This window comes from Pantoea sp. GM_Pan_4, assembly GCF_026541005.1.
In the GTDB taxonomy this organism is placed as follows: Bacteria; Pseudomonadota; Gammaproteobacteria; order Enterobacterales; family Enterobacteriaceae; genus Pantoea; species Pantoea dispersa.
The window spans coordinates 169,638-226,519 of the sequence record NZ_JALNUZ010000008.1 but is presented as its reverse complement, the minus strand read 5'-3'; the positions used below and the strand labels follow the sequence as shown (position 1 = coordinate 226,519).

53 protein-coding genes, 4 tRNA genes and 1 other RNA gene (2 of these 58 cut by a window edge) are annotated in these 56,882 nt (G+C 59.2%); 14 read left to right on the top strand and 44 right to left on the bottom strand.

Annotated elements, in window-relative coordinates; translation table 11 throughout:
• Both fadB and fadA read left to right on the top strand, forming a co-directional pair.
• A protein-coding gene (gene fadB, locus OXR61_RS17065) for a fatty acid oxidation complex subunit alpha FadB (RefSeq protein ID WP_267412471.1) crosses the window boundary here: on the top strand, nt 1–543 show its final stretch. Its footprint begins 1,641 nt before the window's first position; the window shows 543 of its 2,184 coding nt (coding positions 1,642–2,184); the start codon falls outside the window, past its left edge; its stop codon occupies nt 541–543.
• 10 nt (nt 544–553) lie between these two features.
• The gene (gene fadA, locus OXR61_RS17060; protein ID WP_267412470.1) at nt 554–1,717 is read left to right on the top strand and encodes an acetyl-CoA C-acyltransferase FadA; all 1,164 of its coding nucleotides are present in this window, start codon (nt 554–556) and stop codon (nt 1,715–1,717) included.
• A gap of 84 nt (nt 1,718–1,801) precedes the next feature.
• On the opposite strand, the gene fre is transcribed toward fadA, so the two are convergent.
• The 3 genes from fre to pepE all read right to left on the bottom strand — a co-directional run bounded on the left by fre (nt 1,802) and on the right by pepE (nt 4,824).
• On the bottom strand, nt 1,802–2,503 hold the full coding sequence (gene fre, locus OXR61_RS17055; protein WP_021506940.1) for an NAD(P)H-flavin reductase: 702 nt from the start codon (nt 2,501–2,503) through the stop codon (nt 1,802–1,804).
• Between the two features lie 31 nt (nt 2,504–2,534).
• The gene (ubiD, locus tag OXR61_RS17050) at nt 2,535–4,019 is read right to left on the bottom strand and encodes a 4-hydroxy-3-polyprenylbenzoate decarboxylase (RefSeq protein ID WP_021506941.1); all 1,485 of its coding nucleotides are present in this window, start codon (nt 4,017–4,019) and stop codon (nt 2,535–2,537) included.
• Nucleotides 4,020–4,092: 73 nt separating this feature from the next.
• Nucleotides 4,093–4,824 (bottom strand): dipeptidase PepE, encoded by a 732-nt coding sequence (pepE, locus tag OXR61_RS17045; protein WP_058758126.1) that lies wholly within the window; start codon nt 4,822–4,824, stop codon nt 4,093–4,095.
• A gap of 209 nt (nt 4,825–5,033) precedes the next feature.
• On the opposite strand from pepE, the gene rfaH reads away from it, so the two are divergent.
• Nucleotides 5,034–5,522, top strand: coding sequence for a transcription/translation regulatory transformer protein RfaH (rfaH, locus tag OXR61_RS17040; RefSeq protein WP_031279607.1), 489 nt, complete (start codon nt 5,034–5,036; stop codon nt 5,520–5,522).
• Here rfaH and tatD read toward each other — a convergent pair.
• The 10 genes from tatD to udp form a co-directional block, all read right to left on the bottom strand.
• A complete protein-coding gene (gene tatD, locus OXR61_RS17035; RefSeq protein WP_058758125.1) occupies nt 5,519–6,301 on the bottom strand; it encodes a 3'-5' ssDNA/RNA exonuclease TatD in 783 nt (260 codons plus the stop codon). The genes rfaH and tatD overlap by 4 nt on opposite strands.
• Nucleotides 6,302–6,408: 107 nt before the next feature.
• Nucleotides 6,409–7,170: a Sec-independent protein translocase subunit TatC gene (gene tatC / locus OXR61_RS17030; RefSeq protein WP_021506945.1), complete on the bottom strand. Its 762-nt coding sequence runs from the start codon at nt 7,168–7,170 to the stop codon at nt 6,409–6,411.
• A gap of 2 nt (nt 7,171–7,172) precedes the next feature.
• Nucleotides 7,173–7,724 carry a Sec-independent protein translocase protein TatB gene (gene tatB / locus OXR61_RS17025; RefSeq protein WP_267412465.1) on the bottom strand — a complete coding sequence of 184 codons (552 nt, stop codon included), beginning with the start codon at nt 7,722–7,724 and terminating at the stop codon, nt 7,173–7,175.
• A 9-nt stretch (nt 7,725–7,733) separates the two neighbouring features.
• Nucleotides 7,734–7,976, bottom strand: a complete 243-nt coding sequence (gene tatA / locus OXR61_RS17020) for a Sec-independent protein translocase subunit TatA (RefSeq protein ID WP_010618194.1) — start codon at nt 7,974–7,976, stop codon at nt 7,734–7,736.
• 110 nt (nt 7,977–8,086) lie between these two features.
• Nucleotides 8,087–9,724, bottom strand: coding sequence for a ubiquinone biosynthesis regulatory protein kinase UbiB (ubiB, locus tag OXR61_RS17015; protein WP_021506947.1), 1,638 nt, complete (start codon nt 9,722–9,724; stop codon nt 8,087–8,089).
• Nucleotides 9,721–10,326, bottom strand: a complete 606-nt coding sequence (locus OXR61_RS17010; protein ID WP_211727051.1) for an SCP2 domain-containing protein — start codon at nt 10,324–10,326, stop codon at nt 9,721–9,723. The genes ubiB and OXR61_RS17010 overlap by 4 nt, the downstream gene beginning before the upstream one ends.
• A 6-nt stretch (nt 10,327–10,332) precedes the next feature.
• Nucleotides 10,333–11,091, bottom strand: coding sequence for a bifunctional demethylmenaquinone methyltransferase/2-methoxy-6-polyprenyl-1,4-benzoquinol methylase UbiE (ubiE, locus tag OXR61_RS17005; protein WP_021506949.1), 759 nt, complete (start codon nt 11,089–11,091; stop codon nt 10,333–10,335).
• Between the two features lie 75 nt (nt 11,092–11,166).
• Nucleotides 11,167–12,678 (bottom strand): DNA recombination protein RmuC, encoded by a 1,512-nt coding sequence (gene rmuC / locus OXR61_RS17000; protein WP_159378068.1) that lies wholly within the window; start codon nt 12,676–12,678, stop codon nt 11,167–11,169.
• Between the two features lie 117 nt (nt 12,679–12,795).
• The gene (locus tag OXR61_RS16995) at nt 12,796–14,067 is read right to left on the bottom strand and encodes a tetratricopeptide repeat protein (protein ID WP_267412458.1); all 1,272 of its coding nucleotides are present in this window, start codon (nt 14,065–14,067) and stop codon (nt 12,796–12,798) included.
• 100 nt (nt 14,068–14,167) lie between these two features.
• The gene (gene udp, locus OXR61_RS16990) at nt 14,168–14,929 is read right to left on the bottom strand and encodes a uridine phosphorylase (protein WP_241798936.1); all 762 of its coding nucleotides are present in this window, start codon (nt 14,927–14,929) and stop codon (nt 14,168–14,170) included.
• A 300-nt stretch (nt 14,930–15,229) separates the two neighbouring features.
• On the opposite strand from udp, the gene OXR61_RS16985 reads away from it, so the two are divergent.
• Nucleotides 15,230–16,069 carry a dienelactone hydrolase family protein gene (locus tag OXR61_RS16985; RefSeq protein ID WP_021506953.1) on the top strand — a complete coding sequence of 280 codons (840 nt, stop codon included), beginning with the start codon at nt 15,230–15,232 and terminating at the stop codon, nt 16,067–16,069.
• A gap of 53 nt (nt 16,070–16,122) precedes the next feature.
• Here the strand turns inward: OXR61_RS16985 and metE are convergent, their stop codons facing one another.
• Nucleotides 16,123–18,393, bottom strand: a complete 2,271-nt coding sequence (metE, locus tag OXR61_RS16980) for a 5-methyltetrahydropteroyltriglutamate--homocysteine S-methyltransferase (protein WP_267412457.1) — start codon at nt 18,391–18,393, stop codon at nt 16,123–16,125.
• A 226-nt stretch (nt 18,394–18,619) separates the two neighbouring features.
• Here metE and metR point away from each other — a divergent pair, with 226 nt between their 5' ends.
• A complete protein-coding gene (gene metR, locus OXR61_RS16975) occupies nt 18,620–19,552 on the top strand; it encodes an HTH-type transcriptional regulator MetR (RefSeq protein WP_021506955.1) in 933 nt (310 codons plus the stop codon).
• A gap of 90 nt (nt 19,553–19,642) precedes the next feature.
• On the top strand, nt 19,643–20,125 hold the full coding sequence (locus tag OXR61_RS16970; protein ID WP_021506956.1) for a DUF1456 family protein: 483 nt from the start codon (nt 19,643–19,645) through the stop codon (nt 20,123–20,125).
• Here OXR61_RS16970 and OXR61_RS16965 read toward each other — a convergent pair.
• Nucleotides 20,122–21,000: a carboxylate/amino acid/amine transporter gene (locus tag OXR61_RS16965; protein WP_150361811.1), complete on the bottom strand. Its 879-nt coding sequence runs from the start codon at nt 20,998–21,000 to the stop codon at nt 20,122–20,124. The genes OXR61_RS16970 and OXR61_RS16965 overlap by 4 nt on opposite strands.
• Nucleotides 21,001–21,403: 403 nt before the next feature.
• Between OXR61_RS16965 and glpT the strand changes: the two genes are divergently transcribed.
• Nucleotides 21,404–22,744: a glycerol-3-phosphate transporter gene (gene glpT, locus OXR61_RS16960; protein ID WP_021506959.1), complete on the top strand. Its 1,341-nt coding sequence runs from the start codon at nt 21,404–21,406 to the stop codon at nt 22,742–22,744.
• A gap of 34 nt (nt 22,745–22,778) precedes the next feature.
• On the opposite strand, the gene yigL is transcribed toward glpT, so the two are convergent.
• Nucleotides 22,779–23,579, bottom strand: a complete 801-nt coding sequence (yigL, locus tag OXR61_RS16955; protein WP_021506960.1) for a sugar/pyridoxal phosphate phosphatase YigL — start codon at nt 23,577–23,579, stop codon at nt 22,779–22,781.
• Between the two features lie 32 nt (nt 23,580–23,611).
• A complete protein-coding gene (gene pldB, locus OXR61_RS16950) occupies nt 23,612–24,607 on the bottom strand; it encodes a lysophospholipase L2 (protein WP_021506961.1) in 996 nt (331 codons plus the stop codon).
• A 103-nt stretch (nt 24,608–24,710) separates the two neighbouring features.
• On the opposite strand from pldB, the gene rhtB reads away from it, so the two are divergent.
• Complete coding sequence (gene rhtB / locus OXR61_RS16945) at nt 24,711–25,334, top strand: homoserine/homoserine lactone efflux protein (RefSeq protein WP_021506962.1); 624 nt, start codon at nt 24,711–24,713, stop codon at nt 25,332–25,334.
• 81 nt (nt 25,335–25,415) lie between these two features.
• On the opposite strand, the gene rhtC is transcribed toward rhtB, so the two are convergent.
• The 3 genes from rhtC to pldA are packed head-to-tail and all read right to left on the bottom strand — an operon-like array spanning nt 25,416 to nt 28,774.
• Entirely contained in the window at nt 25,416–26,039 is a 624-nt protein-coding gene (gene rhtC, locus OXR61_RS16940) for a threonine export protein RhtC (protein ID WP_021506963.1), read from the bottom strand.
• A 12-nt stretch (nt 26,040–26,051) separates the two neighbouring features.
• A complete protein-coding gene (gene recQ, locus OXR61_RS16935; protein ID WP_031279609.1) occupies nt 26,052–27,875 on the bottom strand; it encodes an ATP-dependent DNA helicase RecQ in 1,824 nt (607 codons plus the stop codon).
• Nucleotides 27,876–27,895: 20 nt separating this feature from the next.
• Nucleotides 27,896–28,774, bottom strand: coding sequence for a phospholipase A (pldA, locus tag OXR61_RS16930; RefSeq protein WP_021506965.1), 879 nt, complete (start codon nt 28,772–28,774; stop codon nt 27,896–27,898).
• Between the two features lie 164 nt (nt 28,775–28,938).
• On the opposite strand from pldA, the gene OXR61_RS16925 reads away from it, so the two are divergent.
• Both OXR61_RS16925 and rarD read left to right on the top strand, forming a co-directional pair.
• Nucleotides 28,939–29,409: a thioesterase family protein gene (locus OXR61_RS16925; protein WP_031279610.1), complete on the top strand. Its 471-nt coding sequence runs from the start codon at nt 28,939–28,941 to the stop codon at nt 29,407–29,409.
• Nucleotides 29,410–29,452: 43 nt separating this feature from the next.
• Nucleotides 29,453–30,352, top strand: a complete 900-nt coding sequence (gene rarD / locus OXR61_RS16920) for an EamA family transporter RarD (RefSeq protein ID WP_021506967.1) — start codon at nt 29,453–29,455, stop codon at nt 30,350–30,352.
• Here rarD and OXR61_RS16915 read toward each other — a convergent pair.
• From OXR61_RS16915 to OXR61_RS16875, 9 genes are all read right to left on the bottom strand, one after another.
• The gene (locus tag OXR61_RS16915; RefSeq protein WP_031279611.1) at nt 30,323–31,375 is read right to left on the bottom strand and encodes an AbrB family transcriptional regulator; all 1,053 of its coding nucleotides are present in this window, start codon (nt 31,373–31,375) and stop codon (nt 30,323–30,325) included. The genes rarD and OXR61_RS16915 overlap by 30 nt on opposite strands.
• Nucleotides 31,376–31,594: 219 nt before the next feature.
• On the bottom strand, nt 31,595–32,548 hold the full coding sequence (gene corA / locus OXR61_RS16910; protein ID WP_010617090.1) for a magnesium/cobalt transporter CorA: 954 nt from the start codon (nt 32,546–32,548) through the stop codon (nt 31,595–31,597).
• A 321-nt stretch (nt 32,549–32,869) separates the two neighbouring features.
• Nucleotides 32,870–35,032 (bottom strand): DNA helicase II, encoded by a 2,163-nt coding sequence (gene uvrD, locus OXR61_RS16905; protein ID WP_021506969.1) that lies wholly within the window; start codon nt 35,030–35,032, stop codon nt 32,870–32,872.
• Between the two features lie 173 nt (nt 35,033–35,205).
• Nucleotides 35,206–35,922 (bottom strand): 5-amino-6-(5-phospho-D-ribitylamino)uracil phosphatase YigB, encoded by a 717-nt coding sequence (gene yigB, locus OXR61_RS16900; protein WP_021506970.1) that lies wholly within the window; start codon nt 35,920–35,922, stop codon nt 35,206–35,208.
• Nucleotides 35,919–36,830 carry a tyrosine recombinase XerC gene (gene xerC, locus OXR61_RS16895; protein ID WP_021506971.1) on the bottom strand — a complete coding sequence of 304 codons (912 nt, stop codon included), beginning with the start codon at nt 36,828–36,830 and terminating at the stop codon, nt 35,919–35,921. The genes yigB and xerC overlap by 4 nt, the downstream gene beginning before the upstream one ends.
• The gene (locus OXR61_RS16890) at nt 36,827–37,531 is read right to left on the bottom strand and encodes a DUF484 domain-containing protein (protein ID WP_021506972.1); all 705 of its coding nucleotides are present in this window, start codon (nt 37,529–37,531) and stop codon (nt 36,827–36,829) included. Before OXR61_RS16890 ends, xerC begins: the two co-directional genes overlap by 4 nt.
• On the bottom strand, nt 37,528–38,352 hold the full coding sequence (dapF, locus tag OXR61_RS16885) for a diaminopimelate epimerase (RefSeq protein ID WP_031279612.1): 825 nt from the start codon (nt 38,350–38,352) through the stop codon (nt 37,528–37,530). Before dapF ends, OXR61_RS16890 begins: the two co-directional genes overlap by 4 nt.
• 29 nt (nt 38,353–38,381) lie before the next feature.
• Nucleotides 38,382–38,588, bottom strand: coding sequence for a lipoprotein (locus tag OXR61_RS16880; RefSeq protein WP_022548017.1), 207 nt, complete (start codon nt 38,586–38,588; stop codon nt 38,382–38,384).
• Between the two features lie 125 nt (nt 38,589–38,713).
• Nucleotides 38,714–41,272, bottom strand: coding sequence for a class I adenylate cyclase (locus OXR61_RS16875; protein WP_021506974.1), 2,559 nt, complete (start codon nt 41,270–41,272; stop codon nt 38,714–38,716).
• A gap of 317 nt (nt 41,273–41,589) precedes the next feature.
• Between OXR61_RS16875 and hemC the strand changes: the two genes are divergently transcribed.
• The 4 genes from hemC to hemY are packed head-to-tail and all read left to right on the top strand — an operon-like array spanning nt 41,590 to nt 45,621.
• Entirely contained in the window at nt 41,590–42,531 is a 942-nt protein-coding gene (gene hemC / locus OXR61_RS16870) for a hydroxymethylbilane synthase (RefSeq protein WP_031279613.1), read from the top strand.
• A complete protein-coding gene (gene hemD, locus OXR61_RS16865; protein WP_021506976.1) occupies nt 42,528–43,268 on the top strand; it encodes a uroporphyrinogen-III synthase in 741 nt (246 codons plus the stop codon). The genes hemC and hemD overlap by 4 nt, the downstream gene beginning before the upstream one ends.
• A 23-nt stretch (nt 43,269–43,291) precedes the next feature.
• Complete coding sequence (gene hemX / locus OXR61_RS16860; protein ID WP_021506977.1) at nt 43,292–44,422, top strand: uroporphyrinogen-III C-methyltransferase; 1,131 nt, start codon at nt 43,292–43,294, stop codon at nt 44,420–44,422.
• Nucleotides 44,423–44,424: 2 nt separating this feature from the next.
• Nucleotides 44,425–45,621, top strand: a complete 1,197-nt coding sequence (hemY, locus tag OXR61_RS16855; protein WP_021506978.1) for a protoheme IX biogenesis protein HemY — start codon at nt 44,425–44,427, stop codon at nt 45,619–45,621.
• A gap of 628 nt (nt 45,622–46,249) precedes the next feature.
• Here the strand turns inward: hemY and OXR61_RS16850 are convergent.
• The 15 genes from OXR61_RS16850 to wecB all read right to left on the bottom strand — a co-directional run.
• Nucleotides 46,250–46,379, bottom strand: a non-coding RNA gene (locus OXR61_RS16850) — RtT sRNA.
• 37 nt (nt 46,380–46,416) lie between these two features.
• Nucleotides 46,417–46,493 (bottom strand) — tRNA-Pro (locus OXR61_RS16845).
• Between the two features lie 36 nt (nt 46,494–46,529).
• Nucleotides 46,530–46,616, bottom strand: a tRNA-Leu gene (locus OXR61_RS16840).
• 16 nt (nt 46,617–46,632) lie between these two features.
• Nucleotides 46,633–46,708, bottom strand: a tRNA-His gene (locus OXR61_RS16835).
• 90 nt (nt 46,709–46,798) lie between these two features.
• A tRNA-Arg gene (locus tag OXR61_RS16830) sits at nt 46,799–46,875 on the bottom strand.
• 159 nt (nt 46,876–47,034) lie between these two features.
• The gene (gene wecG, locus OXR61_RS16825) at nt 47,035–47,769 is read right to left on the bottom strand and encodes a lipopolysaccharide N-acetylmannosaminouronosyltransferase (RefSeq protein WP_021506979.1); all 735 of its coding nucleotides are present in this window, start codon (nt 47,767–47,769) and stop codon (nt 47,035–47,037) included.
• Between the two features lie 28 nt (nt 47,770–47,797).
• Complete coding sequence (gene wzyE, locus OXR61_RS16820; protein ID WP_021506980.1) at nt 47,798–49,141, bottom strand: ECA oligosaccharide polymerase; 1,344 nt, start codon at nt 49,139–49,141, stop codon at nt 47,798–47,800.
• Nucleotides 49,138–50,208, bottom strand: coding sequence for a TDP-N-acetylfucosamine:lipid II N-acetylfucosaminyltransferase (locus tag OXR61_RS16815; protein WP_021506981.1), 1,071 nt, complete (start codon nt 50,206–50,208; stop codon nt 49,138–49,140). The genes wzyE and OXR61_RS16815 overlap by 4 nt, the downstream gene beginning before the upstream one ends.
• Entirely contained in the window at nt 50,205–51,458 is a 1,254-nt protein-coding gene (gene wzxE / locus OXR61_RS16810) for a lipid III flippase WzxE (protein WP_267412444.1), read from the bottom strand. Before wzxE ends, OXR61_RS16815 begins: the two co-directional genes overlap by 4 nt.
• Nucleotides 51,458–52,588, bottom strand: a complete 1,131-nt coding sequence (rffA, locus tag OXR61_RS16805) for a dTDP-4-amino-4,6-dideoxygalactose transaminase (RefSeq protein WP_021506983.1) — start codon at nt 52,586–52,588, stop codon at nt 51,458–51,460. The genes wzxE and rffA overlap by 1 nt, the downstream gene beginning before the upstream one ends.
• Entirely contained in the window at nt 52,588–53,283 is a 696-nt protein-coding gene (gene rffC / locus OXR61_RS16800; protein WP_021506984.1) for a dTDP-4-amino-4,6-dideoxy-D-galactose acyltransferase, read from the bottom strand. Before rffC ends, rffA begins: the two co-directional genes overlap by 1 nt.
• Complete coding sequence (rfbA, locus tag OXR61_RS16795) at nt 53,261–54,142, bottom strand: glucose-1-phosphate thymidylyltransferase RfbA (RefSeq protein ID WP_021506985.1); 882 nt, start codon at nt 54,140–54,142, stop codon at nt 53,261–53,263. Before rfbA ends, rffC begins: the two co-directional genes overlap by 23 nt.
• A 23-nt stretch (nt 54,143–54,165) precedes the next feature.
• The gene (gene rffG, locus OXR61_RS16790; protein WP_021506986.1) at nt 54,166–55,242 is read right to left on the bottom strand and encodes a dTDP-glucose 4,6-dehydratase; all 1,077 of its coding nucleotides are present in this window, start codon (nt 55,240–55,242) and stop codon (nt 54,166–54,168) included.
• A complete protein-coding gene (gene wecC, locus OXR61_RS16785) occupies nt 55,239–56,498 on the bottom strand; it encodes a UDP-N-acetyl-D-mannosamine dehydrogenase (RefSeq protein WP_021506987.1) in 1,260 nt (419 codons plus the stop codon). The genes rffG and wecC overlap by 4 nt, the downstream gene beginning before the upstream one ends.
• 2 nt (nt 56,499–56,500) lie before the next feature.
• Nucleotides 56,501–56,882: the final stretch of a UDP-N-acetylglucosamine 2-epimerase (non-hydrolyzing) gene (gene wecB / locus OXR61_RS16780; RefSeq protein ID WP_267412441.1), read on the bottom strand. Its footprint extends 743 nt past the window's final position; only the last 382 of its 1,125 coding nucleotides appear in the window; its start codon lies beyond the right edge, outside the window — the gene reads right to left on this strand; the stop codon is at nt 56,501–56,503.

Genomic DNA, 56,882 nt, shown 5'->3' with positions numbered 1-56,882 from the left:
GCGCATCATGCGCAACAGGTGATGGCGCAGGGCTTCCCGTCGCGGATGCAGAAAGATTACCGCGATGCCATTGATGTGCTGTTCGAAGCCAAACGCTACGGCCAGAAAAACGGCCAGGGCTTTTACCGCTGGGAACCGGACAAAAAAGGCAAAGCGCAGAAGCGAGCCGATGTAGAGGTCGATGCGCTGCTGGAGCCGGTATGTGAACCGAAGCGGGTATTCAGCGATGAAGAGATCGCCAACCGCATGATGCTGCCGATGCTCAACGAAGTGGTGCGCTGCCTCGAAGAAAACATCATCGCTTCCCCCGCCGAGGCGGATATGGCGCTGGTGTATGGCTTAGGCTTCCCGCCGTTCCGCGGTGGCGCGTTCCGCTATATGGACACGCTGGGCATCAGCAATGTCGTCGATCAGGCTAAACGCTACCTCGCGCTCGGCCCGCTATACGCGCTGCCTGAGCTGCTGGTTCAGAAAGCCCACCAGCATCAGAACTGGTATCCCGTCGCTCAACCGATTGACGCAGCGGCGCTGCAAACTGCCTGAGGTAATGAACATGGAAAACGTAGTGATTGTTGATGCCGTGCGCACGCCGATGGGCCGTTCCAAAGGCGGCGCCTTTCGCCAGGTGCGCGCCGAGGATCTCTCCGCCCATCTGATGCGCGAACTCCTCAGCCGCAATCCGGCCGTCGATGCCGCCGCGCTGGATGACATTATCTGGGGCTGCGTGCAGCAGACGCTGGAACAGGGCTTTAATATCGCCCGCAACGCCGCGCTGCTGGCGGAGATCCCGCATCGCGTGCCGGCCAGCACCGTCAATCGCCTGTGCGGCTCGTCCATGCAGGCGCTGCACGATGCGGCGCGCGCGATTATGGTCGGCGATGCCCACAGCTGTCTGATTGGCGGCGTGGAACATATGGGCCACGTACCGATGAACCACGGCGTGGATTTTCATCCTGGCCTGGGGCACACCGTGGCGAAAGCGGCGGGCATGATGGGGCTGACCGCCGAGATGCTGGCGCGCATGCACCACATCAGCCGTGAACAGCAGGACGCCTTCGCGCTGCGTTCACACCAGCGCGCTGCGGCCGCCACTCAGCGCGGTGATTTCAAACGCGAAATCGTGCCGACCTACGGCCACGATGCCGATGGCGTGCTGAAACGCTATGACAGCGATGAAGTGATTCGCGAGGACACCAGCCTTGAAGGCTTAGCCGCGCTGCGTCCGGCGTTCGATCCGGTCAACGGCACGGTTACCGCCGGCAGTTCGTCGGCGCTGTCCGACGGCGCGGCCGCCATGCTGATCATGAGCGAAAGCCGCGCGCGCGAACTGGGACTGTCGCCGCGCGCACGCATCCGCAGCATGGCGGTGGTCGGCTGCGATCCGTCGATCATGGGTTACGGCCCGGTACCGGCCAGTAAGCTGGCGCTGAAGCGCGCCGGGCTGAGCGTGCAGGATATCGATCTGTTCGAACTCAATGAAGCCTTCGCCGCGCAGACGCTGCCGTGTCTGAAAGATTTAGGGCTGCTGGAGCAGCTGGATGAGAAAGTGAACCTTAACGGCGGCGCAATCGCACTCGGGCATCCGCTGGGATGTTCCGGCGCTCGTATCAGCACCACGTTGCTGAATCTGATGGAGCGTCGCGATGCACAGTTTGGTCTGGCAACCATGTGCATTGGCTTAGGCCAGGGCATCGCGACGGTATTTGAACGGGTTTAATACGTTGACCACTACACTTGCACGTGTTCCCGCCCAACCGGGCGGGCTTTTTCCGGCGGCACATGCATGCGCACCGGTCACACATCAGATAAAGGCAAACGCATCGCCATACATCTGCGCTTCTAACGCACCACGTTCGGCACAGAAGCGCTCGCGGGCAATTTTTGCCATCTCAAACCGGCCAGCAATATAGATATCGTGTCCGCTCAGGCTGGCATAATCCTGCATCACCGCGGTCAGCACCGTGCCGCTGCGCCCCTGCCAGTCCTCCGCCGGCTGCTCCACCACCGGAATCACTTTCAGGTTCGGATGCTTCACCGCCAGCGCATTGAGCTCATCCAGATCGTACAGATGTCTCAGCTCGCGGCCGCCCCAGTAGATAGCGATATCGCGATCCGGCTGCTGCGCCAGCGCAGTCAGCAGAATCGAACGCGCATAGGAGAAGCCAGTGCCGCCGGCAATCAGCACAATCGGCCGCGCGCTGTCTTCACGCAGCCAGGCGTCGCCGTGCGGCATATCCACGGTGATCTGCCGATCGTTTTTGATGCGATCCATCACCGCCATGGCGTACAGGTTCAGTTCTGAGGCACCAATGTGCAGCTCAATGATGTCCTTTTCCATTGGCGTCGATGCCAGCGAAAACGGGCGCTTGTCGCGCTCATCCATCACCACCATCAGATACTGGCCGGCGCGGAAGCTAAAATCCGCCGCCGGAATTAACCGCACGCGGTAAACCGTGTCCGTAATTGCTTCAACCGAAGTCACTTTGCAGCTTAACGTCGTCATAGGTGCCCTTTTTTATGGTTCTCAGCCGCCATCAGCGCTGCGGCGGCTCGGCAAAGATCGCTAACTCATCCCAGATTGCATCAATACGCGCCGTAACCGCAGGATCTTTCACAATCGGCGTCCCCCATTCACGCTGGGTTTCACCCGGCCACTTGTTGGTGGCATCCAGTCCCATCTTCGAGCCAAGTCCGGAAACCGGCGAAGCGAAGTCGAGATAGTCAATTGGCGTGTTTTCTACCAGTACCGTATCGCGCGCCGGATCCATTCGCGTGGTGATGGCCCAAATCACGTCGTTCCAGTCACGCGCGTTGACGTCATCGTCACACACAATCACAAACTTGGTGTACATAAACTGGCGCAGGAACGACCACACGCCGAACATCACGCGCTTGGCGTGACCGGCATACTGTTTTTTAATCGTCACTACCGCGAGGCGATAAGAGCAGCCTTCCGGCGGCAGATAGAAATCCACAATCTCCGGGAACTGTTTGATCAGAATCGGCACCAGCACTTCGTTCAGCGCCACGCCCAGTACCGCGGGCTCATCCGGCGGACGGCCGGTGTAGGTGGAGTGGTAAATCGGGTTGCGCCGCTGGGTTACGTGCGTCACGGTAAATACCGGGAAGCTGTCTACTTCATTGTAGTAGCCGGTGTGATCGCCGTACGGCCCTTCCGGCGCCATGTCGCCCGGTTCGATGTAGCCTTCCAGCACGATTTCGGCGCTGGCCGGCACTTCCAGATCGTTCGAGACGCACTTCACCACCTCGGTTTTGTTGCCGCGCAGCAGACCGGCAAACGCATATTCCGATAGCGTATCCGGCACCGGCGTGACCGCACCAAGAATGGTGGCCGGATCGGCGCCCAGCGCCACCGCCACCGGGAAGCGTTCACCGGGATGCGCTTTGCACCACTCCTGGAAATCCAGCGCGCCACCGCGATGCGACAGCCAGCGCATGATCACACGGTTTTTACCAATCACCTGCTGACGATAAATGCCGAGATTCTGCCGCTCTTTATGCGGTCCGCGCGAGACGGTTAAACCCCAGGTAATCAGCGGCGCCGCATCGCCCGGCCAGCATTTCATGACCGGGATGCGCGCCAGATCGACCTCGTCACCGCTGAAAATCTCTTCCTGACACGGCGCATTACGCAGCCGTTTGGTCGGCATGTTCAGCACCTGTTTGAACTGCGGCATCTTATCGAACAGATCGCGGAACCCCTTCGGCGGCTCCGGCTCTTTCAGAAACGCCAGCAGCTTACCCACCTCGCGCAGCGCGCTGACCTCTTCCTGGCCCATACCCATGGCTACGCGCTTCGGCGTGCCAAACAGGTTGCATAGCACCGGCATGCTGTAGCCCTTCGGGTTTTCGAACAGCAGCGCCGGGCCACCGGCCCGCAGCGTGCGGTCGGCGATTTCGGTCATCTCGAGGACAGGATCGATCTCCTGAGTGATGCGCTTTAACTCGCCCCGCTGTTCCAGCAGCGCGAGAAAGTCTCGTAAATCCTGATATTTCATGCGGCGTTAGTCTTCCGGCCAGAGTGAAGCGTCATTATAAGTTTGTTCACGCCAGCGTGTTTGAGTTTCTGCGTCAGGCGGGCTGACAGGAAAACGGCACCAGCGACTGCAGGGCCAGCACATCGTGATAAGCGGCAATCGCTTCACCGTGACGGAACACTTTGAAATCTTCACCGCGCGCGCTGTAGTAGCGCAGACGGTTCTCACTGACGTGCAGGAAGCTGGCTTCCCGCAGCGCAATCACCGACTCCTGCGGATTCACCGCGCAGAACTCGGCCAGACGCTCATCACGGGTTTCGCCCATATGGCCGCTGACGTGCGCATCAAGATAGTGAGGATTGATTTGCACCGGGAACAGCCCCAGCGCAGGCAGCACCACGCTGCTGCGTACCGGCATATCATTGGTGGTGCGAATCGACGGCGTCGCCACGTTGCAGCCCGCGCTCCAGCCAACGTAAGGGACGTCGCGCTCGCGCACTGCGCGCTGAATCGCCACGATCAGCCCCTGCTCGTGCAGCATCTGGTTCAGCAGCCAGGTATTGCCGCCGCTCACCAGAATCAGCTCCGCCTGCTCAATGGCCGCAACTGGTGTCTCGAACTCATGTACCGTGCGCACCGGAATGCCCAGTGACTGAGATAACGCCTGCGCACGCTGGGCGTGATCGTCACGAATAATGGCGTAGGGCACCAGCACCGCCGAGGTGATACCGCGCTGGGCAATCATCGCGTGCAGTTGCGGATGCGCATAGCTCAGCAGCGGCGCATCGTCGGCCACTTTGCCATTACTCAGTAAAAACAGTTCCATCAGCCCGTCCTTTTTCTTCGTCTAATGGGTTGGCAGTCTGATACAGATGATCGCCAGACGTCAATTTTCTTGCTGAAAAGCGTTAGTTCGCCGCACCAATCGGAAAATTCGTAGAGATTTTTCTTGTGTGACCGGGTTTCCGGCCGCCGATGCGCTATAACTCTGACAACAGGTTTGTTATTCTTAGCGTCCATTATTTGGGAGCAGTTATGGAATCCTGGTACTTACTCTATTGCAAACGTGGTCAGCTGTTGCGCGCGAAGGAGCATCTTGAGCGGCAGGAGGTGAATTGCCTCAGCCCGATGATCGCTCTGGAGAAGATTGTGCGCGGCAAACGCACCACCGTGAGTGAGCCGCTGTTTCCCAACTATCTGTTTATCGAATTCGATCCGGAAGCGATTCACACCACCACCATCAGCAGCACGCGCGGCGTCAGCCACTTTGTGCGCTTTGGTGCCATGCCCGCGACGGTGCCGTATGAAGTGATCGAAGCGCTGCAAACTGATGCGCCGCAGATCCTGCTGGATCCGGAAACGCCGCAGGTTGGTGATGAAGTGCTGATCACCGACGGCACCTTTGAAGGGCTGCGCGCTATCTTTGCCGAGCCCGATGGTGAAACCCGCTCAATCCTGCTGCTTAACCTGCTGAATAAACAGGTGATGCGCAGCGTGGACAACAAGCAGTTCCGTAAGGTTTAAGCCAGCCTGAATAGCTGACGCGCGTTGTGGTCGACGCGTGCCGCCAGTGCGTCTGGCTGTTCACCACGCCAGTGCGCCACCTGCTGAACGATATGCGGCAGAAAGCAGGGTTCGTTACGGCGCGAGGTCGGACGCGGTCGCATATCGCGCGGCAGCAGATAGGGCGCGTCCGTCTCCAGCAGCAGACGATCTGCCGGAATCAGCGGCAGCATGTCACGCAGTGCCATTCCGCGCCGTTCATCGCACACCCAGCCGGTAATGCCCACCGATAAGCCCAGCGCCAGGCAGGCTTCCAGCTCGTCACGCGTGCCGGTAAAACAGTGCACCACCGCGCCCACCAGTTTCGGCAGCCACGGCTGCAGCACCGCCAGAAAACGTTCATGCGCCTCACGACAGTGTAAAAACACCGGCAGCTGCAGTTCTGCCGCCAGCTGGAGCTGCGCATCAAACGCGTACTCCTGCTGCTCGTGCGCGGAAAGATTACGGTTGAAGTCGAGTCCGCATTCACCAATCGCCACCACCTGCTCGCTGTCAGCCAGGCGGCGCAGCGTACTGGCGGTTTCCGCCGACCACTCGCTGGCATGATGCGGGTGCACGCCGGCGGTCGACCAGCAGTAGCCCGCGTGCCGGGTCGCCAGCTGACGCGCCTGCTGGCTCTCCAGGGCATTGGTGCCGGTGATTAACAGGCCGGTGACGCCTGCTTCGCGCGCGCGTTTTACCACCTGATCGCGATCTTTTGCGAATTGCGTGCTGGTCAGGTTTACACCGATATCAAACATGTTTGCTCCCCATTCCGTCTTAAAGCGACGGATAGAAAAACCGCCCGGCAGGCGGGCGGTTAAGATTCATCATCACCCCATCAGCGGGATGCCCTGCATAAAAGACATCAGGCGTCGGGGTTCTGTTCCTCATCGTCTGCCGCCTGACGTCCTTTACCCACATAGTAGCGGGAGAAGAATACGCCGACTTCAAACAGGCAGTACATCGGAATAGCGAGCAAAGTTTGCGAGAAAACGTCCGGCGGTGTGAGCAACATCCCAACCACAAACGCGCCGACCAGAATATAGGGCCGTTTCTTTTTCAGATCGTCCGGGCTGGTAATGCCGGTCCAGCACAGCAGCACGATGGCAATCGGTACCTCAAACGCCACGCCAAACGCCATGAACAGCGTCATGACAAAGTCGAGGTAGTTGGTGATGTCCGTGGCGATGGTGACGCCCTGCGGCGCGGTTTTGGCGAAGAAGCCAAATGCCAGCGGGAACACAATGAAGTAGGCAAAGGCCACGCCGACATAAAACAGCAGCGTACTGGAGAACAGCAGCGGCATCACCAGGCGGCGCTCATGGCGATACAGCGCGGGGGCGACAAACGCCCAGACCTGATAAAGAATCACCGGCACCGCAAGAAACACTGACACAATGATGGTCAGTTTGATCGGCGTAAAGAACGGTGAGGCCACGTCAGTGGCGATCATGCTGGCGCCGGCGGGCATCTGGCTAATCAGCGGCGCTGCCACCGCGTGATAGATGTCGTTGGCGAAGTAAACCAGACAAAGGAAGATAACAAACACCGCGATGATGCAGTTCAGCAGACGCTTGCGCAGCTCAATCAGGTGGCTGATGAGCGGTTGGGTATCTTCAACGGCCATGTTTATCGTTCATCTTTTACGGGAGGAGTGGTCGTGGTCGCAGGCGCGACGGAATCGCTGTGGCTGGTGGCTGGTGCAGGCTGCGGCGCCTGCGCCGGGGCGCTGGCCTGATGTGCCGCGCTGGCCGGCGTCACAACGCTGTGCGGCTCAGCGGGCTGCGGTGCTGCAACGGGCTGCGGTGCGGCAGCGGGCTGTGGCGCGGCAGCGGGCGGCTGATGAATGGTGTTGGCTTCATCTTCCGCTTTTTCGATATCGATGCTCTGCTGTACCGAGCGCTTCATGGAGTCCGCAGTTTTACGCAGCTCTTCCATGGATTGCTTCAGCTCCGGCGACAGCGTGCCGCGTCCTGCCTCTTCGACCTTTTTCAGGCTGTCCTGCAGCTCCTGCAGTTTCAGCTCCTGGGCCAGTTCGTTCTGCACATTAGCAGCCAGCGAGCGAATGGCCCGGATCCAGCCAACAACGGTTTTCACCGCAACCGGTAAGCGCTGCGGGCCCAGTACAATCAGCCCGATCACGAACACCAATACCAGTTCACTAAAACCAATATCGAACACAGTTTTACCTTACTTGTCCCGGGCGTCGTCTTTGCTCGCCGGGGTGTGCTGTTTGTCTGCCAGTTTGGCGTTGAAGTCAGCGTCCTGCTCTTTCGGTTGATCCTTTTTCTCGTCTTCATCGCTCATGGCTTTTTTGAAGCCGCGAATGGAAGAGCCTAAATCCGAACCCAGGTTACGAAGCTTATTGGTACCGAACAGAAGTACAACAATGACGGCAATGATTAACAATTGCCAAATACTGATACCGCCCATGAGATATGCCTCTAATATTCTGTGAAAAACGGTTAACTGTAACGCACAGAAAGTCCGTTTTTACCCGGACTTAAGCCTGCGACATTACGCGATTTGCACCAGGCAGACAATCAGTTTGTCTTGCGCCAGCCGATGAGCCAGGTGACGATGCCGGCGGCCATTAACAGCGCCGGGAAGAAGTCCCAGTCAGGCCGGCTCAACAGCACGGCGGTGCCACTTAATAACAGTGTAGCCCCGACGCCAAACAGATAACGTGCCTGATGATGACGGGTGCGCTGCGCGTTCAAATCGGTGACGAGTTTATCGACACTGTGCTGCAATAACTTGTGCTGGCGCATACTGTCGTAAAAAAGCTCCGGCAGCTCCGGCAGTTTCTCTGCCCAGAACGGCGCCTTCTCTTTCACCGCCCGCAGGATGGCCGGAATGCCAATCTGATCCTTAATCCAGTCCTCCAGGAACGGCTTGGCGGTTTTCCACAGATCGAGCTGCGGATAGAGCTGACGGCCGATGCCCTCGATGTACAGCAGGGTTTTCTGCAACAGCACCAGCTGCGGCTGCACTTCCATATTGAAACGGCGCGCGGTGTTGAACAGATTGAGCAGCACGTGACCAAAGGAGATTTCCGCCAGCGGCTTTTCGAAAATCGGCTCGCACACGGTGCGGATCGCGAACTCAAAATCTTCCACGTTGGTATCCGGCGGTACCCAGCCCGAGTCGACATGCAGCTCGGCCACTTTGCGGTAGTCGCGGTTGAAGAAGGCGATGAAATTTTCCGCCAGGTAGCGCTTATCTTCTTTGTTCAGCGAGCCAACGATGCCGCAGTCAATGCCGATATACTGCGGATCTTCCGGATGCTCGTAGCTGACGAAGATGTTGCCGGGATGCATATCGGCGTGGAAGAAGCTGTCGCGGAACACCTGGGTGAAGAACACCTGTACGCCGCGTTCGGCCAGCAGCTTCATGTTGACGCCGTGCTGCTCCAGCGTGGCAACGTCGGAGATAGGAATGCCGTAAATGCGCTCCATTACCAGCATGGTTTCGCTGCAGTAGTCGGAGAACACTTCCGGCACGTACAGCATGCGGCTCTGGTCAAAGTTGCGGCGCAGCTGAATCGCATTGGCGGCTTCACGCAGCAGATTGAGTTCATCAATCAGCGTTTTTTCGTAGTCGCGCACCACTTCCATCGGACGCAGACGGCGACCGTCCGGCAGCAGACGTGGCACCCAGCGCGCCAGGCGGTAAATCAGCTTCATGTCAGCTTTGATTACCGGCAGGATATCCGGGCGAATCACTTTGATCACCACTTCGCGGCCGTTGGATTTCAGCGTCGCGGTATGCACCTGGGCAATCGAAGCCGATGCCAGCGGTTTGATATCGAAGTCGTCGAACCAGGTTTCTACCGGGCCGCCAATCGAACGCTCAATCTGCGCTTTGGCTTTCACGCCATCGAACGGCGCCACACGGTCCTGCAGAATCGCCAGCTCATCGGCAATTTTCGGCGGGAACAGGTCGCGGCGCGTCGAGAGCATCTGACCGAACTTGATCCAAACCGGACCGAGCTGTTCCATGGCCAGACGCAGACGGATGCCCATCTCGGCTTCTTTGTGCCGGTTGGGGATCCAGAAAACACAGCGCCGCCACAGCCGCAGCGGCAGCGTAATGCGCATATGCGGAATTAGTTCATCCAGCCCGTAGGTCAGAAAAACTTTGATAATGAAGTATAAGCGCCGAATTTCTCCCAGCGTCATTTCGCCTCCAGCTGTGCCAAACGCGCCTCAAACGCATTAAGCGCACGTTCCATCGCTTCTACCTCCTCACAAAACCACGCCTGCTCCAGCGCCCCAGGTGCCACGCGCCACTCTTCGGTCAGCACCTGCCCCAGATAATCCTGACGGCGGGTGACCTGCTGTCTGAGCTGGGCCAGCGCACGCTGAGCGGCCTGGCTGATGCCCTGTGCCACGATGTCGCCCACCCACGGCGCGAGATATTCCGCCGGGTCGAGTTCAGCCAGATCCATCAGCGCGGAGAATTGCTGTACCACCTGCAGATCGCCTTCCACGTCCAGCTCACCGCTGCGAATCAGGCTGGTCAGCTGCTGACGATCGCGCAGCTTAGGCAGCGTGCTGAAACGCAGGCTGACGCTGCAGTCGCTGCGGTCCTGCCAGTCACTCAGCACATCCAGCTGGTTTTCACTGAACACCAGCACCAGCGGAAAATCCAGCTCCTGCAGGCGCAGCAGCAGGACTTTGCCGGCCAGACGCTGGCGTGCGGTTTTCAGGCTGCGATCGCGGTACAACACACGGTTCAGGGCGGTCTCAAGACCGCCAGTGATGAGAGGGGTAAAAGTCATGATTAATCAGAACTTAAAGCCACGATGCAGCGCCACAATGCCGCCGGTCATGTTGTAGTAGCTGGTATTTTCAAAGCCAGCGTCGTTCATCATCGCCTTCAGGGTTTCCTGATCCGGATGCATACGAATCGACTCCGCCAGATAGCGATAGCTCTCCGCGTCTTTTGCCACCAGCTGGCCGATGCGCGGCAGAATGTGGAAAGAGTAAGTGTCGTAGGCTTTGCTCAGCGGATCGAAAACCGGTTTAGAGAACTCCAGCACCAGCAGACGGCCGCCCGGCTTGAGCACGCGGAACATCGACGCCAGCGCCTTCTCTTTTTCGGTCACGTTACGCAGGCCGAAGGAGATGGTGATGCAGTCGAAATAGTTATCCGGGAACGGCAGCGCTTCTGCGTTAGCCTGCACGTAGCTGACGTTGCCGGTTACGCCGAGATTGCGCAGCTTTTCGCGTCCCATCTTCAGCATTGAGCTGTTGATGTCCGCCAGCACCACCTGACCGGTTTCACCGACCAGGCGCGAGAATTTTGCCGTCAGATCGCCGGTACCGCCGGCCAGATCCAGGACGCGCTGACCGCGGCGCACGCCGCTGCTGTCGATGGTAAAACGCTTCCAGACGCGATGGATGCCGAACGACATCAGATCGTTCATCAGGTCATATTTCGCCGCGACGGAGTGAAACACGTCCGCGACTTTATCGGCCTTTTCACTTTTGGCGACGGTCTGAAAGCCAAAATGGGTAGTTTCCTGCTGTGATTCATCTGCCATCGGTTTTACCTGTTCCACAAACAATACTTCCCGAAGTGTATCAGAGTCGGGCGATCCGAGCACGCCACCGGCGTGTTATTCGTTGATGCGGCGCAGGGAAGCGGCGGAAGAATCTGCCGCATTTTCAGCGGGCTCGCTATCATCGCCCCATGTATCATCCGCCGCGTCGGGCTGCGCCTGCTCTGCCAGCTGGGGGTTGATGGGCCGTTTGATCTCTACGCCAAGCGCACGAAACGACTCGCTCTGGGCGATCAGGTTGCCGCGCCCCTGCGCCAGCTTTTTCATCGCCAGCTGATAACTCTGCTGCGCTTTGTCGAGGCTATGCCCGATGCCGCTCATGTCATCGACAAACAGCCGCATCTTGTCGTACAAGCGCGCAGCGCGGTCGGCGATGCGCTGGGCATTACGGCTCTGATGCTCATAGCGCCACAGATTATTAATGGTGCGCAGCGCCACCAGCAGCGTGGTCGGGCTGACCAGCATAATGTTTTGCTGCAGCGCTTCGCTGATCAGCTCCGGCTGGCGGTCGATCGCCAGCAGAAACGCCGGTTCGACCGGAATAAACATCAGCACATAATCCAGCGAGCGTAAACCGGGCAATTGTTGATAATCTTTACGCCCCAGCAGCCGGATATGGCCGCGCACCGCGTTGATGTGCTCCTGAATCGCCTGTTCGCGCATCAGCTCATCGTCGGCGTTGAAGTAGCGCTCATAGGCAATCAGCGTCATTTTGGCGTCAATTACCACATCTTTACCCTGCGGCAGACGCACAATCACATCCGGTTGCATACGGCCCTGTTGCTCCAGCTGCACGCTGACCTGGGTCTGGTACTCGTAGCCTTCGCGCAGGCCTGAGGCCTCCAGCACCCGGCTGAGCACCACTTCGCCCCAGTTGCCCTGAATTTTATTGTCGCCCTTCAGCGCTTTGGTGAGGTTGATCGCTTCCTGCGCCATCTGCGCGTTGAGCTGCTGCAGCTGACGAATCTCGTGCGCCAGCGTGTGGCGTTCACGCGCTTCCTGGCCGAAGCTGTCGTTGACCTGGCGGCGGAAGCCGTCCAGCTGTTCGCGCAGCGGGCCGATCAGGCTGTTGAGGCTCTGCCGGTTCTGCTCGTCGACGCGTTTTCCGCTGTTTTCGAAGATTCGGTTGGCGAGGTTTTCAAACTGCGCACTCAGGCGCTGTTCGCTGTTGGTCAGCAGACGCTGCTTCTCCTCAGCGGCGAAACGCGTCTCTTCTAATCGAATGGTGACTTCCCGTAGTTCGGCTTCCTGCGCGCTGTTAACTTCCAGCTGATTACGCAGCTCGCGGCTGAGCTGTTCACTCTCGGCCCGCCAGTAATCCAGCTGCTGCAGGCGCTCCTGCGCGCCGCTTAGCGTGCCGTGTAGCTGGCGCAACTCCTGTTCGCGCTGCTGCAGTTGCTGTTGCAGCTGTTCCAGCTGCTGCTGCTGACGCTGCTGCGCCTGTTCCAGCAGGCGGCGTTCTGTGGTGAAGCTGGCGTGCTGATGGCCGGCGCGCAGCTGGGCAATAATCCAGCCAATGCCCAAACCGGCCAGCGCCAGCGCGCCGCTGATGATAAGTTGCTGATCCATAATCCCCCCGCGGATCGTCTCGCTGAGGAGAAGGTAGAGCGCCACTGTATGAATGTCCAGAACATTCATGGCAACCCGCGGATTTTATCGCGGGCGCGATGGGCATCGTCCGGGCCACTACAGGGCGCGCACGGTCAGGTCGCCCGCTTTCCAGGCGTCGATCAGGAAAAACGGCATCGGCAGCACCCATTCACTGTCGCTTTTCACCTTCGCCGGATAGCACCAGCTGTTGCCGCCGTAAGTCAGCTCCACCTGCTGCTGGCCATTTTCGGCGTTGGCCACTTTGCCGGCCATGCTGGCGAAACCGGCGTTGCTGCCGACGTGGAAGCTGTCGGTCTGCCAGCGAATCGGCGCATGCGCCGGCCATGGCTGCGCGTGGTGGAAGTGAAAGATATCGTCGTGATTGAGGATGCTGTCGCGTACCGTGGGCCACAGCGCTACCTTGAGGAAGTACTGGTCGGTAAAGCGCTCGCTGCCGTCATACTGCGCGATAAAGTCGCGCATCTGCTGTTCCACGTTGTGAAACACGCCGTGACAGCCGCCCCACATGCCGGCCAGTAACAGCTCGGTGTGCGAGTAATAATCGCGCATGTGGTGGAACCAGAATGGCGAAGCCAGCCAGGCATCGACGGCCGCCACTTCGCGCTCTGACAGCAGCGAATCCGCATCGCGCACGATGTAGCGTTTTACGCTGGCATCGTCCATCACCAGAAAGCGCCACAGCGTAGGGAAAATGGTTTTCTCCTGCGACATATCCACCAGCTGGGTGTTTGGCTGGGTCAGGCGCTGCCACACGTGCTGCGGCACGCTATCGTCGAGATAGATGCGACACATCCAGTCCGGATAGAGCTCGCGCGCCACCTCAACGTTTTTAATCAGGGTTTCGCAGTAGCGCGGCTGACCGCCGTACAGGCTGAAGGAGATGATATTTTCTGCCGGATTGCTGCGGTTAATCGGCGCAGGCGCCGGTGCGGGAAAAGTCGCTTTCGCGCCCTGACTGAAACGCATGTCGGATTGGGTGAGCGATTCGAGGCCATAACGCGCCACTTCATCTGTCTTACCCAGCCAGCCACACACTTCCGTCAGGCCATCCAGCCAGGTTTCCGACGCCTGCGCGCGCTGCGCCGCCGGTGCCTGATAGATTTTCTGGTAAATCTTGTAGGATTTTTTATGTTCGCCGACGCGCATCAGCGTCAGCGCGTAGTCGCTGAGCACCTGCATCTGGTTAGGCATGACGCGCAGCACTTCTTCGCAGCACTGGCGCGCCAGAGGATAATCTGACGCGGCCATTGCCTGACGAAACCGCGCGGCGGCACTCTCAATGCGGGCCTGCATTGCAGCAGGGCGGCTGGTAAAACCCGGACGTGGGACAGAGATCGTTTTGCGCATAGGAAATTTCTCAGAATCGGCTGAAATTGCGCGCATTCTAATCAGGCAATTGCTGAGCTCCCTATAAGCCTGGTCTCGAAATCATTCCCTGACTGGCGCGCTAAAGTAAGCGACGCGCGGCATCCACCACAATTTTCACCGCATCGCTTTCTGTCTGCTTCATAGTGGCCGCATCCGGGATCTCTTTTTGCGTGCGATTCACGATGACGCCAGCCACCATGCCGGCACGCAGTCCCTGACTGGCGCACATGGTTAACAGTGTAGCGGATTCCATTTCATAGTTAAGTACGCCCATTTGCTGCCACTCTTTCATCGAGCCCTGGAAGCGGCTCACCACGCGTCCGGAGAAGGTGTCGTAGCGCTCCTGGCCAGGATAGAAGGTGTCTGACGAGGCAGTGACACCAATATGCGTGGTCGCACCGCAGGCTTCTGCCGCGGCCACCAGCGCGGTGGTGCAGGCGAAATCAGCCACCGCCGGGAATTCCATCGGCGCAAAGTGCAGGCTGGCACCGTCCAGACGGACCGAGGCGGTGGTCACCAGCACATCACCCACGTTGATGTGTGGCTGAATCGCGCCGGTGGTACCCACACGCAGGAAGGTACGCACGCCCAGCTGCGCCAGCTCTTCAACGGCGATAGAGGTGGACGGACCGCCAATACCGGTGGAACAGACGACCACCGCTTTGCCGTCGATCTCCGCCAGCCAGGTGGTGAATTCACGATGCGACGCGAGGTGCTGTGGATTCTCCATCAGCGCTGCGATTTTCTTCACGCGCTCCGGATCGCCAGGAACAATCGCCAGCGTGGCTCCTTTCAAATCGGCTTTGGTGATGCCAAGGTGGAAAACGTCAGACTGGGCCATATCAGACTCCTGGAAGATAAGGGGAATAAGCGCGCCACTTTACGTCAGCGGCCCGGATAAATATGTGACTGAATTCACTATCAATAATGAAAGTTACATTGAACTAAAGATATTGTGTGACTCTAATCACATATTAGCGGTCTGCTGCGCTGAATTGCTACAAGCGGTGCTGTGTAACCGTAAAAGGCAGTGTTAATAGAGAAGCAGATCAGGTTAACCATCCCCCGTACCCTACGCCAGCCTTGCCGTAAGGCCAGGCTATAGTTACGTGATTGCGCACTTGCTAGCACGGAGAGAACCATGAAAACCGAAGACAATATGGCACAAAAATCCGCCACCGACGGCTTTGCGCCAGCGGTGCAGCCCACCGCAGCCAGCACCATCATTACCGCCAGCGATGCCATTCACGCGGGCGAGACGTCCGTGCCGAGCCAGGGTGAGAACCTGCCGGCTTATTATGCTCGTCCGCAACAGTTTAGCGGCACGCTGCCGGTCGTGCTGGTGGTGCAGGAAATTTTCGGCGTGCACGAGCACATCCGCGATCTGTGCCGCCGTCTGGCACTGGAAGGCTATCTCGCCGTGGCGCCGGAGCTCTATTTCCGCGAAGGCGATCCCAACGATTACAACGATATCCCTACCCTGTTCAAAGAGCTGGTGAGCAAAGTGCCGGATTCGCAGGTACTGTCGGATCTCGACCACGTGGCCAACTGGGCGGCGCGCCACGGCGGCGATATCCGTCGTCTGGCGATCACCGGTTTCTGCTGGGGCGGTCGCATCAGCTGGTTGTTTGCCGCCCATAATCCGCAGGTGCGCGCCGCCGCCGCCTGGTACGGTCGCCTGGAGGGCGAGAAAACGCTGAAGCAGCAGAAACATCCAATTGATATTGCAGTGGATTTGAATGCACCGGTGCTGGGCCTGTATGGCGGCCAGGATGAAAGCATTCCACTGGAAAGCATCGATAAGATGCGCCAGGCCCTGCACGCGGCTAATGCCAAAGCCGAGATTGTGGTGTATCCGGAAGCTGGCCACGCCTTCAACGCTGACTATCGTCCGAGCTACCACGCCGATTCCGCACAGGACGGCTGGCAGCGCATGCTGGCGTGGTTTAAGCAGTATGGCGTCGCGCCAAACGCGGAATAAAAAAAGGGGCGCCAGCGCGCCCCAACTCAACAACACAACGTATTATCCTGCCATCAAACGGTTTCGGCGCGCAGCTTCTGCGCCGCTTTCACCATGTTGGCCAGCGCCTGACGCGTTTCACTCCAGCCGCGCGTTTTCAGGCCACAGTCCGGGTTCACCCACAGGCGCTGCTGCGGAATACTCTGCGCCGCTTTGCGCAGCAGATCTTCCATCCACTCCACGCTCGGTACGTTGGGAGAGTGGATGTCATACACGCCCGGCCCGATTTCATTGGGATATTCAAACGCTTTAAACGCATCCAGCAGATCCATATCAGAACGTGAGGTTTCGATAGTGATCACGTCGGCGTCCAGCGCGGCGATCGAATCCATGATGTCGTTGAACTCGCAATAACACATGTGGGTGTGAATCTGCGTCTCGTCCTGCGCCACCGCGGCGTTGAGGCGGAACGCGTCCACCGCCCAGCGCAGGTAGGCTGCCCAGTCAGACTGATGCAGCGGCAAGCCTTCACGCAGCGCCGGTTCGTCAATCTGAATGATGCCGATACCGGCTTTTTCCAGGTCCTGCACTTCGTCGCGCAGCGCCAGCGCAATCTGTTTAGCGATGGTTTCGCGCGTCACGTCTTCCCGCGGGAACGACCAGCACAGGATGGTGACCGGTCCGGTCAGCATGCCCTTCACCGGTTTGTCGGTCAGCGACTGCGCATACTTTGCCCACTCGACGGTAATCGGCTGCGGGCGGCTGACGTCCCCGATGATCACCGGCGGCTTAACACAGCGCGAGCCGTAGCTCTGTACCCAGCCGTTCTGCGTGAAAACAAAGCCGTCGAGGTTTTCGCCGAAGTACTCCACCATGTCGTTACGCTCGGCTTCGCCATGCACCAGCACGTCGAGCCCCAGACGCTCCTGCTCCGCAATCGCCTGCCGGATGTGTTCCGCGATACCGGTGCGGTAGTGGCCGCCGTCAATGTTGCCTTTTTTGAAGTCGAGGCGCAGGCCGCGAATCTCGGTCGTCTGCGGGAAAGAACCGATGGTAGTGGTGGGCCACGCTGGCAGGTTAAAGCGCTGACGCTGCGCCTGAGCACGCACGGTGTAGCTGCTGTTGCGCTCAGTGTCTCTGGCCTGGATTTGCGCCAGACGCTGCGCCACGGCGGGGTTGTGCACGCGAGCAGAGTTTGCCCGGGCGCGAATCGGCGCGCTCCAGGCGTGCAGCGCAGCGGCATCGTGCTGGTTCAGCGCCTGACTCAGCAGCGACAGCTCCGTACACTTCTGTAACGCAAAGGCGAACCAGCTTTTTACCTCGTCGTCGAGGCGGGTTTCCACGCTCAGATCAATGGGGCTGTGCAGCAGCGAACAGGAGGAACCGATCCACAGCTGCTGACGCTGGCCGGTCAGCGGCTGCAGGCGCTCAAACCAGCGGGTGAGATCGGCGCGCCAGACGTTACGACCATTGATTACCCCCAGCGACAGCAGCCAGTCCGCCGGGATCTGATGGTTGAGCTGCTGGAGATCGTCTTTGCCGTGCACCAGATCAACATGCAGGCCCTGCACCGGCAGCGTTTTGATGACATCAAGATTCTGACCAATGCTGTCGAAGTAGGTGGTCAGCAGCAGTTTCACTTCGCCCTGTAGCGCGTCGTACGCCGGTTTAAACGCCTCGCGCCACGCCTGCGGCAGTTCCAGCGCCAGCGCCGGCTCATCAATCTGCACCCATTCGATGCCGCGCTGACGCAGTTCTGCCAGCACCTGACGGTACACCGGCAGAATGGCCTGCAGCAGCGACAGGCGGTCAAAGGCGTCACCTTTCACCTTACCCAGCCACAAATACGTCACCGGCCCCAGCAGCACCGGTTTGATGGTGTGGCCGAGCGCCAGCGCTTCATCCACCTCGTCCAGCAGTTGCGTCCAGCTGAGACGGAACTGCTGACCCTGGGTAAATTCCGGCACGATATAGTGATAGTTGGTGTTAAACCATTTGGTCATCTCCGCTGCCGCCGCAGGTTCGCCGCTGGGCGCCCGACCGCGGCCGATGCGGAACAGGGTGTCGAGGTCAATCGAGCCGTCTTTATTCTGGTGCCGTGCCGGTACGTTACCGAGCAGCAGACTGGTGGTCAGTACGTGATCGTACCAGGCAAAATCGCCGACCGGCAGCAGATCAACACCGGCGTCTTTCTGCTGCTGCCAGTGACGGGCGCGCAGTTCACGACCCACCGCCAGCAGTTCGTCCTGTGAGCTGTTCCCGGCCCAGTAGCTTTCCTGCGCTTTTTTCAGTTCGCGGCGCAGTCCGACGCGAGGGAAACCGAGAGTATGGTTCAGAATGATCATGTGAGATTCTCCAGAAGTTATTCGCTGTGCGACAGTCGCAGCAACCGATTTACGTTCATCCAGCGGGCAATCCTGCCGTACGCTGAGCGTGTTAGCTGGACAAAGGTAAAGTGGCCGTCGCGTCTGACTGAGATGTTTAGCCGTCCAGATGTTTACACCGCTATAATCTGCGGGTACTGTATGTGTCTCAAGCGCAATTTGTTCAATCTCGATGTGAAGGACTCTCATGATCGAACTCAAACACCTGCGGACGCTGCAGGCGTTACGGCACACCGGCTCGCTGGCTGCCGCCGCCGCCCAGCTTCATCAGACGCAATCGGCGTTGTCTCACCAGTTCAGCGACCTGGAACAGCGGCTGGGCTTTCGGCTGTTCGTGCGTAAGAGCCAGCCGCTCCGTTTTACGCCGCAGGGAGAGATTCTGTTGCAGCTGGCGGAGCAGATTCTGCCGCAGATCCAGCAGGCGCTGCAGGCCTGTCATGAGCCGCATCAGACCACGTTGCGCATCGCTATCGAATGCCACAGCTGCATCCAGTGGCTGACGCCGGCCCTGAACAATTTCCGTCAGAGCTGGCCGCAGGTAGTGATGGACTTCAAATCCGGCGTGACCTTTGATCCGCAGCCGGCGCTGCAGCAGGGCGAACTGGACGTGGTGCTGACGTCCGATATTCTGCCGCGCAGCGGTTTGTTCTATGCGCCGATGTTTGATTTTGAGGTGCGGCTGGTGCTGGCGCCGGATCACCGTCTGGCGCAACTGGCTCACATCACGCCGGAAGATTTGGCCGATGAGGTGCTGATGATCTATCCGGTACAGCGTCAGCGGCTGGACGTGTGGCGTAACTTCTTACAGCCAGCCGGCGTCAGCCCGGCGCTGAAGAGCGTGGATAATACGCTGCTGCTGATCCAGATGGTGTCGGCCGGCATGGGCATTGCCGCGCTGCCGCACTGGGTGGTAGAGAGCTTTGAGCACCAGGGGCTGGTGGTGACACGCACGCTGGGCGACGGATTGTGGAGCCGTTTATACGCGGCGATGCGCGACGGCGAGCAGCGGCAGCCGGTGCTGGAGGCCTTTGTGCGCTTTGCCCGTCAGCACGCCTGCGAACACCTGCCTTATGTGCGCGATGCCTCGCGCCCCGGTTCCCTGCAGCCGGTCTCGTCCTGATGCCGCGGGCGGCCAATGTCGCCCGTGCTGTTATCCCCGCCCTGCCTGCTCTATAATGCGCCGCCTTAACCGCTACCGGAGAGTTTCACCATGACCAATAACGATGTGCTGCGCAGCGTGCGCTATATGCTGGATTTGAGCGACAGCAAAGTGGTGGAGATTTTTGCGCTGGCGGGCAGTGAAGTACCGCGTGAAGATGTGCAGGCGTGGCTGAAGAAAGATGACGATGAAGCGTTTCGTAAACTGCCGGATGTGCTGATGGGCTACTTCCTCAACGGTCTGATTTTCTACCGTCGCGGCAAAAGCGAAGACGCGCCGGCCCCGTCGGTTGAGCGCCGCATGAACAATAATATCTTTCTCAAGAAGTTACGCATCGCCTTCGCGCTGAAAACCACCGATATCCCGGATATCTTATTGAAGGCTAACTTCAAGGTGTCACAGGCTGAAATCGGCGCGATTTTCCGCAACCCGGATCATAAAAATTATCGCGAGTGCGGTGACCAGATTCTGCGTAACTTCCTGAAAGGTTTAACGCTGATTCAGCGGCCATCGACACCCGCGAAAAAAAGCTAAGCGCCTGAACTGCTGCTTTTGGCCGTGTGTCCCAGTACCCAGCGTTTATGCACGTACAGGGACGCAAAAATCACTATCGCCCCGGCGATAAAGCTCGGCCAGTGCGGCTTCTCCTGCCAGATCGCCAAATTCACCAGTAATCCTGCCGGCACGTGCATGTTGTTCATAATGCCCAGCGTCCCGGCATCGACCTGGGTCGCGCCGTAGTTCCACATGAAGTAACCCAGCCCGGACGCGACCACGCCCAGCCACACCAGCACGCCCCACTGCAGCGTGGTGGTCGGCAGCTTGTGCGGATTGCCCCAGATGCACCAGGCGATCACCGCGATCAGCACTGCGCCGAGATAGAACCACGAGAACGCGGTGTGCTGCGGCATCGGGCGGACTTCCTGCAGGCGCTTATAGCCCACCATGCCAATCGCAAAGCAGATGTTGGCCGCCTGCACCAGCAGCAGTCCGAACCAGAAATCATCGCTGACTTTGTCGTAGCGGATAATGGCCGCACCGAGCACCGCCAGCAGCGCGCTGAAGGCATAGCCAATGCGCAGCGGGCGCTTGCTGAGCAGGTCATAAATCAGTGTGACATACAGCGGCGTCATCACCGTAAACAGCAGGAATTCCGGCACGCTGAGATAGAGATAAGCCTCGAAGCTGATCAGATACATAATGCCTAATTGCAGCATGCCCACCAGCATATAGAGCAGCAACGTTGAAGCGCGGTAACCGCGCCAGCGCAGAAACGGCAGAAAGACCAGCGCCGCCAGGCCTAAACGCATCAGCACCGAGAACCAGGTATCCACCTGCCCCGCCAGATACTCCCCGATTAAACTAAAAGAAAAAGCCCACAGAATGGTGGTAACGATCAGCAACAGCACGGTTATGCATCCTAAAGTTCAACACTGGCGCTAGTGTAAACAAACTACAGCGCGCTGGCGGGATAATCTGGTTGACATGTGATGAAATTAAACACGATCGCATCTTCGCTGACTGGTCAGCAGGCACGTGTTCGCATGGCGGGTTGACCGATGGGCGGCGATTTTTATGAGGCAGCGCGCCGTTTTCTCTGGCAGAAATGCGCGAAATCCAACATTTACTGGTTTATATCGCTCTTTATTGTCATAAAACTGTAACATATGTGTCACACGTCACAGTAACTGCGCGTAACCATCACTATTCTGTGCGCGAAATGGAAAGGTTGCTTTCTGTTCGCTGTCGTACTTTTTTTGCCCCAACCTGCTGGGAATCGATAACTATATTGCGCCCTGGAGGGCCATTCTGATGTTGAGTATTTTTAAACCTGCACCACACCAGCCCCAGGTGGCGGACGATCGCGTCGATCCGCTCTATCGTCGTCTGCGCTGGCAGATCTTCTTCGGCATTTTCTTTGGCTACGCCGCCTATTATCTGGTGCGCAAAAACTTTGCGCTGGCGATGCCTTACCTGGTCGAACAGGGCTTTTCCCGCGGCGACCTTGGCTTTGCCCTCTCCGGCATCTCCATCGCCTACGGTTTTTCCAAATTCATCATGGGATCGGTCTCGGATCGCTCCAACCCGCGGGTCTTTTTGCCCGCCGGCCTGATTCTCGCCGCCGCCGTGATGCTGGTGATGGGCTTCGTGCCATGGGCAACCTCGAGCATCATGGTGATGTTCGTGCTGCTGTTTCTGTGTGGCTGGTTCCAGGGCATGGGCTGGCCACCGTGCGGACGCACCATGGTGCACTGGTGGTCGCAGAAAGAGCGCGGCGGCATTGTGTCGGTATGGAACTGCGCGCACAACGTGGGTGGCGGCATTCCTCCGCTGCTGTTCCTGCTCGGCATGGCGTGGTTTAACGACTGGAAAGCCGCGCTCTATATGCCGGCGTTTGGTGCCATCCTCGTCGCCATCATCGCTTTTGCGCTGATGCGCGATACGCCGCAGTCATGCGGGCTGCCGCCGATTGAGGCATGGAAGAATGACTATCCGCCGGATTACAGCGAGAACCACGAACAGGAGCTGACGGCGAAGCAGATTTTCATGCAGTACGTGCTGCCGAATAAGCTGCTGTGGTACATCGCACTGGCCAACGTGTTCGTTTATCTGCTGCGCTACGGCATCCTCGACTGGTCACCGACCTATCTGAAAGAGGTGAAGCACTTCACGCTGGATAAATCCTCGTGGGCCTATTTCCTGTACGAATACGCCGGGATTCCGGGCACGCTGCTGTGCGGCTGGATGTCGGACAAGGTATTCCGCGGCAATCGCGGTGCCACCGGGGTGTTTTTCATGACGCTGGTGACCATCGCCACCATCATTTACTGGCTGAACCCGCCGGGCAATCCGGGCATAGATATGATCTGCATGATCGTCATTGGCTTCCTGATCTACGGTCCGGTGATGCTGATTGGTCTGCACGCGCTGGAGCTGGCACCGAAAAAAGCGGCCGGCACTGCGGCAGGCTTTACCGGTCTGTTCGGCTATCTCGGTGGATCGGTGGCGGCCAGTGCGATTGTCGGTTACACCGTGGATTTCTTCGGCTGGGACGGCGGTTTCTTAGTAATGATAGTCGGATCGGTGCTGGCGGTGGTGTTACTGCTGCTGACCATGGTCAGCGAGCATCGCCACAAGCAGCAGCAGGCATAATCTGAGCGGGCCGGTGCATACCGGCCCGTTTTATTCAGGCGAGGAATAATTTACGCAGCGTCTGCGGCACCGCGTCATCGGCGTTGCTGCCAATCACTTCCAGCGTCGGCAGGGTATCTTTCAGGCGCTGATGGGCGTTACGCATGATGCAGCCTTTGCCCGCCATACTCAGCATCTCGACATCATTCATGCCGTCGCCAAACGCGATGCACTCTTTCAGCGAATAGCCAAGCTGTTTCGCCACCGCTTCCAGCGCGTGCCCTTTCGAGACGCCGCCAGCCATCACTTCCAGACAGGTGGGCAGCGAGAAACTGACGTTAACCCGGTCACCCCAGCGCGCTTCAATCGCCTGTTCCAGCGGAACCAGATGCTCCGGATCGTCGCAGGTGAAGAACACTTTGCTGATGCCATCGGTGGCCAGCATGCCGGGCTGATACACCTGATAGGTGAACACCGATTCCTGGAAAAACTCCGCTTCCTGCGGATTATGGCGGCTGATGTGCCACTCATCGTCGCGGTAAACGTGCGTCAGGATTTTCTCATCGTGATACTTCAGGCCATACAACTCGCTGGCGATATCGCTGTCCAGATTGTGGCTGAACACCAGTTTGCCGTCGGCGTTATGCACGCGCGCGCCGTTTGAGGTGATCATATACGCCGGAATGCCGAGCTTATCGCGCATCTGACCGACGTCGATGTAGTGGCGTCCGGTGGCAAAGATAAAATGCACATCGCGCGCCACCAGTTCCTGTAGCGTGGTGCGGGCAAACGGCGTCAGACGATGTTGCGGAGAAAGCAGCGTGCCATCCAGGTCGGATGCAACGATGTGGTACATGTAGGCCTCTGGTATTGATGTCTAAGAATACATTAGTCACGGTGGCGCTGATAAAAGTCGACCACCGCATTGAGCGCTTCGGCGCGCATGGCGTCTGTTTCAAACAGGATCTCGTGACGCGCGCCCTGAATGATGTAAGGCGTGGTGCCTTCCACCGCATGTCCCGCTGCCGCCATGGCTTCACAGAACAGATCCTGCGCGCGGTTATCCACCACGTCGTCTTCACTGGCCTGCAGCAGTAGAATCGGTGTCGTAATCTGCGCCACCTGATTAAGGATATGGCGTCCGGCCTGAATCCCTTCCCGCACCCAGTGATAGGTGGGGCCGCCGACGCGAATCGCCGGATCGTCAGCGTAAAAGCGCAGATTGCGACGATAGCGTTCGCGACTGTGCGTCAGCCGGTTAATGCCAAACGGGCTGGCGCGCCAGCGTCCGGTGCCCAGCGCGTAGCCGTCGCGCAGCGCGGGCAGCTTTTCCGCCCAGTCGAGAATGCGGTGCGCCAGAAACGGCGGCAGCGGCAGCACGATACCAAACATCGGCGCACAAAACACCGCCGCGTGGAAGGCCTGCGGCTGACGCGCCAGGAACAGCGCCACAATTGCGCCGCCCATCGAGTGCGCCAGCACGTAGCGCTGCTGATAGTGATGGCTGACGATCTCTTTCAGATACAGCGTTTCCAGATCGTCGACATAATCGCTGAACTCCACCACGTGACCGCGATGCGAATCGGTCAGCAGCCGGTCTGAACGCCCCTGACCGCGATGGTCGATAATCACCACATCGTAGCCGCAGTGGAACAGGTCATAGGCCAGCTCGGGGTATTTGATGTAGCTTTCAATGCGTCCGGGCACAATCAGGATGACACGCCGGTGTTGCGGTGAGGTGAAGCGCACATAGCGAATGGTCAGATTGCCCACGCCGCTGAATTCACACTCTTCACGCTGACGCCAGAAGTCGAGCAGCGGACCGGTAGCAAAGGCTGAAAAAGCGTGCTCACGTCCGAGCCAACTCTGTTTATGCTGCTGCATCCGTCCCCCTGAAAAAACGTCAAACGCGGCCCTGCACTTAATAGCGCAGCGCGATTTTCTGGCGTATTGTGTCACACTTCACTCTCTTCAGGGAATGTCACCCATGACCATTGAATGGTGGTTAACCTACCTGTTAACCACGACCATCCTCAGCCTCTCGCCCGGTTCCGGCGCGATCAACACCATGAGCACCGGCATCAGCCACGGCTATCGCGGTGCGGCAGCCTCAATTACCGGATTACAGCTGGGTCTCGCCGTGCATATTGTGCTGGTGGGCGCCGGTCTGGGCGCGCTGTTTTCGCAGTCGGTGCTGGCGTTTGAGGTACTGAAATGGGCGGGCGCGGCCTATCTGGTGTGGCTTGGCATTCAGCAGTGGCGCTCAGCGGGCGGAATCGATCTCAATGCGGTGGCCAAAGCGATGCCGCGTCGTCGTCTGTTTCAGCGAGCGCTGCTGGTGAATCTCACCAATCCAAAGAGCATTGTGTTTCTCGCCGCGCTGTTTCCGCAGTTTATCGTGCCGCACCAGCCGCAGCTGATGCAGTATCTGGTGCTCGGCGTGACCACCATCGTGGTCGACATCATTGTGATGATTGGTTACGCCACGCTGGCGACGCGCATTGCCGGCTGGATCAAAGGTCCGAAGCAGATGAAGCTGCTGAACCGGGTGTTTGGTGGCTTGTTTATGGCGGTCGGCGCACTGCTGGCCAGCGCACGTAAAATGGCGTAACGATTGGCACTGATCGTAGCGGCACGCTTTATCGCGCCCAGTTGAAACGCGCAATAAATTGCGCCGCTACGGTTCGGGATCTTATCGGGAGATGATGAGGTGAATACCAAACCCGGCAAACAGCACGCCCGCCATACCGTCCACCCACTTCGCCATCCGCTGATACTTATCGCGCATCCACGGCAGGGCAAAAATCGCCGCCACCAAGGTAAACCAGGCAAAGGTTTCACCGACGATCAGCAGGAACAGGCCCCAGCGCTCAATCGCGCCCACATCGTTACCCACGAACAGTGAAAACACACTGCCGAAGTAGATGATGGCTTTCGGGTTAGACAGGTTGGTGAGAAACCCTTTGAGGAAGCTCATGCCACGCTTTGGCAGCTCAACCACCGGCGCTTCCGTATGAGGTTGCTTGTGACGCTGACGCGCCGAGCGCAGCAGCTGCCAGCCCATCCACAGCAGATACAGCCCGCCACCGACCATGATAATTTCATGCAGCCACGCCATTTTCTCCAGAATCAGATGCAGGCCCATCAGCGCGACACCGGCCCAAATCACAATCCCCAGCGTAATGCCGAGCACGCCCATCATCGCTTCTTTGCGCGAGCGGCTGGCGGCGGTCTGTGAGACAAAAAAGAAGTCCGGTCCCGGACTCATCAGCGCAACCAGATGCACCAGCGCGACGGTGGCAAATAACATCAGCATGGTTTATTTCCCTTATTCTTCATCAAGATGTTCTTTGATCATCAGCAGGAACGGCTTACCGAAGCGCTCCAGTTTGCGATGACCGACCCCGTTCACGCTCAGCATCTCTGAAGCGCTGACCGGCATTTGTTCTGCCATTTCAATCAGCGTGGCGTCGTTAAACACCACGTAAGGCGGAATATTCTCTTCGTCGGCGATGGCTTTACGCAGCTTACGCAGCTTGGCGAACAGCTTGCGATCGTAATTGCCGCCGTAGACTTTTGGCGCGCTGCTGCGGCTTTTCACCGTCACGGTGCGCGGTACCGCCAGCATCAGCGGCACTTCAGCACGCAGCACCGGGCGCGCGGCCTCGGTGAGCTGCAGCGCCGAGTGCATGGCGATGTTTTGCGTCACCATGCCCAGATGGATTAGCTGGCGCAGCACGCTGACCCAGTGCTCCTGACTCTGCTCGCGCCCGAGGCCGTACACCGGCAGTTTGTCGTGGCCGTTATCGCGGATGCGCTGGTTGGTTGAGCCGCGCAAAACTTCAACAATATAGCTCATCCCAAAACGCTGCCCGGTACGATAAATGCCCGACAGCGCTTTTTGCGCTTCGACCAGGCCGTCATAGCGACGCGGCGGATCGAGGCAGATATCGCAGTTGCCGCACGGCTGCTGGCGACCTTCACCAAAGTAGTTAAGCAAGACCAGACGACGGCAGGTTTGCGCCTCGGCAAACGCGCCCATGGCGTTGAGTTTGTGGCGTTCAATATCCTGCAGCGGCCCGGGCGCTTTCTCTTCCAGACACTTACGCAGCCACGCCATGTCGGCCGGGTCGTACAGCATCATCGCTTCTGCCGGCAGGCCATCACGCCCGGCGCGGCCGGTCTCCTGATAGTAGGATTCGATATTGCGCGGAATGTCGAAGTGCACCACAAAACGCACGTTGGGCTTGTTGATGCCCATGCCGAACGCCACGGTCGCGACCACGATTTGCAAATCGTCACGCTGAAAGGCTTCCTGCACGCGTGCGCGCTGCTCGCTGTCGATGCCGGCATGATAAGCGCCAACGCTGATGCCGCGACTCTGCAGACGCACAGCGGTGTCTTCCACTTTGGCGCGGCTGTTACAGTAGATGATGCCGCTTTTGCCGCGCTGATCCTGCACATAGCGCAGCAGCTGCTCGGTAGGCTTAAACTTCTCCACCAGCGTGTAGCGAATGTTGGGACGGTCAAAACTGCTGATCTGAATCAGCGGATCGTGCATCTGCAGCAGATGCACGATGTCGTTACGCGTGGCTTCATCGGCGGTGGCGGTCAGCGCCATCACCGGCAGCTGCGGAATGCGCTGGCGCAGCTGACCGAGCGCGCCATATTCCGGACGGAAATCGTGGCCCCACTGCGAAATACAGTGCGCTTCATCGACGGCCAGCATCACCGGATTCCAGTGCTGCAGGGTGTCGAGGAAGTTATCCATCATCAGACGTTCCGGCGCGATGTACAGCAGCCGCAGTTTGCCGCTGCGGCAGTCCGCAAACACCTGCTGCTGCTGCTCACGCGTCTGCGTCGAGTTAAGGCACGCCGCCGCCACGCCGTTTGCCAGCAGCTGATCGACCTGATCTTTCATCAGTGAAATCAGCGGCGAAACCACCAGCGTCAGCCCTTCGCGCACCAGCGCCGGGATTTGATAGCACAGCGATTTGCCGCCGCCGGTCGGCATCACCACCAGGCAGTCACGCCCTGACAGCGCGGTTTCGATGATGGTTTGCTGACCCGGACGGAACTGCTGATAGCCGAAGGTATCCTGTAATACCTGCTGCGCCAGCATTTCCTGATTAAGCACTGCCGATGTTGCCACGGTAATCCTGTTTTGACTGGTTAGAACAGATCGTTAAGCGTTACGCCGACGCCAAGACGCGTCTGGCGATGGTTATAGTCAATAAGGGATTCACCATAACCGCTGAACAGCTGCGTGTAAAAGCGCACGTGTTCAGAAATCGGATAGCTCCACGCGAAGGTTGCACCGCCGTAGCCGCTATTCCAGTTGTAGTTGCCTTCCACGCTGAAAATGCTGTCGCCGAGCATATAGCCCAGCTTCGCGCGGTAGTAGCCCATGTACTTGGTGATGTCCGGGTTATCGTCGTTGCTGGCACTTTCCGGCAGACGATACCAGGGTTTGATTTCCGCCAGGAAGTTGCCGTTCTCCGCCATCAGACGGGCGTAAGCGCGGTTCCAGCTGCGTGACGTGGGATCGCTGCGGCCATTTGACTGATGATTCAGACCCAGCTCGACGTCGCGTAATGTCCAGCCGCCCAGCGAATAGTCGGTGGCCCAGCCGAGAAAAATCTGCGGCTCATAGTTGGTTTCACGAAACGGTGATGAAGCCCCCCGGTTCGACAACTGCCACCAGGAGCGCTGAGTATACGACGCGGCCAGCACCGAGTTGTCACCCAAAATGCCGCGCCACAGCGGAAACGCCAGGCTGAGCTGGAATTTTACTTCATCCTTTTTCGCTTTGTCTGCCCAGTTGTAAGAGGAAATCGCCTCTTTATTCATGTCGCTGGTGTAGGTGTAAAGCAGATAGTTATTTTCATAGGGATAAAGCACGAATGGGTTATCGTGTTTTTCCAGCAGGTTAGCGATAATACTGCCCTTCACTGCTGGTGCGTCATGAACCTCTTTCACGGTGGCTTCATCGGCCTGCGCCAGCGCAGGAACCATAAATGCCGCGGCCAGCAAGGCGTACTGCTTACGCATAGAATTCTCCAGAGCGCTGCAAAAGTTATCGTCGGGCGACGGTTCAAAAAGCACGCCATTCTACACGCAAACCCGGTGGTTGATTAGCGCGGATTTCTGAAACTGGAAAGCGGCGCGAACGCGGCATAATATACACAATTCTTTAACATCTTAAGGCAGGAAAAATGTCATCCCCGATGCTGACACAGCAGGAAGCGCGCCGGCTGATTGGCGAAATTTTTGTCTATCACATGCCGTTTAATCAGGCACTGGGCCTTGAGCTGGATCGCCTTGAAGCCGATTACGCCGAACTCGGCTTTGCCAATAAAACCATGCTGGTGGGTAACGCCGCGCAGCAGATTCTGCACGGTGGCGTGATTGCCTCAGTGCTGGATGTTGCCGCCGGGCTGGTGTGCGTCAGCCATGCGCTGTCGCGCCAGCAGAGCATCAGCGAAGAGGAGCTGCGTCAGCGCCTGTCGCGCATGGGCACCATTGATATGCGCGTCGACTACCTGCGCCCGGGCCGCGGCGAGCGCTTTGTCGCCACCAGCAGTCTGCTGCGCGCCGGGAATAAAGTCGCAGTAGCGCGCGTCGAATTGCACAATCAGCAGGGCGATTACATCGCCACTGCGACTGCGACCTATCTTATTGGTTAACTTCGCGCGGCCTGCGACACTCGCCGCTTTTCTGGAATAGATGATGGATACGCAACAAACGCGTCAGGGCATTTTTTATGCGCTGGGCGCTTACTTTATCTGGGGCATCGCGCCGGCCTATTTCAAGCTGGTCAAAGAAGTGCCTCCGACAGAAATTATGACCCACCGTGTGATTTGGTCGGCCCTGTTTATGCTGGGACTGATTACCCTGAGCCGCAGCTGGCGTCAGGTGCGCAGCGTGCTGGCCCAGCCGAAAAAAGTGCTGCTGCTGGCGCTGACCGCACTGACCATCGGCGGCAACTGGCTGCTGTTTATCTGGGCGGTGAATAATCAGCATATGCTGGAGGCCAGCCTCGGCTACTTTATTAACCCACTGATTAACGTGGTGTTTGGCATGCTATTTCTGCGTGAGCGCTTCCGCCGCCTGCAGTGGCTGGCGGTGCTGCTGGCGGCCACCGGCGTGCTGGTGCAGCTGTGGCAGTTCGGTTCGCTGCCGGTCATCGGCCTCGGCCTGGCGCTGAGCTTCGCGCTGTACGGACTGGTGCGCAAGAAGATTCAGGTAGATGCACAGAGCGGTATGCTGATTGAAACCGCGTGGCTGTTCCCGCTGGCGGCCATCTATCTGTTTGGCTTTGCCGACAGCGCCACCAGCCACCTCAGCGCTAATCCGCTCAGCCTGAACCTCAAGCTGATCGCCGCCGGCATCATTACCACCATTCCGCTGATGCTGTTCGCCGCCGCCTGCGCGCGCCTGCGCCTGTCGACGGTCGGTTTCTTTCAATATCTGGGGCCGACGCTGATGTTCCTGCTGGCGGTGCTGTTTTACGGTGAGAGCCTGACGCCGGATAAAATGGTGACCTTCGGCTTCATCTGGCTGGCGCTGGCGATCTTCATTCTGGACGCGCTGCTGTTTTCAGCCCGCACGCGCGTGCGCATAGCGTGAGATAAAACGGGCCATCGCCGGGCCGGTGAGCAGAATGGTAAACAGACGCAGCGTCTGCAGCGCCATGACAAACGCGATATCGACCCGGCTGCCAGCAGCAATAATCGCCACCGTATCCAGCCCGCCCGGGCTGGTTGCCAGATAAGCGGTCATCAGATCGACGTGCAGCACGCGCGTCAGCATCCACGCCAGCCCCCCGCACAGCAGCATCAGGCCGATAATCGAGGCGATCATTTGCGGTAGCGTGCGCAGCGCCAGCAAAAAGATCGGCCGGGTAAAGCGCAGGCCAACGCTCCAGCCGATCAGCGCATAGGCCAGTGCCAGCAGCCACTCCGGCACCTGCAGCGTCGCGACACCTGTTCCGTGCAGCGTGGCACCCATCAGCGCTGGCAGCAGCAGCGCGCCGGACGGGATACGCAGTTTCTGCCCCAGCCACGCGCCCGCCACCATCACCAGCAGCGTCAGCACGAAGCCACTGTGCAGCGGCGGCAGCCAGACAATGTGGGCGGCAGCACCGCTGCTGCCGAGGCCGATGCGGGCCACCACGGCCGCCGCGGTGGCGACAAACAGTACGCGCAGATATTGCATAAACGCCACCAGCCGCACGTCGGCGCCGAAATCGCCCGCCATCGCCACCATTGCGGACGCGCCGCCCGGCGACGATCCCCACGCACCGGTGGGTCCCGGCAGCGAGCTAAAGCGCACCAGCAGAAAACCGGACAGCCCGCTGGCCGCCAGCGTCAGCAGCAGCACCGCCAGCACCACCGGCCAGTCATCGAGCAGCGGCGAGAGGATCGCAGGCGACAGGCTCTGGCCGATCATGCAGCCCAGCACCGCCTGTGCCAGCACGAACAGCCGTTTGTCGATGCGCACGGTTGCGCCGCTCAGACCCATAATGGTACCGACAATCATCGGACCGAGCAGCAGTGCAGCCGGCAGGTGCAATAGCTGCAGCAGGCAGCCCAGCAACAGCGAAGCCGTCAGCAGCAGCGCCCACTGCTGCCGCAAAGAGAAACGCGCCATAAGGTGGAAATCAGAAAGTGAGTTGAGGCAACAGGTTAGCAGATTAGCGCTGGCGCGTCAGGGGTAAGGCCACGGATAGCGATGGAGACGGTCGTCATGAATGACGACCCTACGACGGCCTGGCAGGTTGAACAGAACGCGCGGGCGTGAAGTTAAAGGTATGTATGCATAACCGGTGCGTTAACCCGTAGGGTGCGCATTAATGCGCACCAGGTAAACTTACAGCCAGTTCTTCCGTTTGAAATAGAGATACGGCGCCAGCCCGGCGAGAATCATCAGGCCAATCGCACCGGGATAACCAAAGCTCCACTTCAGCTCCGGCATAAACTCAAAGTTCATACCGTAGCTGGAGGCCACCAGCGTCGGCGGCAGGAACACCACGGACACCACCGAGAAGATTTTGATGATGCGGTTCTGCTCGATGTTAATAAAGCCCATCGCCGCCTGCATCAGGAAGTTAACCTTCTGGAACAGTGATTCGTTGTGCGGCAGCAGCGATTCGATGTCGCGCAGGATCTCGCGCGCCTGCTCCAGCTGATTGCCCGGCAGCCGCGCTTTACGCACCAGGAAGTTCAGCGCGCGCTGGGTATCCATCAGACACAACCGCACCTTCCAGCCGATATCTTCCAGCTCCGCCAGGCGCGACAGCGCGTCGTCGTACTCTTCGCCCTGCTGCCCTTCCATGATCACGCGGCTGAGTTTTTCCAGCGCGCTATAAATGTTCTCGATCTCATCCGCCAGCTGCTCGATTTTGGTTTCGAACAGATCGAGCAGCAGCTCGTAGGCGTTGCCGTCGGTCAGCTGCTGATTGCGCGCGCGCATGCGGTACAGGCGGAACGCCGGCAGCTCACGCTCGCGCAGTGTGTACAGGCGATCTTCGCGGATGGTAAACGCCACGGTGGAGTTGCCGGCGTGATCTTCAGCATCTTCAAAAAAGAAAAAGGAGTGGATGTGCAGGCCGTCTTCGTCTTCGAAGAAACGCGCCGAGGCCTCAATGTCCTCCAGCTCGGGACGCGTTGCCAGGCTCTGCCCCAGTTCCGACTGCACGCGCTCACGCTCGCTGTCGTCCGGCTCGATCAGATCGACCCACACCGAGGTGTTGAGTTTGTCGTTGTTGTCTTCCAGCTCGATGCGCGTCAGGCGATCGCGCTCCAGTTTAAATGCGCTCAGCATAGCAATACTCCCCATTGCAGACGACATGGGACAAGGCGGTGAACCGCAGTGCTGCTGGCACCACGGGCACGGCAAAGCCTGAACGCGGAAACTTTCGCTTCAAGGGTAAATCAGTGCTGACTCGTGCGACGGGATCAAAAAGGGAGGTCGCTGATAACCGCTAAGGCTACCCGCGTTAAAGAGGTAGCCTTAGAAATTGTCCCTGTTAACCAGGGTATAGAGCCAGCATCGACTGGGCGCGTCCAAGGCATTGTCCTCTCATGATAATAGTGCGCGCATGTTACGCTGAGACGAAAAAGTCGTCAAGGTAGCGCAACCGCGCTACACGGTTTCCAGCCGGGCGTAAGCCGCCACCAGCCACTTGATGCCCTGGCCCTGGAAGGCCACCTGCAGACGGCTGTGCTCGCCGCTGCCTTCCAGATTGATAATGGTGCCTTCGCCGAACTTAGCGTGGCGCACGCGCTGCCCGAGCGCGAAGCCGCTGTCGCTCTTCGCCACCGGTGTGCCCATGCGCTGATGACTCACCGGCCGGCTCACGCTGGCGCGCAGCCGCACCTCTTCCACGCACTCTTCCGGCAGTTCACCAATGAAACGCGACGGCCGGTGATACACTTCCTTACCATAAAGGCGGCGGGTTTCAGCGTAGGTGAGCGTCAGCTTCTCCATCGCGCGCGTCACGCCGACATAGGCCAGGCGACGCTCCTCCTCCAGCCGGCCGCCTTCGTCCAGCGACATCTGGCTCGGGAACATGCCCTCTTCCATGCCGACGATAAACACCTGGCTGAACTCCAGCCCTTTCGCCGAGTGCAGCGTCATCAGCTGCACCGCATCCTGCCACTTGTCCGCCTGGCCTTCGCCAGCTTCCAGCGCCGCGTGCGACAGAAACGCCTGCAGCGGCATCAGATCTTCGTCTTCGTCCTGATAGCTGAACTGGCGCGTGGCAGTGACCAGTTCCTCTAAGTTTTCGATACGCGCCTGGCCTTTTTCGCCCTTTTCCTGCTCGTACATCAGCCACAGGCCGGAGTCTTTAATCACCCGATCGGTCTGTACGTGCAGCGGCAGCTCAGCGGTTTCCGTCGCCAGCGCATCCACCAGCTCGCAGAAGCGCTGCAGCGCCGAGGCGGCACGGCCAGCCAGCGCTTTGGATTGCAGCAGTGCGCGCGTGGCCTGCCACAGCGTCAGCTGCTGCTCACGCGCGGTCTGGCGCACCACATCGAGCGTGCGATCGCCAACGCCGCGCACCGGCGTGTTGACCACGCGCTCGAATGCCGCATCGTCATTGCGGTTGGCCAGCAGTCGCAGATAGGCCAGCGCATCTTTGATCTCCTGGCGCTCGAAGAAGCGCATGCCGCCGTAAATGCGGTACGGCATGCTGCCCTGCAGCAGCGCCTCTTCCAGTACGCGCGACTGGGCGTTGCTGCGGTAGAGAATGGCGCAATCCTGCAGCGCGTTGCCGTTTTCATGCCAGGTTTTGATGCGATTAACGACAAAGCGCGCTTCATCCAGTTCGTTGAACGCGCAATACAGCGAAATCTTTTCGCCGTCGCTGCCATCGGTCCACAGCTCTTTCCCAAGACGGCCATTGTTGTTGGCAATCAGGGCGTTGGCTGCTTTCAGAATGTTATTGGTGGAGCGATAGTTCTGCTCAAGACGGATGGTTTCCGCGCCTGGGAAATCCTGCAGGAAACGCTGGATGTTCTCCACCTGCGCGCCGCGCCAGCCGTAAATGGACTGATCGTCATCGCCAACGATGATGACCCGGCCGCTGTCGCCAGCCAGCATGCGAATCCACGCGTACTGAATGTTGTTGGTGTCCTGGAATTCGTCCACCAGAATATTGCTGAAGCGCTCGCGGTAGTGATTGAGAATCTGCGGCTTGTTGAGCCACAGCTCATGCGCCCGCAGCAGCAGTTCGGCGAAGTCGACCAGCCCGGCGCGATCGCAGGCTTCCTGGTACGCCTGATAGATACGTAGCCACGTCTGCTCCACCGGATTGCCGTAGCTTTCGATGTGCTTAGGCCGCAGCCCTTCGTCCTTTTTGCCGTTGATGTACCACATGCCCTGACGCGCCGGCCACTGTTTCTCGTCGAGGTTCATGGCTTTGATCAGGCGCTTGAGCAGACGCAGCTGATCTTCGCTGTCGAGGATCTGAAAATCCTGCGGCAGCCCGGCATCCAGGTGGTGCGCGCGCAGTAAACGGTGCGCCAGGCCGTGGAAAGTACCAATCCACATGCCGCCCTGGCTGGTACCGATCAGCTGGTCGATACGGTGGCGCATCTCCGCCGCCGCCTTGTTGGTGAAGGTCACCGCCATGATTGAGTAAGGCGAGCAGTTCTCTACCGACAACAGCCAGGCGATGCGATGCACCAGCACGCGGGTTTTACCGCTGCCTGCTCCGGCCAGCACCAGCAGATTGCTGCGCGGCGCGGCGACCGCTTCGCGCTGTTTGTCATTCAAGCCGTTAAGCAGATCGGAAACGTCCATAAGCACCGTTTTAAGCAAGTAGGATGCGTATCCTGCACCGTTCGCGTTGCCGCCAGGCGGCAAGGGCAGACATCTGCGAGGGCGTAATCAGCTAAGCGATCAGGCTGGTGACACACAGCCTGCACGGCCGCGCGTTGCAGAATACAGAATACGACTGGATAAATTTACAGCCATTATAGCAGCGAGGTCAGCGATGCCAACTGATGAATTTCCACGTGTGGCAGCAGGCGCGCGTCATCAATCTTCATCAGATTGCCGTCACGCAGGTTGATCCAGCACGCCTGCAGACCGGCGCGCAGCGCACCGGCGACGTCGGTGGTCAGGTCATCGCCGACGTGCAGAATATGCTGCGGCGCAATGCCCAACCGTTCGGCGGCCAGATGGTACATATCCTGCCACGGCTTGGCGCGGCCGTGCGGACCGGCGCGCAGCGCGAACTGGAAGTAGTGATCAATACCGAGCTTTTGCGGGTCGGCGTTGCCATTGGTGATCGCCACCAGCGGCACGCGCTCGCCGAGCCAGGCCAGCGTCTGATGCGTCTCTTCTGGCATCTCCACCGCACTGCGCCACTGATGAAACACGCTCATCACGTCGCGGGCACCTGCGCTGGCTTGCGCGGCCGGCAGTCCGGCGTTGAGCAGCGCCAGCTCTACCGAGCGGCGACGCCACTCAGAGACATCGTGATAAATTTCCGGTTCACGCAGCAGCAGTTCATCGCGCAGCGCCTGATAATCTTCCGGCGTAAACTCGCGCAGCGCCGGGTGATACGCCTGCAGTGCAGCGTGCGATTCCGCCGTGGTTTTGCGGATCACCGGATAGTTGTCATACAGCGTATCGTCGAGATCGAAGGTGATGGCTTTGATCGGGCCCAGCGGGCGATAAAACTTCATTCAGACTTTCCTCGTTTGGCACGCGGGTGTGCCGCATCGTATACCGACGCCAGATGCTGGAAATCCAGGTGGGTATAGATTTGCGTGGTCGAGAGGTTGGCGTGGCCGAGCAGCTCCTGCACTGCGCGCAGATCGCCGCTCGATTCCAGCAGATGGGTAGCAAACGAGTGGCGCAGCTTATGCGGGTGGATATGGCTGGCGACGCCCTGCTTAATGCCCCATTCGGCGAAGCGTTTCTGCACATTGCGCGCCGAAATACGGCTGCCGCGCGTCGACACAAAAACCGCATCATCCTGCGGCGCGAAGCTGTTGCGTAACGGCAGCCAGTGCTGCAGCCAGGTGACGGCGGTGCCGCCAATCGGCACGCGGCGCTCTTTGCTGCCTTTACCGCGCACCCAGACTTCACCGCTCTCCAGGTCCAGATGACGGCAGTCGATGCCTACCAGTTCAGCGAGACGTAAACCGCCGCCGTACATGGTTTCCAGCATGGCGCGGTCGCGCACCGCCAGCGGATCGTCGAGGTCGATCTCCAGCAGCTGGCTGACTTCGTCGACATCCATATTTTTTGGCAGATGCCGTGCGTTGCGCGGCGTGGCGATGCCTTTCGCCGGATTGGCGCTCAGCATGCCCTGGCTGACCTGCCAGTCGAGAAAGCTGCGCAGCGCCGACATGCGCAGCGCCAGGCTGCTGGCCCCGAGACCGCCGCGCCGGCTGCGCGCCGCCAGACTGCGCACCTGTGCCGGTTCCAGCTGCGACCACGCGGTAATGTGCATGTCATCCGCCATGGCGATAAGCGCCTGCAGCTGGCGCTGGTAATTCTTTTGCGTCAGCGGGCTGAGCTGGCGTTCGACTTTCAGATAGCGCAGAAAGCCCTCAACGGCCGGCAACAGCGGGCTGGCGCTGCTCATGCACGCTCCACCCAGCGAGACAGCAGGTCGGGCAGCATTTGTGCCAGGTGCTGCAGCAGCAGCGTGCCCATGCCCGCCTGATAGTGCTGGTTGTCGCGGCTGCTGAAGATCAGTACGCCGAGATCGCCCTGCTCGCCCATCAGCGACATCGCCACCGATCCGACGGCTTTCGCCTGCGGCAGCAGCAGCAGCAGCTCCGGTCCGTTCAGGCTGCCAAGGTAGTGATGCTGCTGACCAAAGCGCTGGATGCGCAGCGGCTCAAACGCCTGGCGTGACAGACCAAGCTGGGTGAAATCGGAGGGTGCGCCGATGCGCCAGCGGTCGCTGAACAGCCGCACATTAGCGCCCGCCAGGCCAAGCTCGCGCGCCCAGCGATGCAGGCGCGTCAGCATCTCCTGCAGGCTATCGGCCGCCGCGAGATGGCTCTGCAACGCCAGCAGGCGATCGAACAGCTGATGATTGGCGGTTGCCTGCTCCATCAGCAGCGTAATCTCCTCTTCCAGCTGCTGGATGTGGTTGCGCTGACGCGCCATATGCCACTCCACCAGCGATACGCTGCCGCGCACCGGATGCGGCACCATCATTTGCTCAACCTGGCGCGCATTGCGAATAAAGAAATCGGGGTTGTGACGCAGCCAGGCGCTCACCGCCTGATCGTCCAGCAAAACCGCGCTGTCGGTCTGCTCTTCGATATTTTTCATAGATGAATAAACCCATCATAGACGTGTGTGGCTGGCCCGGTCATAAACAGCGGCTGACCGGCCCCTTTCCAGGCGATATGCAGCGTGCCACCGGGCAGATCGACGCGCACTTTCTCCGCCAGAATGCCCTGCTGAATGCCGCAGGCCACTGCGGCGCAGGCGCCGCTGCCGCACGCCTGGGTTTCGCCCGCGCCGCGTTCATACACGCGCAGACGGATGTGTTCCGGATTGACCACTTCCATAAAGCCGACGTTCACGCGCTCGGGAAAGCGCTCATGGCTCTCCAGTGCCGGACCGAGCGTCTCCACCGCGGCGGTTTTCACGCTTTCAACCTGAATCACGCAGTGTGGATTGCCCATTGAAACCGCGCCAAACATCACGGTCTGCTCGGCCACGCGCTGCAGATAGAGGTTTTCCGCCTTGTTAGCGCGCAGCGGCACCTGCTGCGGGTCAAAGTTGGGCTCGCCCATGTTAACACGTACCAGCTCATCGCTGGTGACGCTCAGTACCATGCGGCCGGTCTGAGTGCTGACGCGAATGTCGCTTTTATTGGTCAGCCCTTTGAGGCGAACAAAGCGGGCAAAACAGCGCGCGCCGTTGCCGCACTGTGCCACTTCGCTGCCGTCAGCGTTGAAGATGCGGTAGTGGAAATCGAGATCCGGATCGTAAGGTGGCTCGACGATCAGCAACTGATCGAAGCCGATCCCCAGATGCCGATCCGCCAGGCGGCGAATCAGTTCCGGCGAAAAAAAGACGTTTTGCGTCACGGCATCGACGACCATAAAGTCGTTACCGAGACCGTGCATTTTCGAGAACTGCATTTTCTGCTCCGCCGGATGACTCATCGGGTTTAATTCGCCTGCACGCCAGCCGGTTTGCTGGTGACCAGGCCGCTGGTATCCGCATCCTGTGCCGCTTTCTGCTGCTGCTCAGTCACCGGCTGATTTTTCTGTTGCGGCCGATCGTTGGGCGGGAAATACAGCGGTCCTTTCAGGCCACAGCCTACCAGGCTGACCAGTGCCAGCGCCATACCCAGCTGGCTCATCACTCGTATCATTCTGTCTGCTCTTTTTATCCAAATCCCAGCTGCTTATCATCGCAGTTGACGTTGTAAAAGCAACAGGAAATATCCGGCAGAAGGTTCAGAAACGGGGGCAGGCCACTGCGTACAGCGCAGCGGCTTTAGTGCATCTGGTAGCGCGGCTGGAAGTCGCCGTTGTCGTTGTCCGGCTGGGTGGCGCACAGCTGCGTCAGCGTCTGGCTGCGGAACGGAATCACCTGGAAGCGATCGCCGGCATGCACAATCTGATAGAACTGCGGCAGGTTGAAATTGATAAAACTCGAGCCGTAGGTAAAGCGATCGTGCGACGACGAATAGAAACGGCTGACGTCACGCACCAGCTCTTCTTTGCTGCCTTCGCAATGGTGATACACCTCAACCCGGTTGCTTTCATCAAGGATATAGATGTTGAAGCCGCGATCGTCACTGGTGTCTTCAAAGAAGAACTGAATGATGCCTTCGCTGGCGTAGCCGTTGACCACCGGCGGCAGCGGCGTCTGGTTCGATTCAACTTTGATCGACAAACCGTGCAGCTTGTTGTTGGAAATCGCGCCGTAAAACTCGACCGCGTTTTCCAGCTTCTGCACTGAGACGCTCATGCGTTCGAAAAACAGACCCCAGGTCTGACCGGCCATGCGCAGCGCTTTAAAGCGGCCCGGCTCCTGACGCGTGCTCGACAGGCGCAGCTCAATGCATTCCGACACCAGCTGCTGCACACGGGTACGAATCAGGCCGCGCAGATGCTGGCTGTAGCAGAATACTTCCACCGTGTCCGGCGGTGCGGCGTCCTGATGCATTTTGCCCAGGATGGTTTTCAGCGCTTCAATCATCGCCTGCTCGCCGCTGAAGTGCAGCGTACGCACTTCGTTCCATGAGTTGCGGTACAGCAGATCGATGCTGCCGATCAGGCACTGCTGCTGCTGACCAAAGCTAAACACATCCAGCTTACGGAAGTCGAAGTGCACTACCTGATTGCGGAACGCCGAGGTCGGATCGTGTTCGAGGTTAACGATGATCGCCAGATGCCGGATTTCGCACGGGCTGTAGAGCGCTTTCGGCGTCGGTGCCGGCAGGCGCAGCGGGAAGTGGCTGGACACATCGTTGACCAGCTCCTGCAGGCGCGGCAGATCGCAGAACTCGTTGCCCTTGATGTGCAGACGGGTTTTACGCGTCAGCAGTCCGTTGAACCACGCCCATGCCACTAACTTGTTGAGATAGCGGTTATATTCCAGCGGCTGATGGCTGATGATTGAGCTCATGTCTGGCGACTGGTTATACAGATACCAGCCGGCACGGTTGGCGCGCCCGGCCGGCACATGAATAAAGGTCAGATTCTCTTCCGACAGATCGGGCGAGATTTGCGGGTTCACCAGCGTGACTTTGCCCGGCAGCGCTTCAAACGCGGCGTACAATTTACGCGTCAGCACGCCGATGTCCTGCGGGCTGGCGCTGACGCTTAAATTGTTGCGACGGGCAAAACGGATCAGGTTGCGATAGCTCTGCATCATCGCATCCAGCAGCTCATTGTGCGCCTCGCGCACCCGTTCGATTTTCCACTGCGCGCGATTATCCAGCACCGCCAGCTTCTCATCGTCCCAGCCCCACTCTTTCACCAGCTGCGACAGGATTTCACGCCGCCAGCCCGCGCGCGGATGCTGCTCCTCGCTGGAGAGTTTTTCGCACACTTTGAGGTAAAAACAGCGGCGCACCAGGTCGAGGCGCGCGGTGTCATCGACGCTGGTCAGATAGCGCGTCACGCGCTCCAGCATCATGCAGTAGGGATCGAGACCGAAGCAGACAATTTCGCCGTCGTGCAGCCGCTGTTTGATATCCATCGCCAGCAGCTGCGTGTTCGGGTATTCCCAGCTGTAAGCTTCCAGCAGCAGGGTTTTCAGCACCGCTTTGTACGGCGAATCGATACTTTTATACAGCTGCCACAGGCTGGCACCGAAATACTCTTCCGCCGACAGCGTGCCGAGACCGCCGAGATCCAGCCACTCATTCGGCGTCAGCACGCCCTGTGAATAGAGCGACATCACGTAATCGTCGTAGTGATGTTCTTCTTCGCCAGGCACCATGTTCCACAGAATGCGTTTCCCCGCCATGCGCACGGCGGTACGGTAGAACTCATCCAGCAGTAAAATGTGTTGGGTAGAACCGCAGTCCTCACCGCCGAGGCTGCCGCTTTCATTATGGCGGAAACGGTTTTCGTCGATCAGGAAGAAGCTGACTTCCACACCCAGCGACACACACCATTTTTGCAGGAGCGTACACTTGCGCTGCAGATTGAGACGCTCTTCGTTATCGAGCCATGACTGATGGCATACCCAGATGTCGAGATCGGAGACGCTGTTCTGGCCGACGGACGAGGTGCTGCCCATCGAGTAGATGCCGGTGATAGGCAGTTCGCCCTTCACCGCGCTGCTGAGGTCGAGCGGATGGTCGCCCGCTAACTGTTGCAACAGCTGCTGTTGGTTTTCATCAGGCGCAAAGAAGCTGACGCCATGGGGAACGCTACCTTCAAGGTAACCCGGCATCAGCGGATGATGATAATGCAGTAATGTTGGCAGCAGACTGTAGACGTGCTGGAAAGCAGGTCCCATGGCAGCCAGTGCGCGATCTACACGCAGCTGGTTAATCGCATCCAGTCTCTGTTTCAGTGTCTCAATGTAGAGGTACAAGACGTTTCGCCTGATTGTCCCAGTGTTAAGCACCCTGTTTCCAAAATCTGCCGCTTAATAATAAAGATGTCGGGCAAATTATTGCTGGAAACGTGATCAATCTAACACCTGGAAGATTGACCGTAAAGAAAGTTGCGCTACCTGACAGTTTAGCACGTTCCAAACGTAGCCCTGCATTTTCGGACTCCAGCCTCAGAATCTGACGCCGTAAAAAGCGGGCTCCGGTCTGAGATTGCAGCCTGGTCAATCCGTTGAAACTGACAGCATTCCCCTATCAATGATAGGATAATCGATGAACGATCAAAATGGTTAACAGCATGTTAAACAAAATTTTCAGAATTGCTACCAGGCAAAGCCCGCTTGCCTTGTGGCAGGCACAATATGTCCAACAGCGCCTGATGGCTGCGCATCCCGGCTTGCAGGTTGAGCTGGTGCCGATGGTCACCAAAGGTGATGTCATCCTTGATACGCCGCTGGCGAAAGTGGGTGGCAAAGGACTGTTTGTCAAAGAGCTTGAACTGGCGATGCTGGAAAACCGTGCCGATATGGCGGTGCATTCCATGAAAGATGTGCCGGTCGATTTTCCCGACGGTCTGGGACTGGTGACCATCTGCGAGCGCGAAGATCCGCGCGACGCGTTCGTCTCGAATCATTATTCCTCGATCGACGCGCTGCCGCAGGGCGCGGTGGTCGGCACGTCCAGCCTGCGTCGCCAGTGCCAGATCAGCGCACGGCGCCCGGATCTGGTGATTCGCTCGCTGCGCGGTAACGTCGGTACGCGTCTCAGCAAACTGGACGCCGGCGAGTATGACGCCATCATTCTTGCTGCCGCCGGACTGAAACGCCTTGGACTGGAAGATCGCATTCGCCAGGCGTTGCCGGCGGAGTTTTCCCTGCCGGCGGTGGGCCAGGGCGCGGTCGGCATTGAGTGCCGCCTTGACGATCAGCCGTTAATTACGCTGCTGCAGGCGCTAAACCACAGCGACACAGCCGTCTGCGTGCGCGCCGAGCGCGCCATGAATACCCGTCTCGAAGGCGGCTGTCAGGTGCCGATCGGCAGTTTTGCCGTGCTGGAAGACGATCAACTTTGGCTGCGCGGCCTGGTCGGTGCGCCGGATGGCAGCCAGATGGTGGTGGGCGAACGCCGCGGCCCGCGTGAACAGGCCGAACAGATGGGGATCTCACTGGCCGAAGAGCTGCTGGACGGCGGTGCACGTGACATTCTGCGTGAAGTTTATCAGGGACAGCCGCCCGCATGACTATCCTCGTGACCCGTCCGGAACCCGCCGCCAGCGAACTGGTCGCGCGCCTGCGCAGCCAGGGCAAACTGGCGTGGTCGTTTCCGCTGATTGAATTCACGCCGGGTCGCGATCTCTCTCAACTGCCGCTAAAGCTGGCCGCCCTGCAGCCCGGTGACCTGGTATTTCTGCTGTCGCAGCAGGTGGTGCACTTTGCCCAGCCCGCTTTACAGCAGCAGCGCAGCGCGTGGCCGGCATTTCTCGACTATTATGCCATTGGTCGCAGCACCGCGCTGGCGCTGCACACCGTCAGTAATCTGAAAGTTGACTATCCGCATGCGCGGGAAACCAGCGAAGAGCTGGTGCGACTGAATCGCCTGCAGCAGGTCAGCGGCAAGCGTGCGCTGATTCTGCGCGGCAGTCCGGGCCGAGAACTGCTGGCGGAGACGCTGATCGCCCGCGGCGCGGACGTGCAATACTGTGAGTGCTATCAGCGCTGTGAAAAGCAGTACGACGGCGCGATTGAAGGCCGTCGCTGGCGCGATCGCGGTATTACCACGCTGGTGGTGACCAGCGGTGAAATGTTACAACAACTGTTTGCGCTGTTTCCGCCAATCGATCGGCGGGAATGGCTGCTGCACTGTCGACTACTGGTCGTCAGTGAACGTTTGGCTACCCAGGCCGCCGAATTAGGCTGGCAGGAGATTGAGGTAGCCGATGGTGCGGATAACGACGCGCTGCTGCGTGCGTTACGCTGAACTTAACATTGGGATGAGCCACAATGACGGAACAAAAAGACTCCTCCGCCATGGTTGAAGAAACCACCCCTGCGGACACTTCCCCGACGCCAGCCAGCCAGCCGCCTCGCGCGAAAAAGAGCGACGGCAAGGTGCTGAGCGCGGTGGCAATTGTCATTGCACTGGCGATTGGCGCGGGACTTTACCTGAATGGGAAACACCAGGCCGACTTACAGGCTCAGACTAACCAGAACCTGAGCGAGCAGCTGAGCGCCCTGCAGCAGCAACTGGGCAGCGATAAACAACAGCTCTCGCAGCAGCTGGCGGACGCCAATACCGCGCTGCAGGAAGCGCGCAGCCAGCAGGATAACAGCGCGAAAGAGCTGGAGACGCTGCGTGAAAAAGTGGCCACTATTTCCGGCAACGATACCCGCACCTGGCTGCTGGCGCAGGCCGACTACCTCGTCAAACTGGCGGGTCGCAAACTGTGGAGCGATCAGGACGTCACCACCGCGGCAGCGCTGCTGAAAAGCGCGGACAGCAGCCTGGCGGAGATGAACGATCCCAGCATCATGAACGTGCGCCGCGCGCTGACTCAGGACATCAGTTCACTGGCGGCGGTCAGCCAGGTGGACTACGACGGCATCATCCTCAAGCTGAACCAGTTGTCGAACGGCGTGGATAATCTGCGTCTGGCCGATAACGACAGCGATGAGTCGCCGATGGATGCCGACAGCGGTGAGCTCTCCAGCTCGCTGCACGAGTGGCGTCAGAATCTGGTGAAGAGCTGGCACAACTTCATGGATGATTTCATCACCATCCGCCGCCGCGATAACACCGCGCAGCCGCTGCTGGCACCGAATCAGGATGTTTATCTGCGCGAAAATATCCGTTCACGTCTGCTGATTGCCGCGCAGGCGGTGCCGCGCCATCAGGATGAGATCTACAAACAGTCCATCGATGCGGTATCCACCTGGGTGCGTGCCTGGTACGACACTAACGATGCGGCGACCAAAGCCTTCCTCGCCCAGCTCGACGAGCTCAGTCAGCAGAGTATTTCGATGGACGTGCCGGACACGCTGGAGAGCCAGGCGCTGCTGGAAAAACTGATGCAAACGCGCGTGCGCAATCTGCTGGCGCAGCCATCGGCTGCGGCTGATCAACAGGGAGGCTAACCATGCTGAAAGTATTGGTGCTTTTCCTGCTGCTGATTGCCGGCATTGTGCTGGGGCCGATGGTTGCCGGCCATCAGGGCTACGTGCTGATCCAGACCGATAACTGGAACATTGAGACCAGCGTCACCGGTCTGGCCATCATCCTGATTCTCAGCCTGCTGGTGATTCTGCTGGTCGAATGGATTCTGCGTCGCCTGTTCCGCACCGGCGCCCGCACCCGCGGCTGGTTCACCGGGCGGAAACGTCGCAGCGCCCAGCGTCACACGCAAAGCGCGCTGATGAAGCTGGCGGAAGGCGATTATCGTCAGGTAGAAAAGCTGCTGTCAAAGAATGCCGATCACGCCGATCAGCCGGTGGCGAACTATCTGCTGGCGGCGGAAGCAGCGCAGCAGCGTGGCGATGAAATCCGTGCTAACCAGCATCTGGAGCGCGCCTCTGAGCTTTCCGAGAACGATACCATTCCGGTTGAGATCACCCGCGTGCGCCTGCAGCTGGCGCGTAACGAAGATCACGCCGCACGTCACGGTATCGATCGCCTGCTGGAAGTGGCGCCGCGCCATCCGGAAGTGCTGCGTCTGGCCGAGCAGGCTTATATCCGCACCGGCGCCTGGGGCGCACTGCTGGATATCCTGCCCTCTATGCAGAAGGCGCAGATTAACGATGAGAACCAGCGTAACGCGCTGCAGCAGCAGGCATGGCTGGGTCTGATGAATCAGGCCATGGCCGATCAGGGCAGCGAAGGCCTGAAAAAATGGTGGCAGAACCAGAGTCGCAAAACCCGCCAGGAGACCCCGCTGCAGGTGGCGATGGCTGAGCATTTGATCGAGTGCGACGATCCGGACACCGCGCAAAGCATCGTGCTGGAAGGGCTGAAGCGTCAGTATGACGATCGGCTGGTGCTGCTGATGCCGCGTATCAAAAGCGGTGACCCGCAGGCGCTGGAGAAAGCGCTGCGTCAGCAGATCAAGCAGCACGGCGCCACGCCGCTGTTGCACAGCACGCTCGGCCAGCTGCTGATGCGCCACGGTGAATGGCAGCAGGCCGCAGAAGCCTTCCAGCAGGCGCTGGCACAGCGTCCGGATGGCTTTGACTATGCCTGGCTGGCGGACGTTTACGATCGCCTGCATCGCCCGGAAGACGCGGCTAAAATGCGTCGCGAAGGTCTGTTACTGACGCTGAAGAACAATCCTGGAGCCTGATTTTACAGTTGTTATTTTTGTGCACGCCGGGCCAGTCCCGGCTTTTTTTTGCCTGAAAGAGCGTGCAGGGAATACGGCATCAATCCGTGAACGGCAGATAAAAAAACACCTGCCAGAAGCAGGTGTAAGATCAGGTCGGTAAGACAACTGATGGTATCCGACTCAACGTAATGTCCTTCTTACTGCAGTAGCGCGTGCACGTTACTGCCAGCTGGACAACGGATACCGTAAGGGGCTCTGCATCATTCCCAGGTTTATGTTGCATTAGCAAACATAAGAGGTGGAATGAGCATCTACGCCGAGATTATTGCACAAAGCGTGCCAGAATGGCATGAATCACGAGAAGTTATTTTATATCAGTCAGTTAGATAATCCCGGCCTGCTAACAGCGGTTACGATGTCGCGAAAACGCGACAGACCGTTTTAAAGCTGTCTCCGCTGAGCGACAGGCTGTGCAAGGAAAGGTAAGGCTTTTAAAAATCAGCAGGTTAGGTGTCGCTTAATAGCGACAACTCCCCGACTGCTCTTCCTTCGCTGCGCCCGGCGCAAACCTCCTGCAGAGATTCTCATCCTCTTTTACTACAGACGAAAAAAAACCTGCTTTTTGCAAAGCAGGTTTCTTAAATGATGGTCGGCGAGAGAGGATTACGCTTCTCTGCGAGAAGCGCCCTGCGGGCCGTTGCTGACGCAACGTTGTCTCGCTACGCTCGGCTCAAACCTCCTTCGGAGGTTCTCATCCTCTTTTGCTACAGACGAAAAAAAACCTGCTTTTTGCAAAGCAGGTTTCTTAAATGATGGTCGGCGAGAGAGGATTCGAACCTCCGACCCACTGGTCCCAAACCAGTTGCGCTACCAAGCTGCGCTACTCGCCGATTTTTTACTGCCTGTTACTGCTTACTTGTTTTGCCTGGTGCGAAGAGAGGGACTTGAACCCTCACGTCCGTAAGAACACTAACACCTGAAGCTAGCGCGTCTACCAATTCCGCCACCTTCGCATGTCCCAGCAAAATCTGGGGTGGCTAATGGGACTCGAACCCACGACAACTGGAATCACAATCCAGGGCTCTACCAACTGAGCTATAGCCACCATAATTCTGGTGCGTAAGCGTAACCGCTTACTTAATGCACTGCATAACGCGGTTAAACCAACCACCGAAGCTCTTGCGCACAAACTAAATGGCGCGCCCGACAGGATTCGAACCTGAGACCTCTGCCTCCGGAGGGCAGCGCTCTATCCAGCTGAGCTACGGGCGCGTAGCGCCGTTGCGGATGGGCATACTACGTATTTGACTCCAGGCTGTCCAGTGCTTTTTCATAAAAAAATCGCGTTTGCTTACGCTTTGTGCATTCCGTCGATAAATAACGCAATTTGCCTGCTTAACCTGCCGGAATTACAGCACTATTCCTGCCGCGTTACAGATCGCCGCGCCAGTGATAGCGTAAATATTTCAGCAGTTTTAACTGACGGCGCCAGCGTGATGGCTGGCGTATCAGGCGATACAGCCACTCCAGCCCTAATTGCTGCCAGATGCGTGGCGCACGCGTGACGTGGCCGGTAAAGACATCATAGGTGCCGCCGACCCCCATATATAGCGCGTGCGGCCAGTGTTCGCGACAGTCGCGCATCAGCAGCTCCTGGCGCGGCGATCCCTGCGCCACGGTCACAATCTGCGCCCCGCTGGCGGCGATGCGCGCAAATAGCGCCTCGCGTTCGGCAGGGGCGAAGTAGCCGTTCTGGCTGCCCACGATGTTGACGTTCCACTGACGGCGTAATTTATCGCAGGTTTCCTGCAGCACCTGCTCACGCCCGCCGATTAAAAACACCGGAATACCGCTGCGGCCCGCCTGTTCCATCAGCGCTTCCCACAGATCGGCGCCGGCGATGCGGTTCACCGTCAGTTGCGGGTATTTTTTTCGCAGCGAACGCACAATGCTGATGCCGTCCGGGTATTTGATCTCCGCGGCGGCGATCAGCGCGCGTAGCTGGGCATCCTCTTCCAGCGTCAGCATCTTTTCGGCGTTGATCGCCACCAGCGTGCCGCTGCGCGGCTTGCCGTCCGGCAGCAGAAAGTGAAGAAAGCTCGCCATATCGGCGAAAGCGTGTAAATCGATGCCGCGCAGGGTATAACGCGGATGATCGGTTTCCATGGTCGGTATTTCCCGTCAGGCCCGGAGGTTAAGCAGAGCGCGATAAAACTGGCTCCGCGCGCGGGCGAATCAGCCCGGCACGCGCTAACAGCCAGAAAAGTAACTTCGCCAGCCCAACGCAGGCGGCGAAAATCAGGCAAAAGAACACCACGCGCGAGCCGAATGCATCCAGCCCTTCGCGCGCCAGCACGATCATATTGAACACCGCGCCAAAGCAGAAGCTTTGCAAAATGGCACCGCTGTAGCGGTTGCCGGCTTCGCGCCCCTGCTGGTAGAGAGAATCAAACCCTTTCATCAACAGCCCGACCGCTATCGCCCCAAGGGGAATAAAGCCTGCGCCGCCCATGATCAGCAGCGAACCGAGCAACGTGGGCGAAATCGCCAGCCCGGAGTGGTTATTCAGCACTTCCCAGGTGAAATAGTTGGCGCTGTTGAGCACCATCGATGGCCGATCCGGCCACAGCCAGCCCGGGATAAACACGTAGAAATCACGCCAGATCGGTGCCAGCCCCTGAAAATCGATTTTGTCGTAATTCTGCAGCAGCAGCGCAAGGTTTTCCCACGGCGAAAAGGTGTCGCGCGTCAGATAGAGAAACGTGTAAAACGCTTCATCACCCACCACGTCGAGATTGTAACGACGCAGCGCCAGCCAGAACATGCCGCCAATCGCCATCACGCCGGCCCCCACCAGCATCCACAGCGTAATCCAGCCGCGCGTAATGCCGATGAACAGGAACAGCGCAAAGGCGATGATGATATTGGCGCGCGTCCCGCCCACCAGCGCATAGGTCAGCAGACCAAACGCCACCGTGATCAGCAAAAACAGCAGCCACTGGCGCTGGGTAGGATTAAGGAAATAGCGGATCAGCATCGCCGGAATGAAGAAGTAGAAGAAACGCTTGAGCGCCACGCCGGACACTTCGCTGGAGAAGATCTGGTTATAGGCCGACAGCCGGAACAGCAGCAGGCCGTTATGCATAAAGAACACCGTGACGGTTCCCACCGCCACCAGCGCCAGCAGCAGGCAGGTCAGATGGGTTTCCACCCGGTTCATCGTCAGCCAGGGTTTGCGCGGCGCCGCCTGCGCAGGCCGCAGCCGCACTTTGTAGCTGACGTAATAGATGGCGTAGAAACTGGTGGCGGCCAGCAGCGCCTGCAGCAGATAGTCTGCCGGCACCACGCTGACGTTAAAGCGGAATACCAGCACGCTGGTCAGCGGGAAGCCAAAGTAAAAGGTCAGCAAAAACAGCAGGGTAAAGAACAGGTGGAAATTAAAACGCACCCGTTTAAATTCGCGCCAGGTCAGCGTCAGAATGAAGCCCAGCGAAAACAGATACACCACCAGCAGACCACTAAACTGCAGCAGGCTCATGTCGACTCCCTTTCACTCTCCGCCAGGGCGTGGCGCCATCCCGCCAGATAGCCCGGGGCAAAAAAGGCGATAGCGGAACGATCGCACTGCGCCAGCTGACGCTGCGCCTCCGCCACGCGCATGCGATCCAGCGCATCAGCGCTAAATAACACCGGCAGCCCCTGCTCGCTCAGATCACGCCAGAACGGATTCTTGCGGTTAACCACAAACGGAATGCCGGCCTGAATCAGCAGGCACAGCGTACCGATGCCCTGCTGACGCTCGAACATAAAATAACCGAGCTGACAGCGACTCAGCAATTGCAGATAGGCTGTGAAGTCGATTTTGTCGCGCAGCAGCGTTACCTGGCCGCGCGGAAACAGGCGCTGCGCGGCGGCATCAATCTCATCGATGTACTCATAGTTGCTGGCCGGATAACCGAGCGGGATCACCACGTTAACCTGCTCACCAAACTGGCGGCGAATCGCCTGCAATCCTTCAATGTGCCGGTTGCTGCGATCGCCCGAGTTGCCGAGCAGAATGGTAAAGCTGTCGCTGGCGGCAGGTGCGGGTATCGCGGCCTCCGGCATACGCGTTGGAAAATAGAGCAGCGAAGTGGGTACGCGCGGATGGCGCTGCTGGAAAAAGTGCAGATCGCCGCGCGTGGCAAACACCTGCGCCATGCGCCCCTGGGCGATACGCCGCAGCAGATAAAACAGGCGGTACTTCAGCCCGGCGCCCTCTTCGTAGAGATCGGCGCCCCAGACGTGCCAGAACGCCTGCTGTCGCCGCAGCTTGCCGCTGAGCAGCGCCAGCCACAGGCGCGGATTGAACTGGCCGTGAAAGAAGAAGCGCTGACGGCGATCGGCGGCGCGTGCGATCACCGCCTGCGCCAGCGCGCGCTTGCTGGGATACACGTCGATCTGCAGCTGAGGATAGGCCAGCAGGGTATCCGGCGCGGCCGACACCACCATAAACTGACGCGGCGCGTCAGCGGGCGATTCAACGCTCATGACGTCGTTAAAGAAGCGCAGCAGCGTGTGATTGTGATGCGGGATATCGGAGCCCAGCACGTGAAATAGCGTCATTTTTTCCGGCAATAAATCAAGAAAGCGCCACAGCAAAGGGCAAAGTAGAGCACGTAGGTCGCCATGTAAGCCTGCGCCGCGCCCGCCGTTCCGTGCAGTGGGATCAACCAGTGCGCAAAGGCGGTCAGCAGCACAAACTGGCTGATTTCCGTGAGAATATAAAAGCGCAGTGAGGCTTTGGCGATCACCAGGTATCCGAAAACATAGGCGCCTACTTTAAAGACGTCACCGCACAACTGCCAGACAAAAAGATCGCGCATGGCGCTGAACTGCGGGGAAAACAGCAGCCAGATGGCGACATCGCGCAGCAGCCAGACGCAAAAGCTGGCCACCGCCACCGCCGGCAGCACAAAGCGCAGTGCGCGGCCAATTTCGCGCGCGATGTCAGCTTTATGCTCCAGCCGCGCCAGCATTGGCAGCAGCCAGACGCTGAACGTGGCGGTGATAAATTGCAGATACGCATCGGAGATGCTGGTGACGCCCTGCCACAGACCGACCTGTGCCCAGCCCTGCTGCTGCGCCAGCAGATTACGCATCATCACCCAGGCTACCGGCAGGGTCACGGCCGTCATCAGCGCCATCAGGGTAAATTTGGCCAGATTACGCGCCAGCGCCGGCTGCCACTGCGGCATCAGCCAGCGCAGCGGCAGTTCCTCGCGGTGGCGTCGCAGCATCCACAGCGCCGGCCCGACCAGCAGCGCCGGCACCAGCGCCAGCCCGACCAGCGCACCGGCATAGCCACCCAGCCACCAGCACAGCACATAACCCACCACGCCGATCAGGCTGCCGGCGATCAGCGCCAGCGCGTTACCGCGCGCATCGCGAAAACCTTTCAGCAGCGCCAGTGTCAGGTTGGCCCAGGCAATGCCCAGCTGCAAAAAGGCGACGATACGCACCACATTTTGCCAGGCGGCGTGGCCAAACAGCGCCCGGCTGATGGGCTCCGCCGCCAGCAGGAACAGCAGCGCCAGCAGCGTGGAAAACCCCAGCACCATTGCCGACGCGGTGCCGGTCACGGCACGCAGCTGTGCCGGCTGCTGGCGGAACTGCGCGACATAGGTGGTTACGCCGTTGAAGATACCCGCGCCGGCCAGCACGCCGAGCACGGTAATCAGCTGGCGAAAGTTACCCGCCTGGCCGACGCCCTCGGGGCCGAAGCTCACCGCCAGCAGTTTCACCACCAGCAGGCCAGCGACAATTTTTACCAGCGTGGACGAGGCGGTCCACACTGAGGCTCTGGCTAACGACATCAGGCAAAGAAGCTCAGCAGCGAACTGATTACCGTACGCTGGTTGTTGTCCGACAGGTTGTAGAACAGCGGCAGCCGCAGCAGGCGCTCGCTCTCGCGCGTAGTGAACGCATCCGTGCCGTGGAAGCGGCCAAAACGCGTGCCGGCCGGTGAGGAGTGCAGCGGGATATAGTGGAACACGGTGAGGATCTCCGCTTCCTTCATCCAGTTAATCAGCGCCTGGCGATCCTCGCTATCGCGCAATTTGAGATAGAACATGTGGGCGTTGTGACGGCAGCTGGCCGGCACCGCCGGTAACGCAATGCGCCCGCTGGCTGCCAGCGGCTGCAGCGCGTCGTAATAGTTTTGCCACAGGCGCAGACGCTGCTGGTTGATGCGTTCCGCCGCTTCCAGCTGCGCCCACAGATAAGCCGCCTGCAAATCCGCCATCAGGTAGCTGGAACCAATATCGCGCCAGGTATATTTATCCACCTGTCCGCGGAAGAACTGGCTGCGGTTGGTGCCTTTTTCGCGGATGATCTCCGCACGCTCGATCAGTTTCGCCTCGTTGATCAGCGTGGCGCCGCCTTCACCGCCGGCGGTGTAGTTTTTCGTCTCATGGAAGCTAAAGCAGCCGATATGGCCGATAGTGCCCAGCGCGCGCCCTTTGTACTGCGACATCACGCCCTGCGCCGCATCTTCAATCACATACAGCTGGTGCTTTGCCGCCAGCGCCATGATGGTATCCATCTCGCACGCCACGCCCGCGTAATGTACCGGCACGATGGCGCGCGTTTTCGGCGTGATTGCCGCTTCAATCTGCGTTTCGTCGATATTCAGCGTATCCGGGCGCACGTCGACAAATACAATGGTGGCGCCGCGCAGCACGAAGGCGTTGGCGGTGGAGACAAAGGTGTAGCTCGGCATGATCACTTCATCGCCGGGCTGGATATCGATCAGCAGCGCGGCCATCTCCAGCGAAGCGGTGCACGAGGGCGTCAGCAGCACTTTTTTGCTGCCAAAATGCTGCTCCATCCACTGCTGACAGCGCCGGGTAAAACCGCCGTCGCCGCACAGCTTGCCGCTGGCCATCGCCGACTGCATATAGTCAACTTCGGTGCCCACAACCGGGGGCGCGTTAAATGGGATCATCAGGCTTTCCTGTAAAACCAGTAGGCGGTGCTTTCCAGCCGGGCACCGCTGCGTAAATAGAGGCGCATCGCCGTAAGATTGCTGAGCTGGGTTGCGACCCGCAGACGTTCGAGCTGGCGCACCCGGCCCCAGTCGGCTGCCGCCAGCAGCAAACGCTGCCCGACGCCGTTGCCCTGCACCGCCGGCAGCACCGCCAGCAGACCGATACGCGCGTCACCGGCGACTTCGCGCATGGAGACGAAACCCTGCAGCGCGCCCTGCTCGTCGCAGGCGATTAGACACTGATGATCAAAAGTGCCGCGCACCGCGTTCTCAATCCACTGTGCGTAGAAGCGGCCGCTGTCTTCAGCGTCAAACCAGGGGGCACGAAAACGGCTCTGGCTAAACGCCTGGCCCGCTGCCGCGCGCAGCTGCGGGATCTGCGCTTCGCGCGCGATGCGCACGCCGGTCTGCCGTTCGGTGCGTTTGATATTGATCGCCAGATCCGCTTCGCCTTCCACCAGCTGAAAACCATACTGGCTCAGCGCATCTATCGCCGCGCTGTCCTGCGCCGGCACCTTAACCTGCCACAGCGTGTAAGGCTGCTGCAGCGCCTCGGCCAGCGGCACATCGCCATCCAGCGTCAGCCGCGCCGTGGCGCAGCGGAAGAAGTCGCTCTCCCACGCAAGGGGATCAATACTGACGCGGACGGGCATGCAGAATATCCAGCAGATACTGGCCGTAGCCGGTTTTGGTCAACGCCTGTGCCGCTGCCAGCAGCTGCTCATCGCTCAGCCAGCCGTTGCGCCAGGCAATCTCTTCGAGGCAGGCAATTTTAAAGCCCTGGCGTTTCTCCACCGTTTGCACGAACACGCTGGCCTCAATCAGGCTGTCGTGGGTGCCGGTGTCCAGCCAGGCAAAGCCGCGCCCCAACAGCTCCACCGCCAGTTCGCCCTGCTCCAGATACATCTGGTTGATGGCGGTAATTTCCAGCTCGCCGCGCGCCGAGGGCTGCACCTGCTTCGCAAACTCCACCACGCGGTTATCGTAAAAGTAGAGGCCGGTGACTGCCCAGCGCGATTTCGGCTGCTGCGGCTTCTCTTCAATCGACAGCGCGTTGAAGTCGTCATCAAATTCCACCACGCCAAAACGTTCCGGATCCATGACCTGATAGGCAAAGACCGTGGCACCGTGGCTGCGTGCGGCCACCTTTTTCAGTTTCGGACTGAAGCCCTGGCCGAAGTAGAGATTGTCGCCCAGCACCAGACAACAGCTGTCGTCGCCAATAAAGGATTCGCCGATGATAAAGGCCTGCGCCAGGCCATCCGGGCTCGGCTGCTCGGCATACTGCAGCTGCAGGCCAAATTCACTGCCATCCCCCAGCAGCCGCTCAAAATGGGCGCGATCGTCCGGCGTGGTAATAATAAGAATGTCGCGAATCCCCGCCAGCATCAGCACCGACAGCGGATAGTAGATCATCGGTTTGTCGTACACCGGCAGCAGCTGCTTGGATATCGCCCGGGTTATCGGGTGCAGGCGCGTGCCCGAGCCACCGGCTAAGATGATACCTTTCATCGTTGCTCCTCCTGCATGCGTGCTTAACGCGGGGTGGCTAAGCCCAGACGCTCGCCGCGATAACTGCCGTTGAGAATCGCCTGCCACCACTGCGGATTGGCCAGATACCACTGCACGGTTTTGCGGATGCCGCTGTCGAATGTTTCCTGCGGCGTCCAGCCCAGTTCACGGGCGATTTTACTGGCATCAATGGCATAGCGCAGGTCGTGGCCGGGACGATCGTGAACAAAGGTGATCAGTTCCCGGTAGCTGCTCAGCCCGGCAGCGCGCTGTTGCGGTGCCAGCTCATCCAGCAAATCACACAGCGTCTCCACCACCTCAATATTGCGCCGCTCGTTGTGGCCGCCAATGTTGTAGGTCTCGCCCACTTTGCCGCTGCTGACCACGGTGTAAAGCGCGCGGGCGTGATCTTCCACATACAGCCAGTCACGAATCTGGCTGCCGTTGCCGTACACCGGCAGCGGCTTACCGGCCAGCGCATTGATAATGGTGAGGGGAATCAGTTTTTCCGGGAAATGGTAAGGCCCGTAGTTGTTGGAACAGTTGGTGACCACCACAGGCAGTCCGTAGGTGCGCAGCCACGCACGCACCAGATGGTCGCTGCTGGCTTTGGTCGCCGAGTAAGGGCTGCTCGGGGCGTACGGCGTGGTTTCGGTAAAGAAATCTTCCGTGCCGTGCAGATCGCCAAACACTTCGTCGGTGGAGATATGGTGCAGGATGAAGCCTTTCTTGCGCTCATCCGTCATGCCGTTCCAGTAATGGCGCGTCGCCTCCAGCAGCTGGTAGGTGCCGACAATATTGGTTTCGACAAAGGCGATTGGCCCGTCAATCGAGCGGTCCACGTGACTCTCTGCCGCCAGATGCATGATGCAGTCCGGCTGGTACTGCGCCAGCACGCGATCCAGCGCGGCGCGGTCGCAGATATCGACCTGCTCAAAAGCAAAGCGTGCATCCTGCTCAACCGGTGCCAGCGACGCCAGATTGCCGGCATAGCTCAGCTTATCCACCACCACCACCCGGTGGTCGGTATTGGCAATCAGGAAGCGCACCAGCGCGGAGCCAATAAAACCGGCGCCGCCGGTGACTAAAAACTGTTTCATCGCCAGACTCCTTTGGTATCCACAATCCACGGCTGCGTCACCTGTTCAGGGGTGACGGCGCGGAACTGCGCATGATCGACCAGCATCACCAGGATGTCGGCGTGTTGCAGGGCATCAGCCAGCGACACCAGCGTAGCGCGTTCGGCGAGCTGCGGCGGAATATCCGCCACATGCGGCTCGACCACCCAGGTGCGGCCGCTGTGCCAGCCCGCAATACGCTGCGCCACCGACATCGCCGGGCTTTCACGCAGGTCATCGATATTAGGTTTGAATGCCAGACCGAAGCAGGCGATAGTCACGTCCGTGGCACGCTTGCCGCTGGCCGTCAGGCACTCGGCCAGCGCCTGTTTAACCTGATCCAGCACCCAGCCCGGCTTGGCATCGTTGACCTCACGCGCGGTTCGGATCAGCCGTGCCTGCTGCGGGTTTTGCGCCACGATAAACCACGGATCGACCGCAATGCAGTGGCCGCCAACGCCCGGTCCCGGCTGCAGGATATTGACGCGCGGATGGCGGTTCGCCAGCGCAATCAGTTCCCACACGTTGATCCCCTGTTCGGCGCAGATCAGCGACAGTTCGTTGGCAAAGGCGATGTTCACATCGCGGAAACTGTTTTCCGTCAGCTTGCACATCTCTGCGGTGCGCGCGTTAGTTTCCACACACTCGCCGCGCAGGAAAATGCGATACAGCTCGCTGGCGCGCGCCGAACAGGCCGGCGTCATGCCGCCAATCACGCGGTCATTTTCCAGCAGCTCGACCATCACTTTCCCCGGCAGCACGCGCTCCGGGCAGTAAGCGATAAACACGTCAGGCTGCTCGCCATGCTGCGGGAAGCGCAGATCCGGGCGCCCCGCCGCCAGCCATTGCGCCATCTGTTCAGTAGCGCCCACCGGCGAAGTTGATTCGAGGATTACCAGATCGCCGGCCTTCAGCACCGGCGCAATCGACAGCGCAGCCGCCTGCACGTAGCTGAGATCCGGCTGATGATCGCCGACAAACGGCGTCGGCACGGCAATCAGAAAGGCGTCGGCAGCTTCAGGCTGGGTGGTGGCGCGCAGGTTGCCGTTGTGCACCGCTGCACGTACTACGTCGCCCAGTTCAGGCTCGACGATATGAATTTCGCCGCGATTAATGGTTTCCACCGCGCGCGCATTGATATCCACGCCGATGACCTGTTTCCCGTGCGAAGCAAAAACGGCTGCCGTCGGCAGCCCAATGTAGCCCAGTCCGATAACGGAAATGGTTGAAAAACGCATAGTTAAACTCTGTGTTGTTTAAGTGCCTGCAGGATGCGCGCGCAGGCATGGCCGTCGCCATACGGATTGTGCGCACGGCTCATCGCCTGCCACGCCTCGTCGTCCTGCAATAGCAGGCTGACTTCAGCAACAATTTTATTCACGTCGGTGCCGACCAGCTTCACCGTACCGGCCGCGACCGCTTCCGGCCGCTCGGTGGTTTCGCGCATCACCAGCACCGGTTTGCCCAGCGACGGCGCCTCTTCCTGGATGCCACCGGAATCGGTAAGAATCAGCCTGGCGCGATTCATCAGCCAGACAAACGGCAGGTACTCCTGCGGCTCAATCAGAATGATGTTGTTGATACCGCTCAGAATACGGTTTACCGGCTCACTGACGTTAGGG

Bases quoted from the DNA above. Each gene is read 5' to 3' on its own strand.
- fadA (WP_267412470.1), top strand. From the start codon at position 554: ATGGAAAACGTAGTGATTGTTGATGCCGTGCGCACGCCGATGGGCCGT.
- fre (WP_021506940.1), bottom strand. From the start codon at position 2,503: ATGACGACGTTAAGCTGCAAAGTGACTTCGGTTGAAGCAATTACGGAC.
- ubiD (WP_021506941.1), bottom strand. From the start codon at position 4,019: ATGAAATATCAGGATTTACGAGACTTTCTCGCGCTGCTGGAACAGCGG.
- pepE (WP_058758126.1), bottom strand. From the start codon at position 4,824: ATGGAACTGTTTTTACTGAGTAATGGCAAAGTGGCCGACGATGCGCCG.
- rfaH (WP_031279607.1), top strand. From the start codon at position 5,034: ATGGAATCCTGGTACTTACTCTATTGCAAACGTGGTCAGCTGTTGCGC.
- tatD (WP_058758125.1), bottom strand. From the start codon at position 6,301: ATGTTTGATATCGGTGTAAACCTGACCAGCACGCAATTCGCAAAAGAT.
- tatC (WP_021506945.1), bottom strand. From the start codon at position 7,170: ATGGCCGTTGAAGATACCCAACCGCTCATCAGCCACCTGATTGAGCTG.
- tatA (WP_010618194.1), bottom strand. From the start codon at position 7,976: ATGGGCGGTATCAGTATTTGGCAATTGTTAATCATTGCCGTCATTGTT.
- ubiB (WP_021506947.1), bottom strand. From the start codon at position 9,724: ATGACGCTGGGAGAAATTCGGCGCTTATACTTCATTATCAAAGTTTTT.
- OXR61_RS17010 (WP_211727051.1), bottom strand. From the start codon at position 10,326: ATGACTTTTACCCCTCTCATCACTGGCGGTCTTGAGACCGCCCTGAAC.
- ubiE (WP_021506949.1), bottom strand. From the start codon at position 11,091: ATGGCAGATGAATCACAGCAGGAAACTACCCATTTTGGCTTTCAGACC.
- rmuC (WP_159378068.1), bottom strand. From the start codon at position 12,678: ATGGATCAGCAACTTATCATCAGCGGCGCGCTGGCGCTGGCCGGTTTG.
- OXR61_RS16995 (WP_267412458.1), bottom strand. From the start codon at position 14,067: ATGCGCAAAACGATCTCTGTCCCACGTCCGGGTTTTACCAGCCGCCCT.
- udp (WP_241798936.1), bottom strand. From the start codon at position 14,929: ATGGCCCAGTCTGACGTTTTCCACCTTGGCATCACCAAAGCCGATTTG.
- OXR61_RS16985 (WP_021506953.1), top strand. From the start codon at position 15,230: ATGAAAACCGAAGACAATATGGCACAAAAATCCGCCACCGACGGCTTT.
- metE (WP_267412457.1), bottom strand. From the start codon at position 18,393: ATGATCATTCTGAACCATACTCTCGGTTTCCCTCGCGTCGGACTGCGC.
- metR (WP_021506955.1), top strand. From the start codon at position 18,620: ATGATCGAACTCAAACACCTGCGGACGCTGCAGGCGTTACGGCACACC.
- OXR61_RS16970 (WP_021506956.1), top strand. From the start codon at position 19,643: ATGACCAATAACGATGTGCTGCGCAGCGTGCGCTATATGCTGGATTTG.
- glpT (WP_021506959.1), top strand. From the start codon at position 21,404: ATGTTGAGTATTTTTAAACCTGCACCACACCAGCCCCAGGTGGCGGAC.
- yigL (WP_021506960.1), bottom strand. From the start codon at position 23,579: ATGTACCACATCGTTGCATCCGACCTGGATGGCACGCTGCTTTCTCCG.
- pldB (WP_021506961.1), bottom strand. From the start codon at position 24,607: ATGCAGCAGCATAAACAGAGTTGGCTCGGACGTGAGCACGCTTTTTCA.
- rhtB (WP_021506962.1), top strand. From the start codon at position 24,711: ATGACCATTGAATGGTGGTTAACCTACCTGTTAACCACGACCATCCTC.
- rhtC (WP_021506963.1), bottom strand. From the start codon at position 26,039: ATGCTGATGTTATTTGCCACCGTCGCGCTGGTGCATCTGGTTGCGCTG.
- pldA (WP_021506965.1), bottom strand. From the start codon at position 28,774: ATGCGTAAGCAGTACGCCTTGCTGGCCGCGGCATTTATGGTTCCTGCG.
- OXR61_RS16925 (WP_031279610.1), top strand. From the start codon at position 28,939: ATGTCATCCCCGATGCTGACACAGCAGGAAGCGCGCCGGCTGATTGGC.
- rarD (WP_021506967.1), top strand. From the start codon at position 29,453: ATGGATACGCAACAAACGCGTCAGGGCATTTTTTATGCGCTGGGCGCT.
- OXR61_RS16915 (WP_031279611.1), bottom strand. From the start codon at position 31,375: ATGGCGCGTTTCTCTTTGCGGCAGCAGTGGGCGCTGCTGCTGACGGCT.
- corA (WP_010617090.1), bottom strand. From the start codon at position 32,548: ATGCTGAGCGCATTTAAACTGGAGCGCGATCGCCTGACGCGCATCGAG.
- uvrD (WP_021506969.1), bottom strand. From the start codon at position 35,032: ATGGACGTTTCCGATCTGCTTAACGGCTTGAATGACAAACAGCGCGAA.
- yigB (WP_021506970.1), bottom strand. From the start codon at position 35,922: ATGAAGTTTTATCGCCCGCTGGGCCCGATCAAAGCCATCACCTTCGAT.
- xerC (WP_021506971.1), bottom strand. From the start codon at position 36,830: ATGAGCAGCGCCAGCCCGCTGTTGCCGGCCGTTGAGGGCTTTCTGCGC.
- OXR61_RS16890 (WP_021506972.1), bottom strand. From the start codon at position 37,531: ATGAAAAATATCGAAGAGCAGACCGACAGCGCGGTTTTGCTGGACGAT.
- dapF (WP_031279612.1), bottom strand. From the start codon at position 38,352: ATGCAGTTCTCGAAAATGCACGGTCTCGGTAACGACTTTATGGTCGTC.
- OXR61_RS16880 (WP_022548017.1), bottom strand. From the start codon at position 38,588: ATGATACGAGTGATGAGCCAGCTGGGTATGGCGCTGGCACTGGTCAGC.
- hemC (WP_031279613.1), top strand. From the start codon at position 41,590: ATGTTAAACAAAATTTTCAGAATTGCTACCAGGCAAAGCCCGCTTGCC.
- hemD (WP_021506976.1), top strand. From the start codon at position 42,528: ATGACTATCCTCGTGACCCGTCCGGAACCCGCCGCCAGCGAACTGGTC.
- hemX (WP_021506977.1), top strand. From the start codon at position 43,292: ATGACGGAACAAAAAGACTCCTCCGCCATGGTTGAAGAAACCACCCCT.
- hemY (WP_021506978.1), top strand. From the start codon at position 44,425: ATGCTGAAAGTATTGGTGCTTTTCCTGCTGCTGATTGCCGGCATTGTG.
- wecG (WP_021506979.1), bottom strand. From the start codon at position 47,769: ATGGAAACCGATCATCCGCGTTATACCCTGCGCGGCATCGATTTACAC.
- wzyE (WP_021506980.1), bottom strand. From the start codon at position 49,141: ATGAGCCTGCTGCAGTTTAGTGGTCTGCTGGTGGTGTATCTGTTTTCG.
- OXR61_RS16815 (WP_021506981.1), bottom strand. From the start codon at position 50,208: ATGACGCTATTTCACGTGCTGGGCTCCGATATCCCGCATCACAATCAC.
- wzxE (WP_267412444.1), bottom strand. From the start codon at position 51,458: ATGTCGTTAGCCAGAGCCTCAGTGTGGACCGCCTCGTCCACGCTGGTA.
- rffA (WP_021506983.1), bottom strand. From the start codon at position 52,588: ATGATCCCATTTAACGCGCCCCCGGTTGTGGGCACCGAAGTTGACTAT.
- rffC (WP_021506984.1), bottom strand. From the start codon at position 53,283: ATGCCCGTCCGCGTCAGTATTGATCCCCTTGCGTGGGAGAGCGACTTC.
- rfbA (WP_021506985.1), bottom strand. From the start codon at position 54,142: ATGAAAGGTATCATCTTAGCCGGTGGCTCGGGCACGCGCCTGCACCCG.
- rffG (WP_021506986.1), bottom strand. From the start codon at position 55,242: ATGAAACAGTTTTTAGTCACCGGCGGCGCCGGTTTTATTGGCTCCGCG.
- wecC (WP_021506987.1), bottom strand. From the start codon at position 56,498: ATGCGTTTTTCAACCATTTCCGTTATCGGACTGGGCTACATTGGGCTG.